Source organism: Mesorhizobium sp. M0243, assembly GCF_040321775.1.
Taxonomy (GTDB): Bacteria; Pseudomonadota; Alphaproteobacteria; order Rhizobiales; family Rhizobiaceae; genus Mesorhizobium.
In genome coordinates, this window is record NZ_JAMYSF010000040.1 from 1 (window position 1) to 41352 (window position 41352).

The following is a 41352-nucleotide window of genomic DNA, read 5'->3' on the forward strand; positions in this document are numbered from 1 at the left end:
CATGAGGCACTCGACCTCGGAAAGGACCATGACCCCGGCGATGGCAGTGCGAGATCCGGATTGACAACTACCCGCAATTAAAGGGCCGTTTGACACGCGGTAGAGCCGTAAATAGAAATACTTCTGCCCCGCACGTGCCCGATAAGTACGATTCACGCTGTCAACGACCAGTTCAATGGCGTCAAAACGGAGCGAGTATTGGGAAGAGAGCCAATCCTTGTCGATATCGATCATAGGCGCCAAATACACATTTGGTCCCAATGTCGCAAAAATCCGAAGCCATCATCCGGCTCGGTGCTCCAATGTATCGCCACTAACGCCGGATGACGATAATCCCGGCCAGTGCGATGAGAACGATACCCAGCATTGAAGCCGTAATCATCGCTGCCTCCTCGATACAAGCCGGAGTCGTGGTCGCTGGAGACCGGGCTTCTTTGCCGGATCGGGCAAGCCGCTTGTGTGTGCCCGCCGCCATCCTGACCTATCCTGACAGACAAAAAGATCAAAGCCAGAACGGTGGCGACGGTGGCATAGCGGAACAGGGATCGTGCCAGAACATGGCGGGGACATTTTTGGCCCAGCGCATTAGTGAAGTTCGCATGCGCGATGTCGTCACCATGCTGGTCGAGGGCAAAGTGGCTGCCGGCTGAATTGTCGAACGTCTCAACGTTTCACCGAGAATTTCGTCGTGCTCCGGACAATCTTCGCTGTCGACTCCACCCGACCTATCGCCTCACAAGTGACGCCGACATCTTGCCACGGTGTCAAGATCACTGACTTCCCACTGGCGACATCGCCCCGCGCCCGGTACACGAAGCGACTTTGTTCCAGAACCTCGCTCCCGTCGCTCTACCGGCTACCTGTCAAGACGGGATCGCTTCTGCGCGTCGGGCGGATCGCGGCTGATAGCCGCGCATCCGCTTGGCGCGCAGCAGCTCGAGGAAAAGGGCGACGGCTTCGCCCTCGGTATCAAAGGAGTGCTGTACCGTGCGGCCGGTGGTTCCGATCCGGCCCCAACGCCGGATCAGGCAGGTCTGGCCGAACAGGGTCTCCTCGATCGACAGTGCATAGAAGCGCGCCATGTTCCGATCCGCGTCGCGGCGTTCGATACAGAGGCGATAGAGCTGCGCGATCATTACGGACAGAATCGCGCAGCCGGACGCGCGCGTCCAATGAATGGTTTGAATCAGCGGACGCGGATCGATTCACTCTGGTGATGGATGGAACCGAACGTCAGTCGTTCAGCAGCGTCTTTGATGGCCTTCCCCGGAGAGATGTAGCCAATCCTCGTTGGGCGGTATCGTGCGCGGTCGGTCGTAACGAAAATCGACGCTAATTGGCGCGTCTGGCTACCTCGGCTGCCGAGCAAGGAATTCCGTTATCAGGCCCTGCACCACCTCCTGCATGGTTGTTCTATTGCGCGCGCAATGGACCTGCAGCTCGATCATCTGCGAGACAGGAATGCGTGTGTGCAGCCGGGCTGTCTCGCCGTCTGCCTTTGGCCTTTCGAGCTTCGCTTTCGCCTCTCTGGCCGAGCGGGGTCTCGTCTGCTGCTCCAGGTTGTCCGTTTCGCTGATGCTGGATTCCACTATGGCAGCCATGTTGCGCGAGAACGGATCATCCGAACGGGCGCGCGGTTTCAAGGCAGGCAGCGGCAGCTGGTTTGCGGTCCGATCGCTTTTCTCGTTCATTGCGGGGTGGCTCCGTTCAGTTTGCGGATGATCTCGGCGGTCAGGGCATTCGTCTGGTCGCGAGCGTCCTCGACGGCCTTGTTCACAGGCTGGACTTCGTAAAGCGTCCCGGCGGTTGCGATTGAGGCGAAGGTCGGCCGTTGCGACAAAAAGGTCTCAAGCACGCTTGCGTTGGCCTGCCGCAGCAGCTGGATCGCCGTGCGGAAGGCCATCGTGTTGTGTTCGATCCCCGAAACCATGTTGAGCATCACCGCGTGGGGAATTTCGCGGTGGCGTCCGCCAAGTGAGCGGATGTGCCGGATCAGACCGAGGCATTGCTTGACATCGAAGACGTGCGCTTTCGTCGGAATCAGCACGAAGTCCGCGTTGGCGACGGCCGGGCCGAGCGCGGCCACGGCCGTGCCCTGGACATCGACCAGCAGCAGGTCCTCGGCGTCGGATTGCGCCAGGCGATCGATCAGGTCGTCGGTCGAGCTGATGGGGATGACGTCGATGTTTGAAAGCGCGTACCCGGCTCGGCGACTGTTCTTGCTCCACTCCACCGCGGACAGTTGCGGATCGGTGTCGAGCACCGTCACCCGATGACCGGCGGCGGCGAACTCGCCAGCGAGCAGGATGGTGGTCATGGTCTTGCCGACCCCGCCTTTGGGAGAGGCCACTGTGATTTGCACCGCGCGTTGTTCCGGCATTGTTTTTTCCCAATGTTGCGTCACTTTGGCGTCAAGGCGTATAGGCGATTTGGCGCCAAAGCGACTTTCTTGCATTATGACTATGCGCCGATGCAACAAAGTGCCGAGGCGCATAAGTGCCTGTGTGGTAATATGAATTTGCACATCGGTGCAATGTCCCAGGATGCATGATCGGCTCTGGATTAGTGCGTCAGTGCATCAGTATAATGTTTCGTATTGAATTGACAAGATACGCAATTTGGGTCCAAATTGGCTGAGCAGGTCGTCGCTTCGCTTTGACCTGGACCGTCTTCGACGTGAGGCCCATCCGCCATAGCGAGGAATTTTGGACACCAGCGCCGCCCACAAGGACACCCGAAAGCGCTCCCGGATCGATATTGGGCCGGAGGCGGGCGCGCTCCTGGATGAGGCCTGCAAGGTGTTCCAGCTTGACCGAGCGGAGACGTTGCGGCGCATTATCCGGGCCAGCCTGGATGTCGGTCCCGCTCTGTCAGCTGACAATTCACGCACTGTCGCGGCGTTGGCCTCACAAGTTCGGATGGTCGGCCGAAACCTCAGCCAACTTCTCCATGCCATTCATTCCGGCCACGCCGTCCCCATGGAGGCGGCGTTGCCGATTTGGGAAGCACTGGATGAGAGGGTGAAAGCCGTCGACGCCGAATTGACGGCGATGACGATCGCCCATGGCCTGAAACTTCGGAAGGCGGCGCATCTGCTGGATGGTGAGGGCGCGTGAACCTCGCCCAGTCTTCCATACAGGCCATAGCCGATCGGATTCGCGCGAGCGCGGCTTTTGAAGAAGAGAACCGCAAGCGCCGGCGTCGGGCACTGTTGTCCTTTTCTGGAAATGACGATGATTGGTTGTTCAAGACGGTTCGCGGCCGGAAGGGGGAGGGCGGTCTCGGGGCAAGCCAGCCACCGGAACCGGCCGTGCCGCGCTCGTCTCCCGGGCAGCTGGAGCCGCCGCGCGGTAAAGCCGGGCGCCTAAACCTCGCCCTGCCAGCGAAGCGACGGAAGCTCGCCGGCGGACCTGCGCCGAGGGCCGCCGCCGACAGGCTGGCGGCCGGGTATCAGCCGGCCGTTCTGAAGGTGATTTCCTACGGGCATGGCGTCACAAGGGCAGCCGCCATCGGTCAATATATCCAGAAGGAGGGTGTCGCGCTCGAGACGCATGACGCGCGTATCCTGGCAACGCAGGAAGCTGTTGCCGAGGAAATGAAGCAGTGGGGCAAGGGTTTCGACAAGCGGCGGGAGAGCGAGGATGTGGCGACGTTTCGGCTTTCGCTGGCAGGGCAGGAGAATGCCGAGCGCCTTTCGCAGGCAGTTCAGGCAGGTTTCGCCGGCCACGGTTTCGCCTATCGTATTGACACACTGCAGGACGGATCGAGCGTCGCGCGCGTCGTCGCGACGATGGCCGGACACAGCGTCGTGCGGGGTGAGAACGGGGACGAGAAGGTGAAGCATCGGTTTCACCTTTCCGATCGGCGCCAGCAGGATCGCCAGTTCTCGGCACCGACTCGGGCCATGATCGCCTCGCGGATTTCCGAGACGCTTGGGGTCAAGGAGGATACCGTTTCGGTGAAGCCACTTGGGGAGCCCAGCCACGGCAAAGCCGGTGTCGTGTTCCAGCTCGCGCGCCTTAGCCATGACGGAGCGGCGATCGGCGCCGACGGCGTCGCGATCGCGTCTGAGGAGGCGGTTCGGCAGACCGCGCAGTCCTGGGACAAGACCCTGAATTCCTACAAGCCTCGCGACACCATGCACATGATCCTGTCGGCCAAGGCGGGCGAGGATAGGCAAGCTCTGGTGAGGGCCGCACGTGGGTTCCTGCATGAGCAGTTCCCCAATCACAAATTCGCCTTCGGCATGCATGCCGATATGGCGGAGGAGGGCGGCCATATTCATGTCCATGCCATCGTCGCCGTGAAGGGTGAGGACGGTGAGCGCTTGCGACCAGGTCCGGCCCAGCTTCGCGAATGGCGCGCGCTCTATGCCCAGCACGCACAAGCGCAGGGCATGAAAATCGTCGCGACTTCCGCGGCCTATCGAGCGTCATCACAAAGCTATGGTCCGCGCGACAAGGCGATTGTGGCCACGGCCGAAAAGCCGCGGCCGGGCAGGGAGACGCGTGACCGCGCCTACGCCCGTGCAAACCCGCACGTCATCGAGAAAGCCCGCCAGCGGATCGACTACGCGAGGGCCAACCCGATAAAGATTCCGATTTCGGCGCGCCAGCTGCAGGCCACCCAGGCAAGCCTTCGGGACTGGCACTCGGTCGCTGCTTCCCGGCCGGATAATGCGATAGCGAGTCAATTCATTGATCGGATGACGCAAGCCTTCCGATCCGGTACTGTTGTGGTCGCTATTCGAGATGGAAAGGGTGTTCAAATGAGTTCAGATGCCACCGCGGACCAGATGCGGGAAAACCTAAAACAGATCAACGAGACCGTTAACAACACAGCGGCCATGATGAACGGCCAGACCAAAGCGGAGTTCTTACGGCGCGCGGCGCCCACGATGGAGCTGTTGGCGATCCGGACGGATCTCAAATCGCTGCAGGAAGGTGGCGTGACGCATGTCAGTGAAGACCAGGCCCATCGGATTGCCGGCACGCGCGCCGAAGTTTTGATCCATCGCGCCCAGGAGATCGAGGCCGCTGAGCGGCTTGAGGCCGATCGCGCTCGCGAGATACGCAATCGCGCCATCGAGCAGGAGATCCGTGACGAACGAGCCGGATCGGCTGATCCGACCTCGCTTGAGCAGGTTGCGCAAGACCGCGAAATGGTGCGCAACGCCGAAAGCATCGCTGCGAAGGAAGCGCGCGAGGCACAAGCCGCAAGCGAAGCCGCGCGATCCTTGGCACAGAATCCCAACGAGCGGCTTGATCCCAAGATCGTCAAAGGCGAACGGCTCGAAGAACTGCAGCGCCTGCAGTCGAGGAGCATCAACACCGCTCCAGTCGAAGGCGAAGAGCCGGATTCACAAAAGCCGCAAAAGCAGTAGTTGCCTCGTCATGCACCACTGCGTGGGCTCGCTGTTCCCCAAGCCGGGCGCTGGCAGCGGCTCGGTTCGGCACACGCTCGCGTCCAAACGCAAGATGTACTCCGAGGAAAGACGAGATTTGACACCTCGTGATTTATGCAACCTCCTTCACCCGGATTTCTATATCCAGGTGAGCGGAGGCGGCGATGTTGACGAGCGCGTCAAGCGAGAACTTGGCGAGCTTACCGCGCAGCAGATCATTGATACGAGGGCGCGTCAGGCCGAGCCGCTTGGCGGCTTCCTCCTGAGAAATTTCCCAACGCTGGACTGCCTTACGGATTTCGTAGAGCAGCGCCGAGCGCGCCTTGAGGTTTGCTGCCTCTTGTTCGGTGTCCGCCAGTGCGTCCCAGACGTTCTCATAGATTTCTACGTTCATCGTTCTGCCTTCCATCGTTTTAGCCGTTGAGCCGCCAGATCGAGGTCTTTCTTGGATGTGGCCTGTGTCTTCTTCTGGAACGCATGAAGCACCAAAACCCGATCCTCCAGCGTTGCCAGATAGATGACGCGGAACGCTCCCGATGCCTCCCGGACTCTGATTTCCCTGACGCCGGCCCCCACGATCTGCAGAGGCTTCCAGTCGTCGGGATCGTCGCCGCGCTGGACAAGTTCGAGCTGCCAGCCGGCCTCTATCCGCGCATCGTCAGGAAACGCTCGAACATCCGCCCTACTGCTTCCAAGCCATTCAATCACCTTCATCGGGGTGCACTGTATCGGTTTTGATACATGTTGGATAGAGAGAAAATCAATCGCATTTTACGGACCAGCAATCAGCTCACGTCCTCACCAAGAACCGGGAGGCGCAACGAAACGGTTCGATGCGCCCGCCATCGGATTAGGGACGCTTCGTCTTGTTCTCACCACTCGACTTAGGCACCGAAGGCACAAATCGCGCATTTGTGTTCAACTGAATTTCCCGCCTAGCGATCGCCGTGACGTCTAATTTGATCCTGCAGCGCCTCAAGAGCGGCTGACGGTCCCCCGTCGACATCTCCGCTATCCACTGACGGTGACAGGGAACGAGCGCCGGCCTCCACTTCCTGATCGAGCGATGCGAGCAGCGCGGCGATCGACGTGGACTTGTTTCCCGGCCGGACTTGGAATTGCAAGACACTCGCCTTGCCTTCAGACGCACTCGGGTCGGACGTCTTTGATGCTGCCGGCGCCGATCGCCGGCCAAGGGTGGGAAGCGGCCGCGGCGCATCATCGGCCGTCTGATCGGTCCGCTTCGGCTTCAACTCCGGAACTTCAGCGGCGGCCTCGCTCTTTGCTTCAGCCTCACCGCCCGTTGGAAGGCCTGAGCTTGGCAGCGCCTGTGGTGCGTCCGCGCTGTCGTTCTTTACTTTCGGTTTTAACGCGACGGGATCAGCCCTTTCAGCCGCCGCACCAGTCGCACGCGGCACCGCATCGGCATACGCTGTATCGCCCGAAACCGGCGCTTCGACGGTATCGGGTTCCCCCAGCTCGAAAGGTGCGGCCGGCGCGTTGTTAGCCGCCGCTTCGACCTCCGCCATGGAGCGCAGCGGAAGATCCTGCCATCGGGAGAGAGGCGGTACTTTCAGGCGTCGGTGCCGAAATTCCTGGTAGGTCGCTTTATAGGGAGCGTCCTTATAATAGGTGATCTTGCGCACCATGAAACCAGGGGGGCTCGAGCCCAGAACCACGGCCTGCTTCGCCGGCAGTTGCCGAAGCTCCGCCGCCGTTCGGAACGGCCTTTCTTGATAACTTAAACTCTTGTCTCGGCCACCAAATATACCTTGACCAGCCCTGATGATCGGTGTGGGCACCTCGATCGTGGTCGGCCCCAGCATTACAGAGACATGTTCCGAGGTCTCCACGTCGTTCATGCGGATGAAAAGCTTCACCTGACACGCGGTCACCGTGGTGTGCCGCGTCGCTTTTCCATAGACTTCGTCAAGCTGGGCAAGATCCTGCAGGATCAGGACCATGCGAAAGCCATAGCCCGCGTTGATCGCCAGCTTGGAAACGATAGACTCCATTTTGCCGAGCTGGCGAAACTCGTCGATCATCACCAGGACCTGATAGGGCTCGTCCGGGCCTGGCGAGGAAGCCATCAGTACATCATGGATTTGCTGAACCAGGAGTTTGATGATGGGCCGGAACACGTCGAGCTGCGCCACCGAGCAGCCGATGAAGAGAGCCGTCGCGTCCTTGCGAAACTTCGAGATATCGAAATCGGTCGACGCCGTAGCGGCTGCAACGAGATCATTGGTCCAGGGGTTGAGAGCCGCCGTCAGGTTGAAGTAGGCTGAGTTTCGCGTTTCCTTTTCCAGCGCAATGAACTGGTTGAGCCCGTGCACGACCCACGAAGGCAGATATTTTTCCTCGTCATTGCGGATATTCGTCAGCACCCTGAGAAAATCCACGCCGGTCGAAAGAAGCATCGCGACGGCGCGCAAATGACGCTGCCCCTCATAGCGTGGTGACGTCAGCACATAGCCGATCATGGCCGAAAGCAGCTGCCGGCCGGCGCGCGCCCAGATCTCGGAACTTCCTGTCGCCTCGGGGATGATGAAGGAGGAGACCACCGCGCAGTCCGTCGGCATGCGCGCATCGCGCCGGATGAAATCCAGCGGATTATACCGATGCGAATCCTGCTCGCCGGGCGAAAAGAAAAAGACCTTATCGCCGAGAGCCTGCCGATGCGCACCGAACGCCTCGAAGTTCTCCCGCTTCGGATCGAACCACACCGAGGATCCTCGCCACATGTAACCGTTCGGAATGACAAAGCTGACGCCCTTGCCGGATCGGGTCGGCCCGACCACCAGGACGTGCGCGGGCTCGTCCGAGCGGATCGTCGCCCCACCCATCTTGCCGAGGATCAAGCCTTGCTTTGCCAGCAGGTTTTTCCTTTCGGCGTCCATGATCGTGCCGAACCGCGCATTGCCGTAGTGCTTTGGCTTGCGGTTGATCAGGCTTGCAAAGACCAGGCCGACGCCGATCGCCACGACAACCGCGACCGCGATCACGCCCCGGATGATCGTCTCGCCCTGCGTGGGATGATAGGCTAGGCGCTGGCTGAAATGCTGCCAGGCAACGAAGAGGCCGCTTAGGCTGCGTTGCGCGTTCTGGTACTTTAGAAGCCCCCAGCGCGAGGCGCCTTCAGAGGGGAGCGCGGGAGTCCACCGCCATGTCGCCACCAGCTCGTAGGCCAGGCTCCAAAGGGCAAAGAAGGCGGCGAGGCCGATGAGGCCGAGGAGAAGCCTATAAGCGAATACGCGAGACATTCTGGGGAACCTTTCTGGCGGCTCTCCATTCGGTCATGCGGTTGAACCAGATCGCCGAAGTTCCGCGCCAGCCGCCCCGGCGCGTTTGTTGGATCACAATCGGCAGGACCGACCGCACGTAATCGATGATCTCTGCCTTGCTCAGCCCGAGCCCAGCCTGCATGACCATCAATGCTAGCTGCTCAAACGCACCGGTCGGGCTGTCCGCATGGATCGTCGTGATCGATCCGGGATGACCTGTGTTGACGGCGCGCAAGAACGAATAGGCTTCCGCTCCCCGGATCTCGCCCAGGAAGATTCGATCCGGCCGCAACCGCATGGCGGCTTGCAGCAGCGTTTCAACGGTCACGTGCGCCAGGCCCTGGTCGCCCTTTGATGCGACGAGGGGCAGATAGTTGGGCTGGTGTGGTTTAACCTCTCGTGTATCCTCAATGGTGAGGATCCGCTCATCCGAAGGCACCTCGTGCAAAATCGCGTTCAGAAATGTCGTTTTGCCCGACGATGTGCCTCCTGAAAGCAAGATCGAATACCGTTCCCGCACGGCCAGGCGGAGGAAATCCTCGATCTTGCCGGCGTCGAGATATTCGCAAAGGGCGCTGTCGGTCTCGCTCAATTCGCCGGGATCCTGGACGGAGATCGTATCGAACGACCCCCGCCTCCGGTAATCATCAAGGCGCATATCCTTCACGACCTGCTTGCGGATCGCGAAGGCGCCTCCTGTCGGCGTCGCCGGCGCAAGCACGCCCTGGAAGCGTTCGCCGCCGGGGAGGGCGGCCGAAAGCAAGGGATTTTCCTCGCTGATCGATTGCGAGGATGATGCCGCTATACGTTCCATGAGGTAAGTGATCGCGGCGCGGTCGAGCTCGGGGACGTCGAAGGGCTCCATATGTGTCGAGCCAACAATTTCGACCCACACAAGCCCAGGCCCGTTTGCACAGATTTCGACCACGCGATCGTCGTCGAGCCAGCGCCGCACCGGCTCCAGCGCCTTATTTAGAAAGACGGTTCTTTGCTGCCCGCTCACGTCGTATCTCCCTCAACGCCTCGCGTACCGGGTCCGGATAGAACTCCGAAAAATCGAGGTCCCGGCGGACGAACACCATGATGCGCGACCCCTGATCGACATGGATCGTGGGCGCGATATTGATCGAATTTCGAAGCGCCTCTTCGGCAATGCGGTTGAGGCTTTGCGAGACCTGTTGCGCGCCGATCTGGCGCGCGCTCTGCAGGTATTGGTTGGGCTGCGTCTGGATTGTCACCGTCTGTCCGGTCTGCGGGTCCGTGTAGGTCTGGTTGGTGTTCGACCCATTCTGGTCGTTGCCAAGGTTGGCGATGAATTGCGTCGCACCGCCCACGACACTTAGAAGGATCGCCGAGCCGAACCGCTCGAAATAATGGTTGTCGACCTCGCCCGGCATGCCGCTGCGACCGAGCTCGTCGGTGCCGGTCGAGCCGAGCTGCACCGACATGCCGTCCGATCGAAGAAGGCGTGTCCACACTATGAACACCCGCGTTTGGCCGGTTGCGAGGCCACTGCGATATTCACCGATAAGGCGGGAGCCAGCGGGGATCAAAACCCTGCGACCGTCGAACGACCACACATCCTCCGACACGACGGCCCGAACCATACCGGCAAGATCGCTCTGGATCGCGGTCTCGAGCACGCCCTTGATCATCGTCCCTTGGGCGACCAGAGCGTCCGTGCGCGGGTTCATCGTGGCTTTCGATGTATCCGCTCCGCTCTGGCTCGCCCTTGCCAAAAAACGCCGATTGGGGTCCTCCTCGCCCTCGCCCTCGCCTGCGTTTCCGGCCGCCGCTGCATCCGTACCATTGCCGCCCAATGCTGACGCACTGCCAGGCGCATCGCCGCTATCGACGACGAGCTGCTTGGCGCGCAAGCGCTCCCATTTGCGGCGTTCCTCTTCTTCTTGCCTGCGCCGTTCTTCCTCAGCCAGACGACGGGCCTCGGCATCATCCTGCACCTGTGGTGGAGCTGCAGGCGGTTGCAAGGCTGGTGGAGGGGGAGGCGGAGCCTCGACCGTCGACGGCGGCTGTGCCGGCGCCGCCGGTGGCTCCTCGGGAACCGTCGGAATTTTCAGGGTGCCGTTATCAAGCTGGGGACGCGGCGTATCGAGCCCAGGTGCGGGAAACTGTGTGGTGTGAAACTCCTCGCCATCCGACGCCGTCAACAGCGGCTTGTCTGGCGCACGCGTCGCCGCATAGATCATCCAGCCGGCGAAGACCACCGCACCCAGCGGCACCACGATCTTGAAGAATGTGCTCGCCCCGAATTTTGGCGGGGCGACCACTGTTCCTTCCTCGGCGAGCATTCTGTACTCATTGGGAGATGGCATCAGGCCCCCTCACTTTCCGAACAGTCCCACCGCCGACACGCTGCGGCTCGTAAGGTTCGAGCCCAGTCGGTTCGTTCACATTGTTCAGTCTCAGATTGAAGACGCAGGTTGCTTCGTTGCCATTGCGCAGCGTCCATTGGTAATTGACCTTGTCGACGACGATGTACGCGCCCTCGCGGCGATAATTCACAAGCGTCTCATTGCGCTCGCTATCGACGACATAGATCGCCGGCACTTCCCTTGCCGGATCGAAGCGGAACCAGGTCTTCACGCCGTCGTCGTAGATCACGAGCGGCTTATTTGCCGACGACCCCTTATAGGCATAGGACGAGTTGGCGTTTTCGGCCTTGAAACCCTGCCGGTTCGGCTGTGCCGCCCGGGCCTGGGCTTCGTCCATCAGCGCCGCGTCCGACACCTCTTCGGGATAGCGGAACTTGATCGCATAGACTTGTTGCGCAACCGGCCGAAACTCGCCGTTGAGGAAGAACACATAGCTGCGCTTGTTGGTCAGGACATTGAGATTCCCGCCCGCATTCTTCTCGATCGGCTTCACAAACAGCACATTGCCCTTCTCGTTGGGCTCGATGCTCCAGGCCGGGACGTCGCCAGCGCCGAGGGTTTCGATTTTCTCGTCATCGCCGAATTCGATCATGGTCGAGGCGCCATAGCTGGCCGGCACCGACACCACATCGTCCTTTTGATACCAGACGAAGCGAATGCGACTGTCACGAGATCCCGCCCGAGGGGTCTGTTCGGCAAGGGCCGGCTGAACCGCGCAAACGCCGAGCCCGATTGCCATCAGGATGCCGGCGACCTTCATTGCGGTGTCTCCGCGGTGGGTGCCGGCGCCGTCTCCTGATCGCGCCGATATTCGAGCACCTGGAAGCCGAGCGGATTTTGAAAGCGGATCTCGTTTTTTGCCGGCACGCCGGTGTAGCGGAACCGGATCAACGATACCCAATGCCGCTGCACGGTGTTCGCCTGGCTCTTTTCTTCCGTCATGAACCGAACCAGGGCGGTCCTTTGGTTGGGAAATGTCACGGACTTCACGGTCACCGCCACGACGGTGTTTCGCCCATAGAGCACGACCGGGTTCGTCACCTTGTTTGCCGGGCTGAAAAGCTCGACGAGCTCCCTCGAGGCATCGCCGGCGCTCAGCAATTGCGCGAGATCGAAGTTGTCCTTCAGCGCCTTCGGATCGTAGGTCTCGCGAGCCTTCACATAACGGACGATATCGAACATCCCCATCGACTCGTCCTGCTGCAAAGGCCCGTCGGCCAGCGGCCGCTTGACCTCGACAAACCCGGTGGATTTGTCGACCACCACCATGTAGGGCTCATAAGTCTTGAGCGGCAGCGCAAGGATCAGCGCGCCCACCGCTGCAACGGCAATGACCGAGGCGACGCTTGCCACACACCACGCCAGAGATCGCGACCAGCGATTGCGCCGCGCGATATCTTTTTCCCAGATTGCCGCATCCACGTAGTACGGCAAGGGAGACTCGGTTTCCTTCGCCGGTCCCCCAGCGCTTTCCTTCACATCGCTCATTGGTGCCCCAAACCTATGCGGGATCCGTCAGCTTTCGGGAAAGCCGTGCATATTCCGCTGAATCCTCATACCTTCTCTGTGCGAGGCTCACGCGCGCCCGCTCGCGACCCGCCAGGCGTTCCTGCCGCGTGCTCCAGCCCAAGCGTCCCATCAGCCTGCGCTGACCGGCTTGGCCCATCGCTGCGAAGGCGCCGCCGTAGAAGCGCCCAAACGAAGGCGTTCCAATACCAATTCCGCCCGCGAGCGAGGCGGCAACGTTGGTGATTTGCGACAGCAGCAGCACGCCGACGAGGCAGATCAGGATCAGCGGCGCGGCTTCGGTCAAAGTCGTTGTCGCAGCACCATTCGACCGGTTGACCGCGTCGAAATAGGTCTGGGTAATCGAGATGAAGAAGGCACAGAAGGCGTAGACCAGAATTTGCACGCTCATGTACTGCACGATCGCGGTTATCCAGCCGGCAAAGAACCGGGTCGTATAGCCGAACAGCATAAGAATGATGAACACTGGGGCGAGCGCCAGCAAAAGCCAAAGAAAGATCTTCGACAGGATGATGAGGAAGATCGCATAACCGATGAGCAGCGCGCCGACGACAAGGATGATCGCCGCCAGTACGTAGCCGCCGAAGTTCAACACGCCAAGGCTCTTGATAAAGGCGGAGGTGGAATTGGCGAGCGAATCCCAGATGTTTTGCAGGGCCGTCTGCACGGAGTTGACGGAGTTCAGCCCGGCCGATGTCCCGGTCACATTGGCCGAAACGCTCGTCAGAAGGCTGTTCCCGATCGCGGAAGGTGTCTCATTCGCGAACGAATAGGCATATGTTTGAAAGTCCCCCCAGCTCGTCGCCAGAGCGTAGATAACGAAGGCGCGGAACAGGCGCCAGACCATCTCTTTTCCCGATCCGGTCGAGGTTCCCTGCCAGATGCCGATGGCCCAAGATATCACGTACAGCGTCAGCATCAGGCCGGCGACACCCACCTGTCCGCCGCCGGTCAGGGCCGACGCGAGGTTCTGGTAGGCTTGCGATACATAGTTATTGCCGAACTGATCGACCTGTTGCAGAAGCGTCGTGATATTGAAGTTCATTTTTTCGCCGCCCTACCTGGAAACAGAGATGGATCGCCATTGAGTGCCTTCATCGGACCGCACTCGAATGGCTTCTTCGCTCCTGTTCTTGGTTCAGGCGCCGCGAACGCCATCGGCTGCATTGGTCCCTCGTCGCGCGAGCATGGAGCCTTGAGCGGCTTGTGGCCGCACCCGGAGGTGGCGACAGCGCCAATGATGGCGGCCGCTGATATAAGAAAGCGCACCGTCATTGGCCGGACTTGTATTCGAGCCCCCGCGAGGCCTGGGTGATCAGGTTCATACGATCGATGTTTTCCTGATTGGCGGCCGCCGTAGCGGTGTTCACCGCGCCGATCAGTTCGTTCACGGTCAGACCCGTTTGCACCATGATCTGGCTGTTCTGATCGATCGAGCCCTTGATGTCCTGCGCCGTGCCGATCCGTTGAGCGCCCGACTGAAAAGCGCTGGAACGGGTCTTCACCCCATTTTGCGAGGAGTCGACCAGTCCGGTGACCGTGGCCGCGACGTTCACCAGGGCGCTGTAGTTCTTATCCATCTGCGTCGTCTGGCCATTGATCAGGCCCGAGATGGTTTTCACCAGCTGCAAGCCATTGATCATGTTCGAAACGATGCCCTGCGATCCATTGCCGAGGCCGGCGAACGACAACGAGCCGCCCGAGATCACGCTACCAAGCGAAGGCGCCTCCCCCATGGAGAAGCCGCCATTGCCCAAGGCCATCTGCGCGAGCTGGCCGGCCTGGCTCGACCGGTCGCCCGTGACGGCCTGCAGCGTCTTTTGCGTATAGTTCATGATGTTGCGGTCGGTGCTGAGGATCTCGCTCGTGGCCGATGCAATCTGCCGAGCCTGTTCCAGATTGGCCTCGTCGATCGTAGGCACCTGCGCAAAGGCGATGCCGCCCAAGCCAAGCAAGAGTGCCGCTGTTAACGGAATTCCACGCATAGCGCTTTCTCCTATTGAGCCTGATATTGCTTGACCGCCGACATCAGTTCGTCGGTCGTCATTGTCACGGGAGCGCGGTTCGCGTCCCTTTGGATTTGCGAAAGCACGGGCGAGACGTTTTCAACCGTGTCGGTCGTGCGCGGCGCAGTGCATGCGCCGTCCGTCGACGGGCAGCACAGGTTGCCGGCCGTGCCGCCGCCGCTCGTAGCCCCGGGACAGCTTGTCGAGCCACCCGAACCAGGCGGCGGGGACGCGGGAGTGGGCACCACCAGGCCGGAGGATCCCCGACTTGTCAGTGTGGCAGTGCCAATGTTTCGCACGTTGAAAGCTTGGGCGAAGAACCCTGTCGCCTGGATCACCTCGTTGAAGGTCAGCCCGCCTTGGGCGCGGATTGCGCTGTTGCGGTCGAAGGCTTCCATGACCGTTTTGTCAGTCCCGATATCGTGACCCATGGTCTCGAAGGACTGCCTGTTGGGGGCCACCGTTGACATGCTGCCATTCATGCCGCCGAGAACCTGACCGGTGATATCCAACTGGCCACTTTCGCCGGCATTGCCGCCGACAGCGCCCGATCCCGAGCCGGTCGAGGCGAACGCCGAAGAGCCCTTGATGTCCGGATTGGCCTGTTCCAAGGACGCCTGGCCACTCGCCGGATCGACCGAAGCCTTCGGGCTCTTCACGTTCTGCGCCTTTTTGGGTGTCGTTACCGAGCAATTGACGCCCTGCGTGGCGGACTTGGTGTCCTCCTGGATGAGCTTGATCTGAACCTTATCGGCCTTGTCCTCGCTCCGCTGCGACAGAATAGGGCTGTCAGAAACCGGCACGGCCGCCATGGCCGTCGATCCCGCTAAAATCGTCACAAGGGCGGCCGTCGTGCCCATAATGGTCTTCATTCCGCGTCCCTCCCAAGAAAGATTGGCAACCAAACCTGCGGATCGTCGCCGACACGCGCGCGCAGCGCGTCGAGCTCCTGAACCGTCTCAATTCGACCGGAGAGGATCTTGATCGCATCAGGCATCGCGCCCAGATTGAGGCGCGCAATGACGCTGTCCTGATCATGCTTGATCAGGAATTTGCGGGCTTCGGGCGGGGTTTCGCGGATCCATTTGATCTCGCGCTCCGACAGCCCGAACGCCCTGTGCGATTCCTCGTCGGCCTTCGGGTTGGGGAAAAAAATATTGGTCGGCGTCTGTTCGATCAGCGTGTTGGCGATCGATGACTTCACGATGTCCGCCGCTGACTGCGTGCCGAAGCCAACGATGCCATTCAGCTTACGAATGGTTTTCAGCTTGTCCTTGATGAAGTAGCTGAAAATATCATTGTCCAGCAGCTTCCAGCCTTCATCGAGGAAGATCATGACCGGTTGCCCGTCAAGCAGCTCCTCGATGCGATGGAAGATATAGAGCAAGGCCGCCGTGCTGGTCGTTGCGTCGCTCAACACGCTCGTCATGTCGAAGCCGAAAATGGACGACATCGAAAACGAGTCTTCCGCGTTGTTGAACAACCAACCGCGCTGATCGGGCCTCATCCATGGCTGCAAGCGCGAATAGAGATCGTCATCGCCGGCGCGCATCGCACCGCGCAACAGCTCGGCGAACTCCTCCATGGTTCGACCTTCCGGCGGCGCGCTCGCCACCTGGGCGATCGCGTTGCGGATGACTTGCTCCTCGCGCGTCGAGTGGGCGTGTCCGTCGGATCGACGCAGCATGAAGCTGAAAAGCTGGAAGAGAAATTCCCGGTTGCGCGGCGTATCGGGCAGGCGCAACGGATTGAAGCCGGAAGGCTCGCCGGCCTTCAAAACCTCATAGCGGCCGCCAAGCGACCGCACGAAGATATCCAGGCCACGGTCCTTGTCGATCATCACCAGCTTGGGGCGCGGCGTGATGCGCTGCGCCTGTGCCGCGAGAAAGCCGAGCAGCACCGTCTTGCCCGAGCCCGAGGGGCCGTTCAGAGTGAAGTTGCCGAGGTCTCGAACATGGAAGTTGAAGAAGTAGGCCGTTTGCGACGTCGTCTCGAGGACGCTTATCGGCGTTCCCCAATGCACCCCGCCAGTCCGGCCGCTCGGATAGTTATGAAAGGCGGAGAAGCCCGCCATGTTCTTCGATGAGATCATCGACTTGCGCGCCACATAGGCGAAATTGCCCGGCAGGGTGGCCCAGAACGCAGGTTCACAATTCAGGTCCTCGCGAACCCACAGGGCGGATACCTCCGTCAGCGCCGTGCCGACATCGGTCACGCAGCGCGCCACGTCGTCCATGGTTTTCCCGAGGCACAGCACCGTCAGATGATGCAAGCCATAGAGCGCTTCCGAGGACAGAAGCTCATCGCGCGCTTCACCGAGTTGATCGGCCACGATCGAGCCGGCTTCATCCGACATGTCGATCTTGCGCCCGACCCGCTCCATCTGGGTCAGCGCCTGCGGCTTGTCGATGATGGCGAAGGATTGCGTCACGATGAATTCGTGCGGCACCTTCAGCATGGGGTTGAGCATCCCCGGTCCCGTGATCGAGGGGTACTCGCCTACCGAAATGATGGCCCCGTATCGCGTTTCGCCAGGGAACGCCCCGCGAATTTCCAGCGCATTCGGGCCGAAGAACAGCCGCTTTGTCGCTAGCGCCTCCGCGAGTTTCATGCGCGGCAGTGCCATCGGCCGCGGAAATCCGCCATTGACGAGCTGCACCAGGAATTCCAGCGGCTCGGAATGCCAAACGTCACTGCGCTTGACGACGGTGAGAACCCGCGCGCCATAAGCCTGCAGGCTCTCTTTGACGGCTTTCATCACGTCCGTGAGTTCGATCAGCGCCCGCTCCTCGCTCGAAGAGCGACCGTCCGCAGCCCTTCGTCCCAAAAGCTTGCGGATCACGAGATCCGCCGTCCCGACCGTGCCTTGCAGCTCGCGCCGCACGATGGTCAGGTAGATATCGTTCACAAACATGCGCTGGGTGCGCAGGGCCGCCGTATAGCGCTGGTCCAGCTCTTGGCAGAACTTGTTTTCGAAGCTCGACTCGATCGCGGGCTTCACCTCGCGGCGCACGATTTGCGAGTAGATCGCATAGCGGGAATTCGCCAACCCCCGAATGAGATCGTTGCGGCCGAGCAGGCGCGAATTGATCTCGGCGATATCGATCGTCTCGAAGCACAGTCCGCTCATGTGAACGAAGGACATCAACATGCCGTCCTGCGTCTTGATCACCTCGTCGGACACATGCCGCGAATAGGGTATATGGGCCGAAACCGGATTCTCCCGACGAGACACGGCCCCGAAACTCAGTTCATCGCGAAGAGCCCGTGCGATCGCCACGGTCACACCCGATAACTGCGCGCACCCCAGAAGCTGGCGCTTCGGGGCGGCGTCTTGCGTGAACGGATGAACATGATCTCGATGAACATGGGATCGCGCATGATCGCGATCCTGGCAACCGCATAGAGCGGCACGCAGATAGAGAGCATCACCAGATTATGGGTTGCGAGGAACACGACCGCCGTCAGCACGCCGATGAACCCCGCAAGCTCATAGGGAATGCCGAGCACCGTCGGCGCTCGGGTCAAGCCCTTGACCAGCGGAGTGATCAACAATTTGGGCTCGCCAGGATCGATCCGGCCGTCTGCCATGCCGATCACCTGCCGACCGCGGATTGAAAGAATTCGACGATCTGAGCCGAGCCGAAGACCAGCACGATACCCAAGACCCAGCTTCCGGCCACAAACCATGACAGGCGTGCCGCCCAGGCCATGAAGCCCATGAAAATGCAGAAAAGAACGGCCAAGGCCGTCGCGATCGGACCGGTCAAGGTCTGCACCAACGTCTGCAGCGTGCTTTGCACCGGCTGGAGATTTCCGCCCCCAGCCATCGCCTGCGTTGCCAAGAGCATGAGCGGCATCGCCACACCAGTGCTGCGTGCAGCAAACATCTTCCACAAGGTCATCAAAGCTTCTCCTCAGTCAAAGTTTTGCACCATCCCGCCCTGCCAGACCGGCGCCGTCGCTTCGCGAGACGTCATTGTGCTGCCATTGCGGGAGTTGGCGCGGGATGTCGGATCATTTCGTTGATCCGCTGCGCCGGCCGCAGCCGGTTGAACGCCGGCCAGGTCAAGGCTCACCGCCCCGGCGGGCATCACCGCCTCAGACCCGACCGATGGCCATTGGTAGAAATCGTTGATGACGTTGGCGACGTAGCCAACTGTCTCGGAGTAGGGCGGAACGCCCTTATATTTGAGAACCGCGATCTCGCCGGCATTGTAGGCGGCGAGCATGTATATCGGGTTCGGAAATTTGCGATGCAGATCCCGCAGAAAGCCGATCCCACCTTTCACATTATCCGCGGGATCGCAGATATCGACCCCGTAGCTTGCCGCCGTGGACGGCAGAAGCTGCATCAGGCCATAGGCCCCTTTGGGCGATAGCGCACCGGTATTGAAGCGGCTTTCGGCCCGGGCAACCGCGAAGACGAGCGGCGGAGCAAAGCCTTGCTGGCGCGCGACCGCTTCGACGATTCGCTGTCCTTCTTCCTTCGACAGCGCAGCGACGCCGGGGCAGGGGTTGTCAGCCTTGGCCGACGTCACAGTTGTGGGTGCGCTGTCAGCGTCGCCCGGCGCACCGACCCGCTGCACGCCCTGGCTCTCAACCTGGTAGGCCGGCATCACCCGGCCATTCACGTCGACGGCAGCATTAACGCTGGTGGCGGGAGCCGTAACGCGGTCCTGGAATCTTTGCGAAGCTTCCTGTGCAGACGCCGCTTGGCACGTCACCAGGATCGCACCCGCTGCAAGTACCGTTTTGCGGGATCGAATCATTAAAATAATCCTGCGCCGTTGCCGATTCTGGAATGCTGAATTAATACAATGACTCGATGAACTGCAATCGCGAAATGAGGCAGACACAATGAAAATGAGCAAGGTTCTTCCCGTTGTGGCGTTTTTGCCGAGCTTGTCGGTTCTGTCGGCGGCGCCGGCCCGTGCTGATGATTTTGGCTGCAAGGTTTTGCTGTGCATCCTCAACCCGCAGGGTTGGGCGAGCGTCGGCGAATGTGTGCCCCCGGTCGAGCGCGCTTTCCGTATGGTCGCTCATGGGGAGCCCTGGCCTCAGTGCCCCGAGGCCGGCAGTTCCGGTCGTATCGGATATGAGAAATTCAAACCCTGCCCGGACGGCACGATCGCCGTCTCGCCCGAGACGGAATCGAGCGGAAGCGACAACAGCTCTCGCTCACAAACCGTCTACAAGCCAGACAGCAACGGCGCTTTCTGTGCTGCGCGGAATGCGACGAATGCCTCTTGGAGCACTTACCCGAGAGGCTCGGGTTACGGTGCGCGTCCAACATCGGCTGTGACGCGGCGCGAGCAGAGGACCGAGCCAAACTATCTCGATCTCACAACGACCGACGGCAAACAACGGTTCTGGTTCAATCTGAGCAGGTATCAATAATGAAACCTGGCTTCGCCGCCGCCGTCATTCTCGCGGCCGTCCTCGCCAGTGTTCCGGCACTGGCCGAGGACAAACCCAATCCCTGGTTTCCGATCCCCGCTACAGCATCGTTCAGCACCGGCGACACCTGGACCTATGCCGGTGAGACCCACCGTCTCTACGGCGTTCAAGCCTGCCTGCGAGCGACATATTTCACCAATGGAGCAGGGGGGCGTGTCGATTGCGGCGAGGCAAGCCTTGCCATGCTCGTCTCTCTTATCCGGGATCTCAAACCTCAGTGCTACACGGTCGCCTGGCAGGCCGCGACCAAAACGCGCTTCGTCGTTTGCGTTGCACAGCCTACCTCAGGATCCGCAGCCGGTTCTCGCATCGATCTCGGCACGGCGCTGATCTCAACCGGTTGGGCTTTTGCGGCCATCACTCCGAACGGCACTCCGGTTCATGCTCCCTATATTGTCGCGCAGGAGGTTGCTAAAAAGCAGCACCTTGGCCTGTGGCAGTTCGCCAACGTTCCTGATCCGAATGCCACCATCCTCCAAAGCATCCGCAACGCATCTAACGCGGCTGGTCAGTCTTCGAATCCGCCTGCAAATCGATAACGGGTCCCCGGCCGGCTGGATCATGCCTGACATCCCGCTGAGGCCATCGCCGGACCACGAACGCGACGGCAAGCGCAATCGCCGAAATCAAGCCGAGAACAACAGTCGCGATTAGCCCCGGCTCTCGCCAAAACGATAGACTGTCCCACTGATTTAGAAGCCGGGCGCCGGACAGCACCAAAATCAGGACTGTTGCGATGGCGATGCCCGTTCCCGGATCCATGTCGAATTTTTTCAGCATGGCATTCTCCCCTTCGCACTCCCTGGTCATGGCCCCGATAAACGATCGCTTCCAGCGCAAATGCCGGCGCCAGACGCAAGCTCAGGCGAAGCCTGCCCTACGGGTGCGCCAGCCGTCGCCCGCGCTTCGTCGCGCTCACGGACCCTCGCCAACCGCATCGAATCATTGCCGTCAGGTCTTTCGCTTGTTGTTCACGAGTTTTATTTCCTGGCTGGGTCCAATTACAGCGGCAGCCTCGCACGCGCTTCGGCTTTTCAGTTGTTCGGTCGATATTCCAAAGCCTGCCTGCCGGGCGGAGGCGAAAGCCGCTGCTGTTTGCCCGGTAGCGCCGGCCGGGGGCCGCTTGCGTCCCAGCGCCAGGTCTCGAGCTCGCAGCTTGAAATCAGATGATCGAATTCCGCCCGTACCGCCTCGTTAGCATCGTGCGGTACGACAAAAAGCGCGGTTCCCTGCTGGTCAACATCAGTCAGAAGACCGAACGCCATGGGCACCGACGGCACGACGTTGTAGCGCAACGTTTTCACAAACCGCCGATGCTCCCCGGTCAGGACCTCGATCAATTCCTTTTCTTCGTTGTGCTGAAACGGAATCCAACTCTCAGTCACGTTCATAAAGCCGATTTCGTCGATCGCCAGAATGCCGGACGGCATCTGCATGACCGTTGCGATGGTGATCAGGTGCGAATTTTCGTGCAGTCGCCACAGGTCGAATTCTGCTGCAAAGCGCTTCGGCACTGCCCTGAACATTTTCTCATCCATGAAGAGCTGCGCGTCGGGCATATGCTTGATCGACAGCTTGCCGCCAAACCGGGCAGGATCGAGCGATTTCACAATGCCGATCACAATCTTCTTGTGCTTCGCCTTGGCTGCCGCCGCGAAAGCCCGCTCCCGATCCGCTGCCAGGCGATCCTTGTGCTCAGGGGAGTACATTCCCGGCATAAACAGCAGCTCGCGCAACTGGAACTTCTGGCTCGACTTCGCATCAGCCGCGCCCCAAAGAAATTTCCGGACCAACCCCCAATTTCTTTTTCCCACAAAGCCGGGTGCCATTAATGTCAGCTCCGCCTCTTCCCAGAGATAGTCGAGCAGGCCTCGCAGCGTGAGCTTCTTCGGATCGGCCTTCACAGTATGGTGGGAAGCCCCCTCGCCGGATGATCCCTGTCGCGCCTTGCCTTGTGTCAGTGCGAAGGCCAGCTTCAGCCGCGCCGCCTCCGATGCAGGATCCTCGATGATTGCTTGACCCAGGATCTCCGCCTTTCCCGACAGTGCAAGGGGCAGTTCATAGCGATCACAGTCAACCGCATGGTCCTTGCCGGTGTTCGGCATGCGCTTGATGATCAATTCCTCGCCGACGGCGGCGATGTACATTGGCACCCCGGGATGCCGACACAAACACAAGACGCGAGCCTGCTGATCCCGCGCCTGACGCAAGAGCGTCTGAATTTCCGGGTGCTGCGGGCCAACCGTGCGACCCAGAATAGCAAAGTCACTCATAAGGTGCCATCCGACTTTAGATCGTTCGGCTTATGATTAAATCATTGAACCGATGTTTCGTTCAACCCATTGGGTTCAACGATGCTTCCCATGGATTGACAGTGGTTAACCCAGCAGACTCGAAGGGGCTGATGTTTCAGGTAGGCGACCATAGAGCCGCAAGCAGCGGCTGTGGCGGCGATGTAGCCGTCCGCGGCGTGATCCGCCTGGGATGGTGAAGCATGATGACAATCCGTCGACTTAGACTGTTTCATCGATGGCGTGCATGAAGAGCACGCGGTCATGTCCTCGTGCCGGATGATCCGACGAAGCTACGCCACTATGGTGACCTCTCAAGACCGGAACCGCGCGCTTGTGACGTTCTGTAATGTGGCGCACAAATTTTTGCCGTTTTATATGTTCTTTGGAATCCCATTCGTCGCCAACGCGTTGAAATAAGATCAAACAGGTAAAATCGTTCGATGGTTTCCTCCCATTTCCACCGGACGGTGTTCCTCCCTGAAGGCTTTAACCTTCTTTGGCCGGGCCGTATCCGAGCCCGGCCATTCTTTCTTCCGGGCTTCCTTGTTCAGCGCTGGCGGAAACGCGTTTTTCCCGGTGTCAATCATTCGCAACCAAGGCGGTTCGCACTCGCCGCCTTAGCGCTTTTCGAAGGGCTACGCAGGCGAGGTGTCGGTGGGACTGATGCTGCTGGCGGGCGCCAAAGGCTAACGCGTGGCAGCAAGGATCGCAGGGTGATCGGATCGGTTCGCGCTGACGCAGGGACTTGCAGGGCGCATCATGTGAGGCTATATTATGCCTCACATGAATGGAGAGTGGAATGCTGGCGTTCGGAAATGTAGCCGACGTGTTGGGGCTGCCTGCTAAGGAGGTGGCGGCGCGGTCGCCATTCGGACTGATCTCCCGGATCGAGAATGGACTTCCCATTGGGGTGGTCGAGCGCGTTGCCCATCTCGTTGCCCCGGGAGATGCTCAGTTCAAATACCGGCTGATCCCCAAAGCAACCTACGAGCGGCGCAAGACGGCGCATCGCCTGTCGTCGGATGAGGGCACACGATTGGCCCGTGTGGCGCGGGTCTGGGGGCTTGCTGTCGATGTCTGGCAGAACGAAGAGGAAGCACGCGATTTCTTGTTTCGGCCGCATCCGATGATTGAGGACAAGCGGCCGATCGACATCGTTATCCTCAGCGAGTTCGGCGCCGAAATGGTGGTCGATATCCTCGGAGGTCTGAAGTATGGCAGTGCTGCGTGACGGCGCAGACTCTCGATCGCACCCTATTGTCCTTTCGTGTCGGCGATCCGGCCGGCACCTACCCGATCTTCGACGCGACAGGCTCGACAGTCGCACCAGGGCGATGGAACACGCCCGGAAGCCCTATCATCTACACGAGCGAGCACTATTCGACGGCCCTCCTGGAAAAGCTGGTGCATGGCAGCGGCCGACTGCCGCCCAACCAGCACTACATCGAAATCACAATCCCGCGCGGGCTGAGCTATGAGGTCTTTTCCCAGCCGTCACTGCCCGGCTGGGACACGATGCCGGCGACGGTGAGCAAGGGATTTGGCGAAACCTGGTGTTTAGAACGGCGCAGCGTCATCCTGCTGGTGCCGAGCGTCGTGGCGCGTCTCGATAGCAATGTGCTGATCAATCCAGCGCATCCGGAGTTTTCAAGGATCCAGACGAGTCTCCATCAGCCTGTCTACTGGGACCGGCGACTGTTTGGCGCATAAGGGAGGGGCTTTCTGCGCCCTACCACTCCAGAGCTATCGCATATGGCTCAAAGCGTTGAGATATCGTCGTTTCATGCGTAGGACCGATCGCGCTTGAGCATTCCTCAGCGGTTTTTCTTGCCCATCCCGCAGGGTTACCACACCGGCCAATAGAGATGGGCTAATCCGTTCACTTCCATCAGTGCAGGCCAAACTCGCGCAGCAACTCTTCACGGTAGCGCACGAACCGGCTTTCACTGCGGTCGCGCGGGCGGGGCAGGTCGACATCGATCAACCGTGCAGCGCCGCCTTTCTCCCTGGGCAGGATCAGCACGCGGTCGGCCAGATAGATCGCCTCCTCCAGATCGTGCGTGACCATCACCATGGTGACGTTCTCCTCGCTCCAGATGCGCGCCAGTTCCTCCTGCATGCCGATCTTGGTCATGGCGTCCAGCGCTCCCAACGGCTCGTCGAGCAGGAGAATTTCCGGCTGCACGGTCAGCGCCCGGGCGATGCCGACGCGCTGGGCCATGCCGCCGGAAAGCTGCCGGGGAAAGGCGTCGGCGAATTCGGCGAGACCGACGAGCGCGATGTAGAAGCGGGCCTTCTCCTCGGCGTCCGGCTTCGCGACGCCCCGCACTTCGAGGCCGAAGGCGACATTGCCGAGCACGGTCAGCCAGGGCAGCAGGCGCGGTTCCTGGAAGATCACCGCGCGCTCGGCGCCGACGCCGTGAACCGGCTTGCCGTCGATGGCGACGCCGCCGCTGTCGGCTGCCTCCAGCCCGGCGAGGATGCGCAGCAGCGTGGTCTTGCCCGAGCCGCTGGCGCCGACGATGATCAGGCATTCACCGGAACGGACGTCGAGGTTGAGCGTCCTCAACACGGCAAGCTGGCGCCCGCCGAGCGTGAAGGATTTGGAGAGGTCGCGGATCGAGACCTCTCCGCTGCGGTTGGTGCCCGTCATGTCCAGCTCCCAGTCCTTCTCAGCTCTCAGTTGGTCTTGGTTTCACCGGGCCGGTACAGAATGTCGGCGGCCTTCAGCTTGCCCTTGGCCAGGCGGCCGTCGCGCTCGAGCACGGCAACCCAGAAATCGATGTCGCGGTCGGTCGCTTGCGCGCCTTCGCGCAGGCCAAAGCCGGTCCAGTAGCGGGCGAGATCGCCATTTTCGCCGCGCTTGTTGAGGATGTCGGCGAGCACCTTGCGGGCTTCGTCCGGATTCTGCCGCGACCAGTCGGAGGCGCGTGCGGACTGTTCGACGAAGTTGCGCGCCGCGTCCGGGTTGGCGGCAATGAAGTCGCGCCGCAGGACGACAAAGCCGCCGGCGAGTTCGCCCAGCACGTCGGTGTCGTTGAACACGCCGCGCACGCCGCCATTGGCGACCAGCGCGCCGGCAAAGGTCGCCTGCCAGTAGCCGAGGCCGGCGATATCGACCTGGCGCGAGCGCAAGGTCTGTTCGAGCTGCGGCCCGGGCACGACCACAAGGTTGGCGGCATCCGGCGGCAGGCCGACGCTGTGCAGGGCCTCGCGCACCGTATAGTCGAGATGGGCGCCGAGCGTGTTGACCGAGATGGTCTTGCCGGCGATGTCGGCGATCGATTTGATCGGGCTGTCTTCGAGCACGTAGAAGACGCTTTTGACTTGCCTGTTGATGCCGTTGCTCGGATAGGCGGCGACGAAGTCGTTGCCGCCGGAGATCGAGTTGATCACCGCGGCGGTGGCGGCCGAACCGAGGTCGACGCTGCCGGAGGAAAGCGCAAACAGCGATTCCGGGCCGCCGGCTGCATAGCCGACATTCTCCAGTTCGATGCCGAGGTCTTTGAAATAGCCAAGCTCGTAGGCCAGCTCATGCGGAGAGATGCCGCCTCGGCTGGCAAGGTAGCGGAATTTGACGGGTGCCGCCTCGGCAAAGGCGAAGCGGGGCAGGCCGGCGGCGATGATGCCGGCGGCAAGCGGTGCACCGGCAAGCAGGGAACGACGCGTGATTTTCATGGTCCGATCTTTCCTAAGTCGAGAGGAGGGGCAGGCCTAGATTGAGAAGGTTGGTCAGTTGACGGGATTGCTCCAGCGGCACAGCCGCCGCTGCAGGACAACCAGCGCCTGGTTGGCGATCAGGCCGAGGCTGGCGAGGATGACGATCGCCGCGAACATCAGCGGGATCTGGAAATTGTATTGCGCGTTCATCACCTGGAAGCCGATGCCCTTGTTGGCGCCGATCATTTCAGACGCGATCAGCAGCAAGAGCGCCGTGGTGGCGCTCAGCCTCAATCCAACGAAGATCGAGGGAATGGCACCCGGCAGCACGACGCGGCGAAACACGGTGAGCCGCGTCGCGCCATAGACGCGCGCCATTTCGAGCAGTTTTGGATCGACCTCCTTGACGCCGCTGGTGGTGTTGAGCAGCAGCGGAAACAAGGTCGCCCAGAAGATGACGAAGATCTTGGAGGTTTCGCCCAACCCCAGCAGCAGGATGAACACCGGATAGAGCGCCAGCGCCGAGGTCTGCCGGAACAGCTGCAGGATTGGGTCGAGCGCGTTTTCGACAGCGCGCACCTGGCCCATGAACAGGCCAAGCGGAATGGCGACCGCGACGGCGGCAGCGAAGGCAATGCCGGCGCGCTGCAGGCTGATGGCGATGTCGCCGAGCAGGCTGCCGCCGGCAAGCCCCTTCCAGAGCGCGGTGATGATCATGTCGATCGGCGGCAGCACCGCCGCGTTGACCCATCCGACGCTGCTCGCCACCTGCCAGAGCGCCAGGAACCCTAGAAGAACGCCGTAGCGCGACAGGAAACGGACGGCTGCCCGGCCGCCGGGTCGCAGGAAGTCAGTGTCTACGCCTGTTCCGCCGCGGCGTGCGCCGATCGTGATCGGCCGCTCGATGTGCTGCAAAGTCATCGTCTTGCCCTTCCTTGGAAGATTGTTGGCGCGTCGGATGATTATTCGGCGGCCAGCACGGTCGAGCGTGCTGATGTCCACGGGTTTTCCGGCCGCCTGAGACCAAGGTTCTCGCGCAGCGTCCGACCTTCGTAAGCCGTGCGGAACAGGCCGCGGCGCTGCAGCTCGGGGATGACCAGGTCGACGAAGTCGTCGAGTGCGCCGGGCAGCCAGGGCGGCAGAATGTTGAAGCCGTCGGCCGCCTCGCTGGTGAACCACTCCTCCAGCAGGTCGGCCACCTCCGTGGCGCTACCGACGATGGTGTAGTGGCCGCGCGCCGTCGCCACCCATTGGTAGAGCTGGCGGATGGTGAAGTTGTGCTCGTCGGCGATCTGGCGGATCAGCGCCTGGCGGCTCTTCATGCCTTCGGTTTCCTTGCTCGGCGGCAGCGGGCCGTCGAGCGGATAGCCCCTGATGTCGAGCGTCTGGCCAGCCAGCCCGTTGAGCAAAGCGACGCCATCCTCGGGCAGGATCAGGTCGTTGAGCTGCTGATACTTGGCGCGGGCTTCTTCCGTGGTGCGGCCAACGAAGGGCGCCACGCCGGGCATGATCAGCACCTGGTCGGGATCGCGGCCGACAGCCGCCACGCGCGCCTTGATGTCGCGGTAGAATTCCTGCGCCGTCTCGAGCTTCTGATGAGCAGTGAAGATCACCTCGGCCGAGTGCGCGGCAAGCCCGCGTCCATCCTCGGATTGCCCGGCTTGTACGACAACCGGATGTCCCTGCACCGGGCGGGGCACGTTGAGCGGACCCTTGACGCTGAAATGCTCGCCCTTGTGGTCGATGTCGTGCAGTCTGTCCTTGTCGTAGAAGCGGCCCGACTGCTTGTCGCGGATGAAGGCGTCATCCTCCCAGCTGTCCCACAGCGCCTTGACGGTCTCGACATGCTCATGCGCCCGCGCATAGCGCTCGGCATGGTTGGGCTGGACGTCGCGGTTGAAATTGCGCGCCGTTTCGTCGCCGGCCGAAGTCACGACGTTCCAGCCGGCCCGGCCATTCGACAGAAGGTCGAGCGAGGCGAATTTGCGCGCCAGCGTATAGGGCTCTTCATAGGTCGTGGACGCGGTGGCGATGAAGCCGAGATGCGTGGTCAGCGGCGCCAAAGCCGCAAACAGCGTCACCGGCTCGAAGCCGGCGATCTTGGCGTTGCCGCCTTCGCGGGCGCCGAGGCCGACCGTCAGATTGTCAGCCAGGAAATAGGCGTCGAACAGGCCGCGCTCGGCGGTCAGCGCAAGCTGCTTGTGGAACTCGAAATTGGTTGCGCCGTCGGCCGGCGCGTCGGGATGGCGCCATGCCGCGATATGCTGTCCGCCACCGGGCAGGAAGGCGCCTAGCTTGATCTGTCTGGGCATTATCAAATTCCCTCTTGTCGCATCAGTTGAAGAGACGTCCCCTCGTGTTCAGGCCGCCTTGATCCTCGCCGGCTTGGCTGCCTTGGTGCGGGAGACGCTGCGTCGTCCGTCGACCGCGACCGGCACGTCACCGTCGACAGTGGCGCGGTGGACGACCCGGCGCTGATCGCCGTAGTCGTTGACGGCGTAGTGCTGCGTGGCGCGGTTGTCCCAGATCGCCACATCACCCTGCTGCCAACGCCAGCGAACGGTGTTCTCCGGTGCGGTAACGTAGGATTGGAACAACTCGTAGACCCGGTGGAAATCGCTTCTGGACAGGCCGACGAACCGCTGCACGAAGTTGCCGAGTAGGAGGGTGCGCTCACCGGTCTCCGGATGAACCCGCACAACGGGATGCTCGGTCTCGTAGATCGTCGAAGTAAACACCTCGTCGAAGTGTTTTGCTTCCGCCTCTGTCGCCCGCGGTCGCACCGCCGCGTAGTCGTAGGTGTTGCTGTGAACCGCCCAAAGATCGTCGGCGAACCGCTTGAGCGTTGGCGGCAAACTCTCATAGGCGGCGGCGGTATTCGACCAGATCGTGTCGCCACCGGCCGAAGGAATGACCACGCCGCGCAGGACCGAAAATTTTGGATAGGCGTCGACGAACGTAACGTCGGTGTGCCACTGATCGGCGCGACCGCCGCCGCGACTTGAATCGAGTTCGAGGATCGAGGCCGTTCCCACGATTGGCCCTTGGGTCGGATGCGGTACCAAATCGCCGAGCCGCTGGGCGAAACGCTCCTGCTCGGCATCGTCAAGGTGCCCCTGGTCGCGGAAGAACACGACCTTGTGGCGCAGGAGAAGCTGGTTGATCGCCACCACGACAGCATGGGGTAGATCACCGGATAGACGAACGTTGCTGATCTCTGCGCCGACGCGTGCTGTGAGGGGAGCAACATCGGCTTCCGGAATGGTTGCATCAATGAAAGCAGGCTTGGTCATGGGTAGTCTCCAGGCGGATCGAGTTTGTGGCGGCGGCTGACGATTTCTCGAAGATCCAGACAGGGCTGGAGGAGGCGCTTCAGCCGAGATTTGCGTTAGAAACCCGGTTCGAAGCGCGCCACCGGCCCCGGGCGATAGCAATGTCCGCCTGAGGCGCGTCGGAATCCGAAACCAACTGGTCTCGAGTTCGCGAGGCCAGATAGGGCGCGAATTGCCCGATCGCACGGTCGAGCCGATCCGCCAGTGTCGGGGATACGGAGGTTTGGTCGACAAAGTCGCGCTCTGAAGCATAGATCCCTGTCGCCAGCGTTCGTGCCTCGAAGAAGCCGAAGAGCGGCCGTAGCTGATGCTCGACAATCAACGCGTGTCGGTCTCCGCCGCCGGTCGCGGCCAGAAGTACCGGTTTGCCTATGAAGGCGGTGGGCTCCAGCAGATCGATGAAATGCTTGAAGAGGCCAGCGTAACTACCTTTGTAGACCGGGCTTGCGACGATCAGTGCTTCGGCTTGCAGGAGATGGTCAACAAGTCGCCTTGCCTTCGTGTCCAGATCGGAGAGGCGGTGCGCGGCGCCGAGCGAAGGCAGGAACTGCCCAATATCCATGACCTCGAAGCTTCTCTCATATTGGTGCGCCGTTCGCCTCGCTATCTCTTCGACCAAAGCGCGCGTCCGGGAAGGAGAACTGAAACTGCCGGAAAATCCGACGATTGCGGGTCTTGTCATTTGGTCCTGTCCCTCTCCTTGAAACTGCGGGCCGCAGCCGCGACAAGGGGACAGAATAGTTATGTATATAAAATCTATAGAGAAAGAGAATTGCGTATTTGTGGCGGCTTGTAAAATTCCCTTCCTCCGCTTTTGGCGTTTGTGAGTTCTCCTTGAGCGACTGTGCAGCGAGGCGGGTTAGCGCCTTCACCGAGTGGTCGACAGTATCCTCTGACGGAAGACTTCGGCGCCGGTCTTCTGAAGCCAAGGGTTGGGTGTCGAGTAGAGATAGGCGCGTACCTGGTGCCGGTTCTAGATGCTCGAAGGCACCCTTCGCCAGAACAAGTGGTGCCAAATTTGTGATCAAAGTTGATGGCAAGTTGGCCCGGTTCAGGTGTCTGCGCCGAGTGTTTCGCGCAGCAGAAGATCCAAGGGTAGGGTCTCGGGAGTCGGATCGTCCTCCCACAGCTTCGCGAAATCCCGGTCGTCGGGCGGTCTGTGAATGAGGACCTGGCGCTCAGGGTTGGCTTCGCGAACGCGTTCGGCCGCGCTGAGGCCGGGCTTGTCCGGATCGGCGAAGACGACGATCCGCTGTACGCATTCGGGCAGCTGAAGAAATGGCAAACGTGGTGCTCCCAGTGAGCACCAGACGGGCAAGCCGTATCGCAGCATTACGGCATGGCCGGTCTCATAGCCTTCGGCAATACCAAGGACGTCGGCCGCTGGGGCGAGCCGCAAGGCAAAGCCCCGGCTCGGGCCGATGATGCGGCGTGGCTCGTCCAGCGCCGCCTTTTCTGGTCGTGTCGGGTGCAAGAGGGTGAGCTGCACCGAACAGATCGAACGGTCTGGGGCCTGCAGAGCAGCCACCAGCGCGGGAAAGCGGTTCTTTCCCAACCGATAACCCGGCAGAAAGCGCAAAGTTGGCAACGTCGCCGGCAGACGGCGAGAGGCAAGATAAGCTTCGCCGTGCGTGCCGGCGAGCGCAATCGCTCTCGACCAGAGCGCGAGCGCGTCCGCTGCCGTGGTTTTGGGCGCCGCCGGACGAACACGACGCAGAGGCTCGGCCGCGCGCTTCGACAAATCCAGGTCCGCAATGGCGGTCTCGATGTCGACGGGATCGCAGCCTGCAAAGCAGTACAGCATAAGACGATAATCCCCGTCACGAACAGAGAGGGAGGGATGGCGGTCGCCTTTCCCTTGCCCGTGACTTGGTACTGGGCAACGGCACAAGTAGCTCCCGCGCGCCGGAAACCCTCCTAAAGCGCGATATACCTGCGCAGCGTTTGGCCACGACACGTTTGTCATGGACCTGACAATGCCGCCAAGCCGCTATCGAATCAATAGAATAATCTAATAGTGCGTTAAACATTCCCGGCGAAATAGCCGGGGCGTTTCAAGGGCCAGGACTTAGCCGTCCTGACGGCAGGGTCGCCTCGGCCAGGTAGCCCAAGCCTGCATCGCTGAAAGCGCGATTCGAAAACACTCGAGGTTGGCGACCAGAAGCCGCTGCATGAGGTAATTACGAGAACCATTTGCGCGCGAACCGCAGCATGGTGATGTCTGCGCAGCAGGCGCGCAACCCGACCTTCAGACGATCGGCACATTGGCGGCGTTCCTGGGCGTCTCGGTCTGGGCCTTTTGGGAATTCGGGACGCTGCCTTGCGCAAGCCTCGAATCATTTGGGGCTATCGTATCAGGAGATCACAGACCTGGCGGAATAGCAGGATCGTCTGTGTGCGTGATTGAGCAGATCCTGGCAAGGAGAGCCTGTTAGAGTTTGAAGCGGCCAAGGCGCTGATCGTTGACGCGGTACTGCCAGGCCAGTTTCGGATCCTGGGGGTTGACGCCGGACGTTGACCAAGCGGAGCGCTCGAACTTTGCAGCGTCATGCAAAGGAAGATCGTCATCACAGCGCGACAGTTGTAACGACGAGCGAAGACGATGACGTCCGATACTGTGGGTTAGAAATTTGATGGCACAGACGGCGGCGAGGGACAGGATCAAGAAAGCAGTGGAAAAGCTGAGCATGCGAAGGCCGGCTTCCTGATCGGGCAGGGCGAAGAAAGCGAGCACGCCGCCGGCGAAAATTGCGAACGCGAACCTCATGAACATGACAGCGAGTCTCCTATTTCGATGTCGATCATTATAATATCACAGATTGATCGTCATTATATTGATCAATGGAGATAGGATGACCCCTCATGGATCAAGCGTTTTCGAAGGCTGGGGGCATGGTGCCGTTTTTGGCGGTATCGGCTTCAGAGTATTACCCGGCGCCATTTCCATCTGGCATAGAGATTGGTTCCGGGGCAAGCCTTGCGGCCCCGTCTCAGAGTGTAATCGCCAGAACCACTGGCGTCGAGGTCTCGCTTGTGGTCGACCTGAACCAAGTCATACGAAGTGGTCGGGCAACGATAGCAGGGCCTGCCTGCCGCAAGGGCGGAGATCAGGGTTGTCCCTCCAGATGAGGTGGCACACGACAAAATCATTAGTAAGAGGGCCCGCGACATCCAACCGGATTCATTTAATTATTCATTTTCAACAGGGCATGCAGATCGTAAAATGCTATCGTGCATCTGGAACGATTGCTGTACGCCGTCACTTTGCGGGAGTATGGGGAGGATGCCGCGACACTTTAATAGGGCAATGAGTTATCGTTTCGGCTACAAGCCCTGAGCACTAGACATTCTGCAAAAAAATGGCCGTCATATTCCGACCGATAAGCAGGGGGGCAGCTGTGCCGATATTTAAAAACAAGACAGAAGACAGCGATGGTTGGCTTTCGATCCTGCTCGCGCTGCGACTTCGCCAAATCGAGAACGAGTACCCGGACTATGCGAGTTTTGCCGACGCTACGGGGCTATCGCGCGGCACGCTCTACCAGTTGCGGGCGGGGAAGGGGAACCCGACATTGGTCACCTTGGAGCGGCTGGCGCGACACCTCAAGGTTCCGGTGTGGACGCTCATTGGTCGGACTGGTGACGACGACAGCGTGAAGCGGGACATCGAGACCTTCGGCTTCAGCTTCACCGAGATTGCGCGGCATATTGAGGCCACGCGTGCTGTGAAGCGCTCGATGACGGAGTTCAGTGGTGTTCCTTCTTTGAAAGAGGCAGCCAGCCCCGCTGGGGCAACCTCCGAGAAGAAGCGGCTGCCTCCAGCCAAAAAGGGACGCAGGGCAAACCAGTAGATACAAGAAAAGTAGAAGATGCTAAACGACCAGCGTAGATTCATTTGCTACGATTGGCAGAAAATCTATTGTATATTTCGTTGACTCGCACCAAGAAATCCGCCAGCGTCGATGCAAAGGCATCATTTTGCTGAAGGGTTCACGATGCAAGCGAATATCTGGCAAGTCGCAGGAGACAATGCGCTCTATAAGGAAGTGGCGGCGTTTGTCGATTGCCACCCGAAACCATGGGTGGAAGAGGTTTCGGAATTTCTGCGGAAGAAAGGCAAGCCCGAGACGATCACCTTGGTGATCGGACAGTTCATCGTGGCGGCTCTGTTCGAAGGACAATACGCGGATCTGCTGTACTGGTCGCTGGTTGCGGCCGAAGTGAACTGCGTTGTGATGGAGCAATGGCCTGATGATGTGCGCCAGGAGTTGGCAAGCCATCTGAAACGGGGATTTGTAAAGCTCTCGTCGCGCAATCTCTCCCATTGAAGGCGGCGGGCCGACGGGGGCATGGCCCTCAATGAGGAGACGGCGTCACACCTGACCAGGGGCAACGTTGATGTCGCTGCCGGCGGGACCGGGAGCGGATGAAGCGAGTTTTGTGTCACCACCGTTGGGCGTCGGAAAGTCGCCTGGTCCCATTTGGCAGACCGCTTGCGCGCCGCATCCCTGAGGAATGGATTGGCCGGCCGAATTGAGGGCGGCATAGCGGCGGTTTACGTCGTTCGTCCAGTTACGGCGCTGGCTTTCAGTGCTGCCGTTGTAACGATCGGCGAGGCAGCGAATACTTGACGTGCCGCCGCACGATTTGACGGCATCGCGAAGCGTCATTACGCCGCCTTCAATGTTTTCGGACAAGATGCCCCGATCCATTCCGTAGGCCCGGCCGGTCGCCCCCGTAAGCTGCATCGGTCCAAGAACGCCACTGAAGGAGCCGGCACATGCTGACATCGCGCCTTCGTGAGCGGACACGGCAAGAGCGAGCTTGGGATCAACGCCATACTTGTTGGCGGCGTCGACAATCATATTGGCGATGTTCGGGCTGCGCTCCATCATCTCTTGCGTGGGCGGATAGCTCGGCAGACCCGCTCCGTTCGTACAAAGGGAACGCAAGGTTGTGTTGTCATTGAGGTCGCAAGAATTTGCATCATGGTCAAAGGAATTCGCTTGCGAAACAGGCGCTTGTCCAACGACCAGGAGCGCGGAAAGGAGTATTGGGAAGGGACGCAGCATCTTACTTCCCCGGGCAGAAATTATAGATGGTGCCATTGATGGAGAGCGCGTCGCTGGATGGGCGCGTAATCTTCATCGGCGTGATGACCGGGGAGCTGCTGCCACGCTCGGTACATGAGGCTTGGAACGCATCGTCTGCATGACGGGTGCCTGCTATCTTGCAGGTGCTTGCGCCGACGGTGATTGCGTCGCCGTCGAACTCGGCAAGTTCGAGAGCGCCGACGCCTTGGTCGAGATCGGCACATGTGTGCGTGGACGCTACATATGATCCCTGCGGAGCCTTGAGCGGATCAAGTGCTTGCGCGATTGCCGGCGAGATCAAGACGGCTAGTGTCGCGAAGATTGTCCGGCTGGCCATGGCAGATCTCCGGAACATCATTCCGCCGTGGCCGCCGGCAGGAGCCGCGGTCAAGGCCGCGCATCGCGCGCCGTCAGGGAAGCGTTGATCCGTTGGCGATGGCCGGTGGCTGGCTGGTGTCCTGAATAACGTCAGGTTCTCCGTGCCGATCATGATTGCGCTCCTTGGGGATATCGAGGTTGCCGAAACACAACGGCGTGGGCTGCTTCCTCTAGGGTTGCGGGACAGGGACCCGGAATTGGCATTCCTGGGCGATTTCACCTTGGAATAAGATGCCGGCGCGAATGCTTTTGGCCTGAACATCATATGCACCCATCGCACCATTCCGAGCGAGGTCGGGGCGGACGTTATTCGGTTGCGCGCCATATTCGATGAAACAGCCGGAGCCAGCGTCAGCGACCGTTGATCGGCCGTTCTGGTAGATCGCCAAGCGCATGGGGCATCGTTTCAGTGTGGCATTGCCGACAGGGTCGGTGCGGATCGGCGAGCAGCCGGTGAGCGTGTGCAGGACCGAGAGGACGACGGTTTTGGTCGGGCTGCGAACGACGATGTGACTCTCGGAAGCCGGCGCGTTGGCGACCGCAAAGCGCGTATCGCCCTTGGCCACGTAGGCGTCGTTGTTCTTCTTCAGTCGGTCGGCCCATAGGGAGGCGTAGGGCACGGCTTCCGAGTTCGGGAGCTCGAGATCGGTATAGGCGACGGCCCGCCAGGCGTTCGGATCATGCGTGAGCGACTGGGCCGAAGCGTGGGGCGCCAATGTAAGGGCAGCCGCGACTGCGACAAATGTCAGGCGTCCATGCATTCCTTGCCTCGCTTGTGTGCCCTATGATTAAATCAATGTTGTGATGATTGTCGAGCGTAATATTTGGATGGAACAGAATGCCCGCCTATCGGGGCTGGATGAATTGCGAGGCCTGGCGATCGGGCTGGTGGTGCTGTCGCATGTCGGGCCGGTCTTCGGAGAAGGCGGGACGGTCGCCGCTCTGCTGTTTGCGCCGGCGTGGAGCGTCGGGGTCGACCTGTTCTTTGTGATTTCCGGCATGGTGGTGGAACGCTCATTGCGAAGCCTGCGCCTCGAGCGCACCGCGCTCGAGGCGGCCTCCGCCTTCTATGTCAGGCGTGCTATACGGATCGTGCCGCTGGCCTGGTGCGTCGGCGCCATCCTCTCGATCGGGTTGATCATCCCGGGAAGCGGCGTTGAGCCTGCAGACGCGAAGGCGGCATTCGCCTTCATCTCGAATGCGCACTGGGCGCCCTGTTTCGGGGGCGCCACAGGATGCGGGAACGCCTTTGCGTTTGGGCCATTCTGGTCGATTGCCGCCGAGATGCAATTTTATCTAGTGGCTCCGCTCCTGGTGTTCTTGCTACCGCGGCGGGCGCTCGTCGCGCTGGCCGGACTCGTTCTCGTGGTCGGGACGTTCACGCTGCGGCCCTGGGGCGGGACGCTTTGGACGTTCCGCATCGATGCAATCGCGGTCGGGCTGGCGATCGGAGCAACCATGGGCATAAGCGCATGGCCCCGTCTGGCGGAACACCTGCGGGTGATCGGCAACATGGAAGCGGCGTTCTGGATGTCGATCGCGGCCTTCATGTTGGCGATCTTGCCGCCGGCGATGCATGGCGTGGCGACCGCCGTGCTGGCGCTGATGTGCGGGTGGATCGTGACAAGGGCGACCTTGCGGGATGATTCTGGGAACTGGCCGGGGCGGATGCTGCGCCGTTTGGGAGGCATCTCCTATGCCCTCTATCTGATCCATCTGCCGGTGCTGGCGCTGTTCAACTGGTCGCTTGGCCAATTCCTGGACGCTCCGGCGACGGCAACGCTCTCGATCGCGGTCGCGATCGGGCTGTCTCATGTGCTGACGGTGGCAATCGGAGATCCGCTCCGCCAGCTCGGCCGCCAATGGTCAAATCGAACAGTCCGGGAGGTGTCGCCGTGACGGGAGAAAATCGTCAGTGGTCGCTTGGTGGTGAAGACGTCGATCAAATTCCGCGAGGAGCGAGGGCGCTGGCGGAGCAGCTATTGACCGAGACCGACGGCGATGCCGTGGCAGCGCTCGTCGCGGCATGCTGCGTCATTGGAGCCATGCGCTCGGCGGTATCGAGGGGTATGGTGCGCAACGGATCGCCGTCAGGGGTCGATATCGCGCAAGTGCTGGACGTGTTCGTGCGAAGCGAGCTCCCAGCAGAAGAGCAGAACCTGACCGGTAGATGACTTCGACCGCGAAGTAGCTACATGTTGGGGGGCTGTGCGGCCTGCCGCTCGATCCCCCGGAATGCTGAATGCACGATATCCGCAGTTTGATCTTCGTGGACGACCGTCAGCAATGTCATGCACTGACAATGATTTCGCCAGGAAAGAGATTGAACTAAAGCCTGCGAAACGCTTTGGCCGAACGACAGGATCGGTCTCGCATAGGGAAGCATGATCTTTCGGCCGGAGGTGAGCGATGCGGCCTCCATGCGTGAAGGTCGCCATGACTGCTGGCGCGACCACACGCAATACGCTCGCAGTCGCCGAAGACGGTCGTCGCAATTTTCGAACTGGGATCTACACGAAGAGACGCGGTGGTGAATTGGCACGCTGCGTGACGACACATCCGGAGCGTCGTAAAAGCCGCTCGCAGCGTATCTCTCATACGCCCGCGGACAATCTGCCGACGCCGGCGCCGTTGGTTTGGCCGTCGGCTTCTGTGCGCATCTGGCCAGCCGACACGCGGCAGTGTGACGGCCGCCGCTTAGTAGCGGTCGCCGAACCATCCCTTGCTCTTGGGCGGCGAGGGTTCCTGGTAAGCCCACGGGACAGACTTGTAGGACGGCATCGGGTCTTGGACGCGCCAAGCCTTCTGCCAGTAGTAGAAATTGAGGGGTACTCGGGCGAGCACGCGACCATCGGCAGACAGGAGGTCGGAAGCGCAGGCGACGACGGGGCCGTCGTAAAATTGCACGCGGCCAGTATAGCCGTTGAGCGCTCCGGGTCGGCAGGCAAAGACGCGAACGCCTGCAGCGATCGTGTCGGGGGCTTCCGCGGGGACGGAGATCGTCTTGACGCCTTCCTTGGTGATGAGCGTGCGCACAGGCACGGAGCTCCAATGCGAGCGGCGCAGGGCGTTATTCGCCTGAGCTTCGGTTGGGTAGCCGGCTCGCCGGGTAATGACCGGCGGGAAGCGCCCCCAGTCTGGCGCATATTCTTGCCGGCTGCGACTGACCCGATCAGGCTTCCAATAGGAGTCCGTAGCCGAAACGGGGCCGGCCGAATGTGAAGCATCCGGCACTCGCTCGGCGCAACCGGCGAGCAAGGCCGCGGATGCGACGAGGTGGAGGATGTGACGAAAAGAACGCATATCGTGCTCGAGGGTCATGGGTTTGCAGGTGAGAGTTTCCGGTGAAGCCAAGGCATCTGGAAGGCACTGGCCCAAATGCCGCGATAGGTTTTGCGAGCCTGACGCTCGATTTGGGCATAGAGGGGGATGCGGCGATCGAGATCATCGGGGAGGGTGACGGCTACGCCTGCTTTCAGCCTTTCGCCGGCGACGTCGGCCATTTTGCTGGTTGCACAACGCGCGACGATGACAGCTGCGTCTTTCCGGACTGGCAAGCAGACAAGCCATTTTTTCAAGGTGGCGGTTACGAGCCATGCCATGGCGACAACGCCACAAGGCAACGCCTGCTTTCCCAGCGTCGCGGTCTGGCCCAGGTCGCAGCCGTCGACGCCGCGATAGGTGCACGAAGCAAAAGTTGATTCCTGGTTCCCCATGGATCACTCCGCTTCAGATTCATTGAGTCAGTAAACTATCTTGCAAATCGCTGTGCAAGTGTCTCTGACTCATATCCCGCGAGGGGAGGAGGGTGCTCGTATCCGGATCCGCGCCCGATGGGCCGGGCAGGGCCTCGGTGTCGACTTGACGCGGGGCCATCTGAATGCGCGCTATGCCGTGGCGGTCGCAGCGGCATCCGCTGGACGAACTCAGCGGCTTCGTGGCCGGCCTTGCCTGATATCGCTGCGAGCCTTTCGAAGCCGCTGTTCGAGCGCTAAATAGCGAGCCGTAATCGAGTTCAGCTTTGTGAAAAACTGCCTGCTCTGCGCAGGGTTGCCCGGCGCAGGCGGGGGGAAGAAAGCAAAAAGAGCTTCCCGATCAGCGTCTAATTGTTTTAGCTCCGAGCAGAGACGGCAAATTTCGTGGTCGTCCGTTCCGGAACTCCGATGTGATGCACGGCGCGAGGTACGCGTAGGGTTAGTCTGCCGACCCACATCGTTCGACGAAAGTAAAATCGTATCCAAGGCGTTTCCTCCACGCCGGGTTGTGGTCATCCAATCTGGAATAATGCGGGTTGCAACCTATGTATACTGGCGGTTTTGCCTGTCACTTTTGACAGGTCGTGAGACGCTGGAATCCAGCGAGGAGCAACCTAGTTCGATAGCCGCGCGAATGGCTTGGAGAGGCGCGTCGATAGCAAGGAGGTAAGCTGGATATGGCGAGATTTGACTCAAATTTTCACGACGTGACGGAGGGTATTCACGCAGTTGCCTCTCCTGCGGACGCGGCGGACCTTCTGAACATAATTGTCGAAAGTTACGGTCTTGAGACGGCGGCCTTTCTTACCGTCAGGCCGGTTTACGAGGAACCGAGTAAGCCGTTCTATGTGACCACCTATTCGCCTGACTGGGTGAAACGCTACATCGAGAAGGATTTTTTCGACATCGATCCCGTGCTTCGCTATGGGCTGCGTGCTGTGAAATTGGTTGATTGGAAGGAGATCGACCTATCGGACAAGCCCGTGCGCACGTTCTTCGGTGAAGCGAGGGAACATGGTGTCGGGAAGCATGGCGTCACGTTCCCGGTTAGGGGCGTCGACGGCGACCGCGGCATTCTGACCGTGACGAGCAACGAGAACGCAGCGGCGTGGCAGACGTTTCTCAAATCCGAGGTTCGCGACTTCCAGCATCTCGCCGGTGAATTTCACAATGCTATCGGTCGAATCCAAGGAAGGCTACGCCATCCGACGGTCTGCTCCGATAGAGAGATCGAATGCCTGAAATGGTACGCGAGGGGAGAGAAGGTCAAACGGACCGCAGAGATACTGTCGCTATCCCCTCGCACGGTCCGATTTCATCTTGATCTGGCACGGGCAAAGCTTGGTGCCAAAAGCTTGGCCCATGCGGTTGCGATCGCGGCAGAGCGCGGCCTTTTCTTTCAAAGACTGTTCTGATCGGTAGCCAAGCGCTTCGCGGGAAGCCGCCGGCAAAACTCGTTCCGTTTCGTGAAGCTGGGAATGCTAGAACGACTGGATCATGGGGAAAGAAGGGAGGCGTCGCTCTGGACAACCTGATCCGGAAAGGCACCGCGACGCTCCAAGGGTAGAATGCTGGCCAAACCAAGTGTCCTATTCGCAAACCACACGGTACCGCTTGCCGGGCTCGCTGATGTTCTTGCAGACAAGCGGCTTGTGTGGCTCGGAAGAGGAGAGCGGCGGACTTGCGGCCGGCGATGCCCGTCTGTTTGATGTCTTGAGACGTGCCGTACGGCGCGGTTCGAGTCTCTCCGGCTCCTGTGGCGCAACCGGGAACACGCTGGCTTCGATCCGCCGCTGCTGCAGGCGTGGCGGCTCTTTGTCAAAGAATCGCCTGGCATCAAGCGAATCACTGTACCATCATCGCGGTACGCGCAGCCGCTGCCCAACAGTAAGGCCAGCCCCAGGAAAAAAGGCAGAATCCGTTCAAACATAAGCATACCCTTGGCGGGCGTATCCCCCGGCTTGCGGGTCGCCGACAACCGGCGCAACGGCACGAAGAAAGGGCGGCATTGCTTGCCGCCCTTTCGAAATTGTCGAGATGCGTGGACCTTTAAAAGCCCATGCCGCCCATGCCGCCGCCGCCCATGCCGCCAGGCATACCGCCGCCAGCCGACTCCTTCTTCGGAGCCTCCGCGATCATGGCTTCGGTGGTGACCAGCAGGCCGGCGACCGAGGCCGCGTCCTGGAGAGCGGTACGAACGACCTTGACCGGATCGACGATACCCATGGCGATCATGTCGCCATATTCGCCGGTCTGGGCGTTGTAGCCGAAGGTCGCGCCCTTGTTCTCAAGGATATTGCCGGCGACGATCGATGCTTCCGCACCGGCGTTGGCCGCGATCTGGCGGGCCGGAGCCTGCAGCGCACGACGAACGATGTTGATGCCAGCGGCCTGGTCGGCATTGACGCCGGTGGCCTTGATGTTGGCCGAAGCGCGCAGCAGGGCAACGCCACCGCCAGCAACGATGCCTTCTTCGACGGCCGCGCGGGTCGCGTTGAGGGCGTCATCGACGCGGTCCTTCTTTTCCTTGACTTCGACTTCCGTCGCACCACCGACGCGGATCACCGCAACGCCGCCCGCGAGCTTGGCCAGACGTTCCTGCAGCTTCTCCTTGTCGTAGTCCGACGTGGTCTCTTCGATCTGCTGCTTGATCTGGGCAACGCGGCCCTGGATCTCGGCCTTCTTGCCGGCGCCGTCGACGATGGTGGTGTTCTCCTTGGAGATCGACACCTTCTTGGCGCGGCCGAGCATGTTGAGGCCGACGTT

At 60.8% G+C, this 41352-nt stretch carries 46 protein-coding genes and 1 pseudogene; 12 read left to right on the plus strand and 35 right to left on the minus strand.

The window, feature by feature from the left end; genetic code table 11:
* Positions 1-234: pseudogene (locus NKJ11_RS31085) on the minus strand (hypothetical protein); the annotation flags it as partial.
* A gap of 113 nt (positions 235-347) precedes the next feature.
* On the opposite strand from NKJ11_RS31085, the gene NKJ11_RS31090 reads away from it, so the two are divergent.
* Positions 348-650, plus strand: coding sequence for a hypothetical protein (locus NKJ11_RS31090; RefSeq protein WP_352549336.1), 303 nt, complete (start codon positions 348-350; stop codon positions 648-650).
* 213 nt (positions 651-863) lie between these two features.
* On the opposite strand, the gene NKJ11_RS31095 is transcribed toward NKJ11_RS31090, so the two are convergent.
* The 3 genes from NKJ11_RS31095 to NKJ11_RS31105 all read right to left on the minus strand — a co-directional run bounded on the left by NKJ11_RS31095 (position 864) and on the right by NKJ11_RS31105 (position 2380).
* Positions 864-1136 (minus strand): WGR domain-containing protein, encoded by a 273-nt coding sequence (locus NKJ11_RS31095; protein WP_352549334.1) that lies wholly within the window; start codon positions 1134-1136, stop codon positions 864-866.
* Positions 1137-1349: 213 nt separating this feature from the next.
* Positions 1350-1691 carry a hypothetical protein gene (locus tag NKJ11_RS31100; protein ID WP_352794988.1) on the minus strand — a complete coding sequence of 114 codons (342 nt, stop codon included), beginning with the start codon at positions 1689-1691 and terminating at the stop codon, positions 1350-1352.
* Positions 1688-2380, minus strand: a complete 693-nt coding sequence (locus NKJ11_RS31105) for a ParA family protein (protein WP_352492041.1) — start codon at positions 2378-2380, stop codon at positions 1688-1690. Before NKJ11_RS31105 ends, NKJ11_RS31100 begins: the two co-directional genes overlap by 4 nt.
* Before the next feature lie 325 nt (positions 2381-2705).
* Here NKJ11_RS31105 and NKJ11_RS31110 point away from each other — a divergent pair, with 325 nt between their 5' ends.
* The gene (locus NKJ11_RS31110; RefSeq protein ID WP_352794989.1) at positions 2706-3116 is read left to right on the plus strand and encodes a hypothetical protein; all 411 of its coding nucleotides are present in this window, start codon (positions 2706-2708) and stop codon (positions 3114-3116) included.
* 248 nt (positions 3117-3364) lie between these two features.
* Here the strand turns inward: NKJ11_RS31110 and NKJ11_RS31115 are convergent, their stop codons facing one another.
* Entirely contained in the window at positions 3365-3853 is a 489-nt protein-coding gene (locus NKJ11_RS31115; protein WP_352794990.1) for a hypothetical protein, read from the minus strand.
* Positions 3854-3904: 51 nt separating this feature from the next.
* On the opposite strand from NKJ11_RS31115, the gene NKJ11_RS31120 reads away from it, so the two are divergent.
* Positions 3905-5383, plus strand: coding sequence for a relaxase/mobilization nuclease domain-containing protein (locus NKJ11_RS31120; RefSeq protein WP_352794991.1), 1479 nt, complete (start codon positions 3905-3907; stop codon positions 5381-5383).
* 133 nt (positions 5384-5516) lie between these two features.
* On the opposite strand, the gene NKJ11_RS31125 is transcribed toward NKJ11_RS31120, so the two are convergent.
* The 14 genes from NKJ11_RS31125 to NKJ11_RS31190 form a co-directional block, all read right to left on the minus strand.
* Complete coding sequence (locus tag NKJ11_RS31125) at positions 5517-5798, minus strand: helix-turn-helix domain-containing protein (protein WP_352794992.1); 282 nt, start codon at positions 5796-5798, stop codon at positions 5517-5519.
* Entirely contained in the window at positions 5795-6118 is a 324-nt protein-coding gene (locus NKJ11_RS31130; protein WP_095204878.1) for a type II toxin-antitoxin system RelE/ParE family toxin, read from the minus strand. Before NKJ11_RS31130 ends, NKJ11_RS31125 begins: the two co-directional genes overlap by 4 nt.
* Positions 6119-6339: 221 nt before the next feature.
* Entirely contained in the window at positions 6340-8667 is a 2328-nt protein-coding gene (locus NKJ11_RS31135) for a type IV secretory system conjugative DNA transfer family protein (RefSeq protein ID WP_352794993.1), read from the minus strand.
* Positions 8645-9691, minus strand: a complete 1047-nt coding sequence (gene virB11 / locus NKJ11_RS31140; RefSeq protein ID WP_352549323.1) for a P-type DNA transfer ATPase VirB11 — start codon at positions 9689-9691, stop codon at positions 8645-8647. The genes NKJ11_RS31135 and virB11 overlap by 23 nt, the downstream gene beginning before the upstream one ends.
* Entirely contained in the window at positions 9657-10997 is a 1341-nt protein-coding gene (gene virB10, locus NKJ11_RS31145) for a type IV secretion system protein VirB10 (RefSeq protein ID WP_352794994.1), read from the minus strand. Before virB10 ends, virB11 begins: the two co-directional genes overlap by 35 nt.
* A gap of 7 nt (positions 10998-11004) precedes the next feature.
* Complete coding sequence (virB9, locus tag NKJ11_RS31150) at positions 11005-11841, minus strand: P-type conjugative transfer protein VirB9 (RefSeq protein WP_352794995.1); 837 nt, start codon at positions 11839-11841, stop codon at positions 11005-11007.
* On the minus strand, positions 11838-12569 hold the full coding sequence (locus tag NKJ11_RS31155; protein ID WP_352492034.1) for a VirB8 family type IV secretion system protein: 732 nt from the start codon (positions 12567-12569) through the stop codon (positions 11838-11840). Before NKJ11_RS31155 ends, virB9 begins: the two co-directional genes overlap by 4 nt.
* Positions 12570-12582: 13 nt before the next feature.
* Positions 12583-13653, minus strand: coding sequence for a TrbL/VirB6 family protein (locus NKJ11_RS31160; RefSeq protein ID WP_352794996.1), 1071 nt, complete (start codon positions 13651-13653; stop codon positions 12583-12585).
* 226 nt (positions 13654-13879) lie between these two features.
* The gene (locus NKJ11_RS31165; RefSeq protein ID WP_352632988.1) at positions 13880-14554 is read right to left on the minus strand and encodes a type IV secretion system protein; all 675 of its coding nucleotides are present in this window, start codon (positions 14552-14554) and stop codon (positions 13880-13882) included.
* Positions 14555-14604: 50 nt separating this feature from the next.
* Entirely contained in the window at positions 14605-15474 is an 870-nt protein-coding gene (locus tag NKJ11_RS31170) for a hypothetical protein (protein WP_352794997.1), read from the minus strand.
* Positions 15475-15482: 8 nt separating this feature from the next.
* Positions 15483-17894, minus strand: a complete 2412-nt coding sequence (locus NKJ11_RS31175; RefSeq protein WP_352794998.1) for a VirB4 family type IV secretion/conjugal transfer ATPase — start codon at positions 17892-17894, stop codon at positions 15483-15485.
* Positions 17895-17896: 2 nt separating this feature from the next.
* Complete coding sequence (locus tag NKJ11_RS31180) at positions 17897-18205, minus strand: VirB3 family type IV secretion system protein (RefSeq protein ID WP_023819753.1); 309 nt, start codon at positions 18203-18205, stop codon at positions 17897-17899.
* Between the two features lie 5 nt (positions 18206-18210).
* Positions 18211-18519, minus strand: a complete 309-nt coding sequence (locus tag NKJ11_RS31185) for a TrbC/VirB2 family type IV secretion system protein (RefSeq protein ID WP_023819752.1) — start codon at positions 18517-18519, stop codon at positions 18211-18213.
* 12 nt (positions 18520-18531) lie between these two features.
* A complete protein-coding gene (locus tag NKJ11_RS31190; RefSeq protein ID WP_352549308.1) occupies positions 18532-19386 on the minus strand; it encodes a lytic transglycosylase domain-containing protein in 855 nt (284 codons plus the stop codon).
* 88 nt (positions 19387-19474) lie between these two features.
* On the opposite strand from NKJ11_RS31190, the gene NKJ11_RS31195 reads away from it, so the two are divergent.
* Positions 19475-20014 carry a hypothetical protein gene (locus NKJ11_RS31195; RefSeq protein WP_352794999.1) on the plus strand — a complete coding sequence of 180 codons (540 nt, stop codon included), beginning with the start codon at positions 19475-19477 and terminating at the stop codon, positions 20012-20014.
* Positions 20014-20613 carry a thermonuclease family protein gene (locus tag NKJ11_RS31200; RefSeq protein ID WP_352492024.1) on the plus strand — a complete coding sequence of 200 codons (600 nt, stop codon included), beginning with the start codon at positions 20014-20016 and terminating at the stop codon, positions 20611-20613. Before NKJ11_RS31195 ends, NKJ11_RS31200 begins: the two co-directional genes overlap by 1 nt.
* Here the strand turns inward: NKJ11_RS31200 and NKJ11_RS31205 are convergent.
* Positions 20570-20854 (minus strand): hypothetical protein, encoded by a 285-nt coding sequence (locus NKJ11_RS31205; RefSeq protein WP_352795000.1) that lies wholly within the window; start codon positions 20852-20854, stop codon positions 20570-20572. The genes NKJ11_RS31200 and NKJ11_RS31205 overlap by 44 nt on opposite strands.
* 254 nt (positions 20855-21108) lie before the next feature.
* Positions 21109-22347, minus strand: a complete 1239-nt coding sequence (locus NKJ11_RS31210) for a DUF1173 family protein (protein ID WP_352795001.1) — start codon at positions 22345-22347, stop codon at positions 21109-21111.
* 820 nt (positions 22348-23167) lie between these two features.
* Here NKJ11_RS31210 and NKJ11_RS31215 point away from each other — a divergent pair.
* The gene (locus tag NKJ11_RS31215; RefSeq protein ID WP_023755433.1) at positions 23168-23599 is read left to right on the plus strand and encodes an Xre family toxin-antitoxin system antitoxin; all 432 of its coding nucleotides are present in this window, start codon (positions 23168-23170) and stop codon (positions 23597-23599) included.
* Positions 23596-24078, plus strand: a complete 483-nt coding sequence (locus NKJ11_RS31220; RefSeq protein ID WP_352795002.1) for an RES family NAD+ phosphorylase — start codon at positions 23596-23598, stop codon at positions 24076-24078. The genes NKJ11_RS31215 and NKJ11_RS31220 overlap by 4 nt, the downstream gene beginning before the upstream one ends.
* A gap of 178 nt (positions 24079-24256) precedes the next feature.
* Here the strand turns inward: NKJ11_RS31220 and NKJ11_RS31225 are convergent, their stop codons facing one another.
* The 8 genes from NKJ11_RS31225 to NKJ11_RS31260 form a co-directional block, all read right to left on the minus strand.
* On the minus strand, positions 24257-25021 hold the full coding sequence (locus NKJ11_RS31225; RefSeq protein WP_352795003.1) for an ABC transporter ATP-binding protein: 765 nt from the start codon (positions 25019-25021) through the stop codon (positions 24257-24259).
* 26 nt (positions 25022-25047) lie between these two features.
* Positions 25048-26046 (minus strand): ABC transporter substrate-binding protein, encoded by a 999-nt coding sequence (locus NKJ11_RS31230; protein WP_352795004.1) that lies wholly within the window; start codon positions 26044-26046, stop codon positions 25048-25050.
* Positions 26047-26100: 54 nt separating this feature from the next.
* Positions 26101-26949: an ABC transporter permease gene (locus NKJ11_RS31235; protein WP_352795005.1), complete on the minus strand. Its 849-nt coding sequence runs from the start codon at positions 26947-26949 to the stop codon at positions 26101-26103.
* 41 nt (positions 26950-26990) lie between these two features.
* Entirely contained in the window at positions 26991-28340 is a 1350-nt protein-coding gene (locus NKJ11_RS31240; RefSeq protein ID WP_352795006.1) for an LLM class flavin-dependent oxidoreductase, read from the minus strand.
* A 48-nt stretch (positions 28341-28388) separates the two neighbouring features.
* The gene (locus tag NKJ11_RS31245) at positions 28389-29321 is read right to left on the minus strand and encodes a TauD/TfdA dioxygenase family protein (RefSeq protein WP_352795007.1); all 933 of its coding nucleotides are present in this window, start codon (positions 29319-29321) and stop codon (positions 28389-28391) included.
* Positions 29322-29400: 79 nt separating this feature from the next.
* The gene (gene msuE / locus NKJ11_RS31250) at positions 29401-30042 is read right to left on the minus strand and encodes an FMN reductase (protein WP_352795008.1); all 642 of its coding nucleotides are present in this window, start codon (positions 30040-30042) and stop codon (positions 29401-29403) included.
* A gap of 369 nt (positions 30043-30411) precedes the next feature.
* Positions 30412-31164, minus strand: coding sequence for a DUF7146 domain-containing protein (locus NKJ11_RS31255; protein WP_352795009.1), 753 nt, complete (start codon positions 31162-31164; stop codon positions 30412-30414).
* Positions 31165-31791: 627 nt separating this feature from the next.
* Positions 31792-32133 carry a hypothetical protein gene (locus NKJ11_RS31260; RefSeq protein ID WP_023819696.1) on the minus strand — a complete coding sequence of 114 codons (342 nt, stop codon included), beginning with the start codon at positions 32131-32133 and terminating at the stop codon, positions 31792-31794.
* A gap of 625 nt (positions 32134-32758) precedes the next feature.
* On the opposite strand from NKJ11_RS31260, the gene NKJ11_RS31265 reads away from it, so the two are divergent.
* Positions 32759-33211, plus strand: a complete 453-nt coding sequence (locus tag NKJ11_RS31265) for a helix-turn-helix domain-containing protein (RefSeq protein WP_352567017.1) — start codon at positions 32759-32761, stop codon at positions 33209-33211.
* 144 nt (positions 33212-33355) lie between these two features.
* Complete coding sequence (locus NKJ11_RS31270) at positions 33356-33688, plus strand: hypothetical protein (protein ID WP_352493588.1); 333 nt, start codon at positions 33356-33358, stop codon at positions 33686-33688.
* A 45-nt stretch (positions 33689-33733) separates the two neighbouring features.
* On the opposite strand, the gene NKJ11_RS31275 is transcribed toward NKJ11_RS31270, so the two are convergent.
* Genes NKJ11_RS31275 through NKJ11_RS31285 form a run of 3 tightly spaced genes read right to left on the minus strand, consistent with a single transcriptional unit; the run spans position 33734 to position 35592 of the window.
* Positions 33734-34432 carry a transglycosylase SLT domain-containing protein gene (locus tag NKJ11_RS31275; protein ID WP_352795010.1) on the minus strand — a complete coding sequence of 233 codons (699 nt, stop codon included), beginning with the start codon at positions 34430-34432 and terminating at the stop codon, positions 33734-33736.
* A 1-nt stretch (position 34433) separates the two neighbouring features.
* The gene (locus tag NKJ11_RS31280; RefSeq protein ID WP_352795011.1) at positions 34434-34943 is read right to left on the minus strand and encodes a hypothetical protein; all 510 of its coding nucleotides are present in this window, start codon (positions 34941-34943) and stop codon (positions 34434-34436) included.
* Positions 34944-35001: 58 nt separating this feature from the next.
* The gene (locus tag NKJ11_RS31285; protein WP_352795012.1) at positions 35002-35592 is read right to left on the minus strand and encodes a hypothetical protein; all 591 of its coding nucleotides are present in this window, start codon (positions 35590-35592) and stop codon (positions 35002-35004) included.
* A 43-nt stretch (positions 35593-35635) separates the two neighbouring features.
* On the opposite strand from NKJ11_RS31285, the gene NKJ11_RS31290 reads away from it, so the two are divergent.
* Together NKJ11_RS31290 and NKJ11_RS31295 are read left to right on the plus strand one after the other, a co-directional pair.
* A complete protein-coding gene (locus tag NKJ11_RS31290) occupies positions 35636-36730 on the plus strand; it encodes an acyltransferase family protein (RefSeq protein ID WP_352795018.1) in 1095 nt (364 codons plus the stop codon).
* Positions 36727-37005 carry a hypothetical protein gene (locus tag NKJ11_RS31295; RefSeq protein WP_352795013.1) on the plus strand — a complete coding sequence of 93 codons (279 nt, stop codon included), beginning with the start codon at positions 36727-36729 and terminating at the stop codon, positions 37003-37005. The genes NKJ11_RS31290 and NKJ11_RS31295 overlap by 4 nt, the downstream gene beginning before the upstream one ends.
* Before the next feature lie 523 nt (positions 37006-37528).
* Here the strand turns inward: NKJ11_RS31295 and NKJ11_RS31300 are convergent.
* The gene (locus tag NKJ11_RS31300; RefSeq protein ID WP_352795014.1) at positions 37529-37873 is read right to left on the minus strand and encodes a hypothetical protein; all 345 of its coding nucleotides are present in this window, start codon (positions 37871-37873) and stop codon (positions 37529-37531) included.
* Between the two features lie 275 nt (positions 37874-38148).
* Positions 38149-38547: a hypothetical protein gene (locus NKJ11_RS31305; RefSeq protein ID WP_352795015.1), complete on the minus strand. Its 399-nt coding sequence runs from the start codon at positions 38545-38547 to the stop codon at positions 38149-38151.
* A gap of 716 nt (positions 38548-39263) precedes the next feature.
* On the opposite strand from NKJ11_RS31305, the gene NKJ11_RS31310 reads away from it, so the two are divergent.
* Positions 39264-40001 carry a helix-turn-helix transcriptional regulator gene (locus NKJ11_RS31310; protein WP_352795016.1) on the plus strand — a complete coding sequence of 246 codons (738 nt, stop codon included), beginning with the start codon at positions 39264-39266 and terminating at the stop codon, positions 39999-40001.
* 634 nt (positions 40002-40635) lie between these two features.
* Here the strand turns inward: NKJ11_RS31310 and NKJ11_RS31315 are convergent.
* The coding region (locus NKJ11_RS31315) for a TCP-1/cpn60 chaperonin family protein (RefSeq protein ID WP_352795017.1) at positions 40636-41352 on the minus strand (717 nt) is incomplete at its 5' end.

Bases quoted from the DNA above. Each gene is read 5' to 3' on its own strand.
- NKJ11_RS31170 (WP_352794997.1), bottom strand. From the start codon at position 15,474: ATGGGCACGACGGCCGCCCTTGTGACGATTTTAGCGGGATCGACGGCC.
- NKJ11_RS31160 (WP_352794996.1), bottom strand. From the start codon at position 13,653: ATGAACTTCAATATCACGACGCTTCTGCAACAGGTCGATCAGTTCGGC.
- NKJ11_RS31090 (WP_352549336.1), top strand. From the start codon at position 348: ATGAGAACGATACCCAGCATTGAAGCCGTAATCATCGCTGCCTCCTCG.
- NKJ11_RS31215 (WP_023755433.1), top strand. From the start codon at position 23,168: ATGCTGGCGTTCGGAAATGTAGCCGACGTGTTGGGGCTGCCTGCTAAG.
- NKJ11_RS31125 (WP_352794992.1), bottom strand. From the start codon at position 5,798: ATGAACGTAGAAATCTATGAGAACGTCTGGGACGCACTGGCGGACACC.
- NKJ11_RS31100 (WP_352794988.1), bottom strand. From the start codon at position 1,691: ATGAACGAGAAAAGCGATCGGACCGCAAACCAGCTGCCGCTGCCTGCC.
- NKJ11_RS31240 (WP_352795006.1), bottom strand. From the start codon at position 28,340: ATGCCCAGACAGATCAAGCTAGGCGCCTTCCTGCCCGGTGGCGGACAG.
- NKJ11_RS31245 (WP_352795007.1), bottom strand. From the start codon at position 29,321: ATGACCAAGCCTGCTTTCATTGATGCAACCATTCCGGAAGCCGATGTT.
- NKJ11_RS31095 (WP_352549334.1), bottom strand. From the start codon at position 1,136: ATGATCGCGCAGCTCTATCGCCTCTGTATCGAACGCCGCGACGCGGAT.
- NKJ11_RS31205 (WP_352795000.1), bottom strand. From the start codon at position 20,854: ATGCTGAAAAAATTCGACATGGATCCGGGAACGGGCATCGCCATCGCA.
- NKJ11_RS31135 (WP_352794993.1), bottom strand. From the start codon at position 8,667: ATGTCTCGCGTATTCGCTTATAGGCTTCTCCTCGGCCTCATCGGCCTC.
- virB10 (WP_352794994.1), bottom strand. From the start codon at position 10,997: ATGCTCGCCGAGGAAGGAACAGTGGTCGCCCCGCCAAAATTCGGGGCG.
- NKJ11_RS31260 (WP_023819696.1), bottom strand. From the start codon at position 32,133: ATGTTCATGAGGTTCGCGTTCGCAATTTTCGCCGGCGGCGTGCTCGCT.
- NKJ11_RS31155 (WP_352492034.1), bottom strand. From the start codon at position 12,569: ATGAGCGATGTGAAGGAAAGCGCTGGGGGACCGGCGAAGGAAACCGAG.
- NKJ11_RS31190 (WP_352549308.1), bottom strand. From the start codon at position 19,386: ATGATTCGATCCCGCAAAACGGTACTTGCAGCGGGTGCGATCCTGGTG.
- NKJ11_RS31195 (WP_352794999.1), top strand. From the start codon at position 19,475: ATGAAAATGAGCAAGGTTCTTCCCGTTGTGGCGTTTTTGCCGAGCTTG.
- NKJ11_RS31185 (WP_023819752.1), bottom strand. From the start codon at position 18,519: ATGACCTTGTGGAAGATGTTTGCTGCACGCAGCACTGGTGTGGCGATG.
- NKJ11_RS31305 (WP_352795015.1), bottom strand. From the start codon at position 38,547: ATGGGGAACCAGGAATCAACTTTTGCTTCGTGCACCTATCGCGGCGTC.
- NKJ11_RS31310 (WP_352795016.1), top strand. From the start codon at position 39,264: ATGGCGAGATTTGACTCAAATTTTCACGACGTGACGGAGGGTATTCAC.
- NKJ11_RS31120 (WP_352794991.1), top strand. From the start codon at position 3,905: ATGATCGCCTCGCGGATTTCCGAGACGCTTGGGGTCAAGGAGGATACC.
- NKJ11_RS31270 (WP_352493588.1), top strand. From the start codon at position 33,356: ATGCAAGCGAATATCTGGCAAGTCGCAGGAGACAATGCGCTCTATAAG.
- virB9 (WP_352794995.1), bottom strand. From the start codon at position 11,841: ATGAAGGTCGCCGGCATCCTGATGGCAATCGGGCTCGGCGTTTGCGCG.
- NKJ11_RS31285 (WP_352795012.1), bottom strand. From the start codon at position 35,592: ATGCATGGACGCCTGACATTTGTCGCAGTCGCGGCTGCCCTTACATTG.
- NKJ11_RS31130 (WP_095204878.1), bottom strand. From the start codon at position 6,118: ATGAAGGTGATTGAATGGCTTGGAAGCAGTAGGGCGGATGTTCGAGCG.
- NKJ11_RS31275 (WP_352795010.1), bottom strand. From the start codon at position 34,432: ATGCTGCGTCCCTTCCCAATACTCCTTTCCGCGCTCCTGGTCGTTGGA.
- NKJ11_RS31255 (WP_352795009.1), bottom strand. From the start codon at position 31,164: ATGCTGTACTGCTTTGCAGGCTGCGATCCCGTCGACATCGAGACCGCC.
- NKJ11_RS31200 (WP_352492024.1), top strand. From the start codon at position 20,014: ATGAAACCTGGCTTCGCCGCCGCCGTCATTCTCGCGGCCGTCCTCGCC.
- NKJ11_RS31180 (WP_023819753.1), bottom strand. From the start codon at position 18,205: ATGGCAGACGGCCGGATCGATCCTGGCGAGCCCAAATTGTTGATCACT.
- NKJ11_RS31225 (WP_352795003.1), bottom strand. From the start codon at position 25,021: ATGACGGGCACCAACCGCAGCGGAGAGGTCTCGATCCGCGACCTCTCC.
- NKJ11_RS31210 (WP_352795001.1), bottom strand. From the start codon at position 22,347: ATGAGTGACTTTGCTATTCTGGGTCGCACGGTTGGCCCGCAGCACCCG.
- NKJ11_RS31230 (WP_352795004.1), bottom strand. From the start codon at position 26,046: ATGAAAATCACGCGTCGTTCCCTGCTTGCCGGTGCACCGCTTGCCGCC.
- NKJ11_RS31105 (WP_352492041.1), bottom strand. From the start codon at position 2,380: ATGCCGGAACAACGCGCGGTGCAAATCACAGTGGCCTCTCCCAAAGGC.
- msuE (WP_352795008.1), bottom strand. From the start codon at position 30,042: ATGACAAGACCCGCAATCGTCGGATTTTCCGGCAGTTTCAGTTCTCCT.
- NKJ11_RS31280 (WP_352795011.1), bottom strand. From the start codon at position 34,943: ATGATCGGCACGGAGAACCTGACGTTATTCAGGACACCAGCCAGCCAC.
- NKJ11_RS31235 (WP_352795005.1), bottom strand. From the start codon at position 26,949: ATGACTTTGCAGCACATCGAGCGGCCGATCACGATCGGCGCACGCCGC.
- NKJ11_RS31290 (WP_352795018.1), top strand. From the start codon at position 35,636: ATGATTGTCGAGCGTAATATTTGGATGGAACAGAATGCCCGCCTATCG.